At 69.9% G+C, this 56,456-nt stretch carries 50 protein-coding genes, 1 tRNA gene and 1 riboswitch (2 of these 52 only partly in view); of the genes, 25 read left to right on the forward strand and 26 right to left on the reverse strand.

Annotated features, from left to right (window positions below; genetic code table 11):
• On the reverse strand, positions 1 to 1,675 hold the 5' portion of the coding sequence (locus HLH21_RS08790; protein WP_182943374.1) for a hypothetical protein. The gene continues 437 nt to the left of window position 1, outside the view; the window shows 1,675 of its 2,112 coding nt (coding positions 1-1,675); the start codon lies at positions 1,673 to 1,675; its stop codon lies beyond the left edge, outside the window.
• Positions 1,676 to 1,809: 134 nt separating this feature from the next.
• On the opposite strand from HLH21_RS08790, the gene rfbB reads away from it, so the two are divergent.
• From rfbB to HLH21_RS08815, 5 genes are read left to right on the forward strand one after another with little or no spacing between them, the layout of a single operon-like run.
• Positions 1,810 to 2,868 (forward strand): dTDP-glucose 4,6-dehydratase, encoded by a 1,059-nt coding sequence (rfbB, locus tag HLH21_RS08795; protein WP_182943376.1) that lies wholly within the window; start codon positions 1,810 to 1,812, stop codon positions 2,866 to 2,868.
• A 23-nt stretch (positions 2,869 to 2,891) separates the two neighbouring features.
• Entirely contained in the window at positions 2,892 to 3,770 is an 879-nt protein-coding gene (gene rfbA, locus HLH21_RS08800; RefSeq protein ID WP_373319549.1) for a glucose-1-phosphate thymidylyltransferase RfbA, read from the forward strand.
• A complete protein-coding gene (gene rfbC, locus HLH21_RS08805) occupies positions 3,767 to 4,321 on the forward strand; it encodes a dTDP-4-dehydrorhamnose 3,5-epimerase (protein WP_182943380.1) in 555 nt (184 codons plus the stop codon). The genes rfbA and rfbC overlap by 4 nt, the downstream gene beginning before the upstream one ends.
• A complete protein-coding gene (rfbD, locus tag HLH21_RS08810) occupies positions 4,318 to 5,229 on the forward strand; it encodes a dTDP-4-dehydrorhamnose reductase (RefSeq protein WP_182943382.1) in 912 nt (303 codons plus the stop codon). Before rfbC ends, rfbD begins: the two co-directional genes overlap by 4 nt.
• Before the next feature lie 12 nt (positions 5,230 to 5,241).
• Positions 5,242 to 6,276: a glycosyltransferase family 2 protein gene (locus HLH21_RS08815; protein ID WP_182943384.1), complete on the forward strand. Its 1,035-nt coding sequence runs from the start codon at positions 5,242 to 5,244 to the stop codon at positions 6,274 to 6,276.
• Between the two features lie 187 nt (positions 6,277 to 6,463).
• Here HLH21_RS08815 and HLH21_RS08820 read toward each other — a convergent pair whose 3' ends face one another.
• Together HLH21_RS08820 and HLH21_RS08825 are read right to left on the reverse strand one after the other, a co-directional pair.
• On the reverse strand, positions 6,464 to 7,663 hold the full coding sequence (locus HLH21_RS08820) for a DUF1501 domain-containing protein (RefSeq protein WP_182943386.1): 1,200 nt from the start codon (positions 7,661 to 7,663) through the stop codon (positions 6,464 to 6,466).
• Between the two features lie 2 nt (positions 7,664 to 7,665).
• Complete coding sequence (locus HLH21_RS08825) at positions 7,666 to 8,973, reverse strand: DUF1800 domain-containing protein (RefSeq protein ID WP_182943388.1); 1,308 nt, start codon at positions 8,971 to 8,973, stop codon at positions 7,666 to 7,668.
• A 165-nt stretch (positions 8,974 to 9,138) separates the two neighbouring features.
• On the opposite strand from HLH21_RS08825, the gene HLH21_RS08830 reads away from it, so the two are divergent.
• A complete protein-coding gene (locus tag HLH21_RS08830) occupies positions 9,139 to 10,314 on the forward strand; it encodes a GGDEF domain-containing protein (protein ID WP_182943390.1) in 1,176 nt (391 codons plus the stop codon).
• A gap of 51 nt (positions 10,315 to 10,365) precedes the next feature.
• Here HLH21_RS08830 and HLH21_RS08835 read toward each other — a convergent pair whose 3' ends face one another.
• From HLH21_RS08835 to HLH21_RS08845, 3 genes are read right to left on the reverse strand one after another with little or no spacing between them, the layout of a single operon-like run.
• A complete protein-coding gene (locus HLH21_RS08835; protein WP_182943392.1) occupies positions 10,366 to 13,695 on the reverse strand; it encodes an efflux RND transporter permease subunit in 3,330 nt (1,109 codons plus the stop codon).
• Positions 13,696 to 13,742: 47 nt separating this feature from the next.
• Positions 13,743 to 15,071 carry a purine-cytosine permease family protein gene (locus HLH21_RS08840; RefSeq protein WP_246379437.1) on the reverse strand — a complete coding sequence of 443 codons (1,329 nt, stop codon included), beginning with the start codon at positions 15,069 to 15,071 and terminating at the stop codon, positions 13,743 to 13,745.
• Positions 15,072 to 15,129: 58 nt separating this feature from the next.
• Entirely contained in the window at positions 15,130 to 15,957 is an 828-nt protein-coding gene (locus tag HLH21_RS08845; RefSeq protein ID WP_182943394.1) for an SDR family NAD(P)-dependent oxidoreductase, read from the reverse strand.
• 85 nt (positions 15,958 to 16,042) lie between these two features.
• Here HLH21_RS08845 and gmk point away from each other — a divergent pair, with 85 nt between their 5' ends.
• From gmk to HLH21_RS08870, 5 genes are all read left to right on the forward strand, one after another.
• On the forward strand, positions 16,043 to 16,723 hold the full coding sequence (gene gmk, locus HLH21_RS08850) for a guanylate kinase (RefSeq protein ID WP_182943395.1): 681 nt from the start codon (positions 16,043 to 16,045) through the stop codon (positions 16,721 to 16,723).
• 3 nt (positions 16,724 to 16,726) lie between these two features.
• Complete coding sequence (rfaE1, locus tag HLH21_RS08855) at positions 16,727 to 18,190, forward strand: D-glycero-beta-D-manno-heptose-7-phosphate kinase (RefSeq protein WP_182943396.1); 1,464 nt, start codon at positions 16,727 to 16,729, stop codon at positions 18,188 to 18,190.
• Complete coding sequence (locus HLH21_RS08860) at positions 18,187 to 19,356, forward strand: AGE family epimerase/isomerase (RefSeq protein WP_182943397.1); 1,170 nt, start codon at positions 18,187 to 18,189, stop codon at positions 19,354 to 19,356. Before rfaE1 ends, HLH21_RS08860 begins: the two co-directional genes overlap by 4 nt.
• A gap of 103 nt (positions 19,357 to 19,459) precedes the next feature.
• Positions 19,460 to 20,965: a replicative DNA helicase gene (locus HLH21_RS08865; RefSeq protein ID WP_373319552.1), complete on the forward strand. Its 1,506-nt coding sequence runs from the start codon at positions 19,460 to 19,462 to the stop codon at positions 20,963 to 20,965.
• A gap of 365 nt (positions 20,966 to 21,330) precedes the next feature.
• Positions 21,331 to 22,482: a glycosyltransferase gene (locus HLH21_RS08870; RefSeq protein ID WP_343065123.1), complete on the forward strand. Its 1,152-nt coding sequence runs from the start codon at positions 21,331 to 21,333 to the stop codon at positions 22,480 to 22,482.
• Here the strand turns inward: HLH21_RS08870 and HLH21_RS08875 are convergent.
• The 7 genes from HLH21_RS08875 to HLH21_RS08905 all read right to left on the reverse strand — a co-directional run bounded on the left by HLH21_RS08875 (position 22,440) and on the right by HLH21_RS08905 (position 28,573).
• Positions 22,440 to 23,042, reverse strand: a complete 603-nt coding sequence (locus tag HLH21_RS08875) for an SAM-dependent methyltransferase (protein ID WP_182943399.1) — start codon at positions 23,040 to 23,042, stop codon at positions 22,440 to 22,442. The two genes, HLH21_RS08870 and HLH21_RS08875, sit on opposite strands and share 43 nt — an antisense overlap.
• Positions 23,035 to 23,766, reverse strand: coding sequence for a PIG-L deacetylase family protein (locus tag HLH21_RS08880; RefSeq protein WP_182943400.1), 732 nt, complete (start codon positions 23,764 to 23,766; stop codon positions 23,035 to 23,037). Before HLH21_RS08880 ends, HLH21_RS08875 begins: the two co-directional genes overlap by 8 nt.
• On the reverse strand, positions 23,763 to 24,869 hold the full coding sequence (locus HLH21_RS08885; protein ID WP_182943401.1) for an acyl-CoA dehydrogenase family protein: 1,107 nt from the start codon (positions 24,867 to 24,869) through the stop codon (positions 23,763 to 23,765). The genes HLH21_RS08880 and HLH21_RS08885 overlap by 4 nt, the downstream gene beginning before the upstream one ends.
• Before the next feature lie 73 nt (positions 24,870 to 24,942).
• Positions 24,943 to 25,533 (reverse strand): IMPACT family protein, encoded by a 591-nt coding sequence (locus HLH21_RS08890; RefSeq protein WP_408871377.1) that lies wholly within the window; start codon positions 25,531 to 25,533, stop codon positions 24,943 to 24,945.
• Between the two features lie 14 nt (positions 25,534 to 25,547).
• Positions 25,548 to 26,960, reverse strand: a complete 1,413-nt coding sequence (gene radA / locus HLH21_RS08895; RefSeq protein ID WP_182943403.1) for a DNA repair protein RadA — start codon at positions 26,958 to 26,960, stop codon at positions 25,548 to 25,550.
• A gap of 39 nt (positions 26,961 to 26,999) precedes the next feature.
• Positions 27,000 to 27,791, reverse strand: coding sequence for an ABC transporter ATP-binding protein (locus HLH21_RS08900; RefSeq protein WP_182943404.1), 792 nt, complete (start codon positions 27,789 to 27,791; stop codon positions 27,000 to 27,002).
• The gene (locus tag HLH21_RS08905; protein ID WP_182943405.1) at positions 27,788 to 28,573 is read right to left on the reverse strand and encodes an MlaE family ABC transporter permease; all 786 of its coding nucleotides are present in this window, start codon (positions 28,571 to 28,573) and stop codon (positions 27,788 to 27,790) included. The genes HLH21_RS08900 and HLH21_RS08905 overlap by 4 nt, the downstream gene beginning before the upstream one ends.
• Before the next feature lie 410 nt (positions 28,574 to 28,983).
• Here HLH21_RS08905 and HLH21_RS08910 point away from each other — a divergent pair, with 410 nt between their 5' ends.
• Positions 28,984 to 30,297: a UDP-glucose dehydrogenase family protein gene (locus HLH21_RS08910; RefSeq protein WP_220789748.1), complete on the forward strand. Its 1,314-nt coding sequence runs from the start codon at positions 28,984 to 28,986 to the stop codon at positions 30,295 to 30,297.
• 7 nt (positions 30,298 to 30,304) lie between these two features.
• Here HLH21_RS08910 and HLH21_RS08915 read toward each other — a convergent pair whose 3' ends face one another.
• Positions 30,305 to 31,546, reverse strand: a complete 1,242-nt coding sequence (locus tag HLH21_RS08915; protein WP_182943459.1) for a multidrug effflux MFS transporter — start codon at positions 31,544 to 31,546, stop codon at positions 30,305 to 30,307.
• 117 nt (positions 31,547 to 31,663) lie between these two features.
• Positions 31,664 to 32,326, reverse strand: a complete 663-nt coding sequence (locus HLH21_RS08920; protein WP_182943407.1) for a VC0807 family protein — start codon at positions 32,324 to 32,326, stop codon at positions 31,664 to 31,666.
• Between the two features lie 102 nt (positions 32,327 to 32,428).
• Between HLH21_RS08920 and HLH21_RS08925 the strand changes: the two genes are divergently transcribed.
• Entirely contained in the window at positions 32,429 to 33,058 is a 630-nt protein-coding gene (locus tag HLH21_RS08925; RefSeq protein WP_182943408.1) for a TetR/AcrR family transcriptional regulator, read from the forward strand.
• Here the strand turns inward: HLH21_RS08925 and HLH21_RS08930 are convergent.
• A complete protein-coding gene (locus tag HLH21_RS08930; protein ID WP_182943409.1) occupies positions 33,012 to 35,321 on the reverse strand; it encodes an FdhF/YdeP family oxidoreductase in 2,310 nt (769 codons plus the stop codon). The genes HLH21_RS08925 and HLH21_RS08930 overlap by 47 nt on opposite strands.
• Positions 35,322 to 35,342: 21 nt before the next feature.
• Entirely contained in the window at positions 35,343 to 36,161 is an 819-nt protein-coding gene (gene fdhD, locus HLH21_RS08935) for a formate dehydrogenase accessory sulfurtransferase FdhD (protein WP_306414183.1), read from the reverse strand.
• Between the two features lie 83 nt (positions 36,162 to 36,244).
• Between fdhD and HLH21_RS08940 the strand changes: the two genes are divergently transcribed.
• On the forward strand, positions 36,245 to 36,481 hold the full coding sequence (locus tag HLH21_RS08940) for a DUF3297 family protein (RefSeq protein WP_182943410.1): 237 nt from the start codon (positions 36,245 to 36,247) through the stop codon (positions 36,479 to 36,481).
• A gap of 104 nt (positions 36,482 to 36,585) precedes the next feature.
• The gene (locus HLH21_RS08945; RefSeq protein WP_182943412.1) at positions 36,586 to 37,842 is read left to right on the forward strand and encodes an NAD(P)/FAD-dependent oxidoreductase; all 1,257 of its coding nucleotides are present in this window, start codon (positions 36,586 to 36,588) and stop codon (positions 37,840 to 37,842) included.
• An 83-nt stretch (positions 37,843 to 37,925) separates the two neighbouring features.
• On the opposite strand, the gene HLH21_RS08950 is transcribed toward HLH21_RS08945, so the two are convergent.
• From HLH21_RS08950 to HLH21_RS08980, 7 genes are all read right to left on the reverse strand, one after another.
• Positions 37,926 to 40,520, reverse strand: a complete 2,595-nt coding sequence (locus tag HLH21_RS08950) for an MMPL family transporter (protein WP_182943413.1) — start codon at positions 40,518 to 40,520, stop codon at positions 37,926 to 37,928.
• 247 nt (positions 40,521 to 40,767) lie between these two features.
• Positions 40,768 to 41,775, reverse strand: a complete 1,008-nt coding sequence (locus tag HLH21_RS08955; RefSeq protein WP_182943415.1) for a lysylphosphatidylglycerol synthase domain-containing protein — start codon at positions 41,773 to 41,775, stop codon at positions 40,768 to 40,770.
• Positions 41,776 to 41,839: 64 nt separating this feature from the next.
• Complete coding sequence (gene ribH, locus HLH21_RS08960) at positions 41,840 to 42,322, reverse strand: 6,7-dimethyl-8-ribityllumazine synthase (RefSeq protein WP_182943416.1); 483 nt, start codon at positions 42,320 to 42,322, stop codon at positions 41,840 to 41,842.
• Between the two features lie 21 nt (positions 42,323 to 42,343).
• A complete protein-coding gene (gene ribB, locus HLH21_RS08965; RefSeq protein WP_182943460.1) occupies positions 42,344 to 43,591 on the reverse strand; it encodes a 3,4-dihydroxy-2-butanone-4-phosphate synthase in 1,248 nt (415 codons plus the stop codon).
• The gene (locus HLH21_RS08970; RefSeq protein ID WP_182943417.1) at positions 43,591 to 44,208 is read right to left on the reverse strand and encodes a riboflavin synthase; all 618 of its coding nucleotides are present in this window, start codon (positions 44,206 to 44,208) and stop codon (positions 43,591 to 43,593) included. Before HLH21_RS08970 ends, ribB begins: the two co-directional genes overlap by 1 nt.
• A complete protein-coding gene (ribD, locus tag HLH21_RS08975) occupies positions 44,190 to 45,251 on the reverse strand; it encodes a bifunctional diaminohydroxyphosphoribosylaminopyrimidine deaminase/5-amino-6-(5-phosphoribosylamino)uracil reductase RibD (protein ID WP_182943418.1) in 1,062 nt (353 codons plus the stop codon). Before ribD ends, HLH21_RS08970 begins: the two co-directional genes overlap by 19 nt.
• A gap of 110 nt (positions 45,252 to 45,361) precedes the next feature.
• A riboswitch (FMN riboswitch) is annotated at positions 45,362 to 45,528 on the reverse strand.
• A gap of 227 nt (positions 45,529 to 45,755) precedes the next feature.
• A complete protein-coding gene (locus HLH21_RS08980; RefSeq protein ID WP_182943419.1) occupies positions 45,756 to 45,962 on the reverse strand; it encodes an entericidin A/B family lipoprotein in 207 nt (68 codons plus the stop codon).
• A 96-nt stretch (positions 45,963 to 46,058) separates the two neighbouring features.
• On the opposite strand from HLH21_RS08980, the gene HLH21_RS08985 reads away from it, so the two are divergent.
• The 10 genes from HLH21_RS08985 to fliP all read left to right on the forward strand — a co-directional run bounded on the left by HLH21_RS08985 (position 46,059) and on the right by fliP (position 55,023).
• A complete protein-coding gene (locus HLH21_RS08985; protein WP_182943420.1) occupies positions 46,059 to 47,573 on the forward strand; it encodes a sodium:solute symporter in 1,515 nt (504 codons plus the stop codon).
• Complete coding sequence (locus tag HLH21_RS08990) at positions 47,570 to 48,727, forward strand: serine hydrolase domain-containing protein (protein WP_373319551.1); 1,158 nt, start codon at positions 47,570 to 47,572, stop codon at positions 48,725 to 48,727. Before HLH21_RS08985 ends, HLH21_RS08990 begins: the two co-directional genes overlap by 4 nt.
• A gap of 182 nt (positions 48,728 to 48,909) precedes the next feature.
• Complete coding sequence (locus HLH21_RS08995) at positions 48,910 to 49,431, forward strand: PaaI family thioesterase (RefSeq protein ID WP_264811526.1); 522 nt, start codon at positions 48,910 to 48,912, stop codon at positions 49,429 to 49,431.
• An 87-nt stretch (positions 49,432 to 49,518) separates the two neighbouring features.
• A tRNA-Arg gene (locus HLH21_RS09000) sits at positions 49,519 to 49,595 on the forward strand.
• Positions 49,596 to 50,063: 468 nt separating this feature from the next.
• The gene (gene fliF / locus HLH21_RS09005; RefSeq protein ID WP_182943422.1) at positions 50,064 to 51,704 is read left to right on the forward strand and encodes a flagellar basal-body MS-ring/collar protein FliF; all 1,641 of its coding nucleotides are present in this window, start codon (positions 50,064 to 50,066) and stop codon (positions 51,702 to 51,704) included.
• Positions 51,701 to 52,750 carry a flagellar motor switch protein FliG gene (gene fliG / locus HLH21_RS09010; protein WP_182943423.1) on the forward strand — a complete coding sequence of 350 codons (1,050 nt, stop codon included), beginning with the start codon at positions 51,701 to 51,703 and terminating at the stop codon, positions 52,748 to 52,750. Before fliF ends, fliG begins: the two co-directional genes overlap by 4 nt.
• Positions 52,747 to 53,445 (forward strand): FliH/SctL family protein, encoded by a 699-nt coding sequence (locus HLH21_RS09015; RefSeq protein ID WP_182943424.1) that lies wholly within the window; start codon positions 52,747 to 52,749, stop codon positions 53,443 to 53,445. The genes fliG and HLH21_RS09015 overlap by 4 nt, the downstream gene beginning before the upstream one ends.
• A gap of 17 nt (positions 53,446 to 53,462) precedes the next feature.
• Positions 53,463 to 53,843: a flagellar motor switch protein FliN gene (gene fliN, locus HLH21_RS09020; RefSeq protein WP_182943425.1), complete on the forward strand. Its 381-nt coding sequence runs from the start codon at positions 53,463 to 53,465 to the stop codon at positions 53,841 to 53,843.
• 81 nt (positions 53,844 to 53,924) lie between these two features.
• A complete protein-coding gene (locus HLH21_RS09025) occupies positions 53,925 to 54,221 on the forward strand; it encodes a flagellar biosynthetic protein FliO (protein WP_182943426.1) in 297 nt (98 codons plus the stop codon).
• A 94-nt stretch (positions 54,222 to 54,315) separates the two neighbouring features.
• Positions 54,316 to 55,023 (forward strand): flagellar type III secretion system pore protein FliP, encoded by a 708-nt coding sequence (gene fliP / locus HLH21_RS09030; protein ID WP_246379477.1) that lies wholly within the window; start codon positions 54,316 to 54,318, stop codon positions 55,021 to 55,023.
• A gap of 57 nt (positions 55,024 to 55,080) precedes the next feature.
• On the opposite strand, the gene flgH is transcribed toward fliP, so the two are convergent.
• Complete coding sequence (gene flgH / locus HLH21_RS09035) at positions 55,081 to 55,815, reverse strand: flagellar basal body L-ring protein FlgH (RefSeq protein WP_220789742.1); 735 nt, start codon at positions 55,813 to 55,815, stop codon at positions 55,081 to 55,083.
• 24 nt (positions 55,816 to 55,839) lie between these two features.
• On the reverse strand, positions 55,840 to 56,456 hold the 3' portion of the coding sequence (flgA, locus tag HLH21_RS09040) for a flagellar basal body P-ring formation chaperone FlgA (protein ID WP_246379446.1). Its footprint extends 406 nt past the window's final position; the window shows 617 of its 1,023 coding nt (coding positions 407-1,023); the start codon falls outside the window, past its right edge; its stop codon occupies positions 55,840 to 55,842.

A 56,456-nucleotide genomic window follows, 5' to 3' on the forward strand; every position in this document is an offset into this window, starting at 1 on the left:
GCACGAAGAAGGACAGGATGGTCGGCCGCGCGTCCCAGGCATCGGCCAGGGGCGGCCGGAGGGGCGCGGGCGCCGGCAGGCGCGCGAGGTCGGGGCTGGCGTCGATGGCCTGCTCGACCACCGTCAGGAAGCGGTCCAGCCGGTCGCGCACCACCGCGCGGGGGATGGCCTGCAAGGCGGTCATTTCCGCCAGCGCCGCCGACCAGCGCAGGGCCAGGCCGATGTTCTCGCCCACGGGCAGCACCTGCCCGGCGGGGCAGTCGGGCCACGCCCCCCGATGGCTGTACTGCGCCAGGCCCGCCGGCAGGCGCCCGTCCGCCAGCCGCGCCGCCACCCGCGCAGGCAGCAGCAGCGCGCCGCAGAAGGGCGGCCCGGTGAAGAATTTGGACCCGGTGACCATCACCATCCAGCCACGGTCCAGATAGTCGCGCACCCGGCAGGGGTCCAGCCGGGCCTGGCAGGCATCGACCACGATGTCGGGCGGCGGCCCGTCCCAGGCCATCAGCCCGTCCAGCACCGCCATCCCCGGCGCCAGCAGCCCGGTCTTCGACAGGTCCAGCCGGTGCAGCAGCACATGCCGCCCGGCGGCGCGCGCCTGCCGCGCCAGCACCGCGCAGTCGCGATCGACGTCGCCGGCCGGGCGCAGCGCGCCGTCGGGGCCGCGCAGGGGCACCGACAGCAGCATCGTATCCGCCGGAAAGCCGTCGATCAGCCCGCCCTGCCGCACCTGCGCGCCCAGCGCGGTGTCGTTGGCGAAATGGCAACCTTTTGCCGCTAACGGTACGCCACTCCCGGTTTCCTCGGGGGCCAGAAGGATGTTGCTGACGGGATGTCCACCAGAAGCCAGCGCAGCCAGGACCAGAGCGTCCAGTTCGCAGTCCGTTCCGGACGGGGCCAGGACCACGCCCTCGTCGTCGGCCAGATGGAAATACGCCGCGATCCGGGCATGCAACTCGCGCACCAGCGCCGCGCGCGCGGCCTCGCCCCGCCCGGCCATGCCCTCCGTCACCAGGCGCAGGCGCGCGGCCTCGGCCCCCGCGAAGCCACGTTCGGACAGGGACGAGGCGGTGGAGGAGGCGAAGGTGACCGCCCACGGGCGCGGCCGGTGCGAACAGCCGTAATGGTTGAGCCCGGTCGCCGGATCGACGGCCAGGCGGGCATCCCCTCCTTCGGCCATCAGGGCTTCGGCCGGGCCCAGCAGGGGCCACAGACCGGCCAGCAGCGCCCGCAGGGCGGCGAAGCCATCGGCCGGCGCCTCGGTCGCGGGTTGCAACGGGGCCAGCATCCCCCACACCACCCCGAGGCGGGCGGCGGTGGGCGGGGCGTCGCCCGCCATGTCGGCAAGCCATTCCGCGCCTGGGGGCCGGCTGCCCTCCGCGACGTCGAGGGCCCGGAACAGGGCGGCGGTACGGGCCGCGCACAGTCCCGCCAGGACCGGGTCCACCGACGGGATTTCCAGCAGCCGGGCCAGCTCCAGCGCGTGGCGCAGGAAGGCCGACGCGACGCCGGGCGACGCCAGGCAGGGCGCGCCCAGCACCACCCCGCCATCGGCGCCGACCCGGAACGGCGCCTGCAACGCCGGGTCCAGGGCGATACGCCGCGCGCCCGCGATCACCCGCAGGTCCGGACGTTCGAGGACAAGGATCAGGTCCTGGGTCAGCTGTTGGGCAAGCACATGAACATCCCTGTTGTCGCCCTCATTATGCGCGCAGGCGCCAGAGCCATCAAATCGTTCAGCAAATCGGTCATCACGGCCGCCGCCCGGCGGACACGCGGGGCGGCGCGGATCTCTCGAAACCGGGGGCTTTCATGCGGATTATCGTGACAGGCGGGTGCGGGTTCATCGGATCGGCGGTGGTACGCCACCTGATCGGGTTCACAGGGCATGAGGTGGTCAATGTGGACTGCCTGACCTACGCGGCGTCGGCGGCCTCGACGGCGGCGGTGGCGTCCGATCCGCGCTACCGCCACGTGCGGGCCGACATCTGCGACGGGGCGGCCATGCGCGCGATCCTGGCGGCGCATCGCCCCGACGCGGTGATGCATCTGGCGGCGGAAAGCCATGTCGACCGGTCGATCGACGGGCCGGGGGCGTTCGTGCGGACCAATGTCGTCGGCACCTGTACGCTGCTGGAGGCGGTGCGGGAGTACTGGTCGGGCCTGAATGCTGCGGCGCGCGCGGCCTTCCGCTTCCACCATGTCTCGACCGACGAGGTATTCGGCACGCTGGGCCCCGGCGACGCCCCCTTCACCGACGCCACGCCCTACGACCCGCGCAGCCCCTATTCCGCCACCAAGGCGGCATCGGACCATCTGGTGCGGGCCTGGCAGCATACCTACGGCCTGCCGGCCTTCGTCAGCAACACCACCAACAATTACGGCTTCTGGCACTTCCCGGAAAAGCTGATCCCGCTGGTGATCCTCAACGCCATCGCCGGACGGCCCCTGCCGGTCTATGGCGACGGCGCCCAGATGCGCGACTGGCTGTTCGTCGACGACCATGCCGAGGCCCTGGTGCTGGCGGTGGAGCGCGGCCGGCCGGGCGAGACCTACGCCATCGGCGCCCGCCAGCCCCGCACCAACCTGGAGGTGGTCCGCGCCATCTGCCGCGAACTGGACGTGCTGCTGCCCGAACCGGCCGGCCCGCGCACGCGCCTGATCCGCCATGTCCCCGACCGGCCCGGACACGATTTCCGCTACGAGATCGACCCGTCGCGGGCCGAGGCCGCGCTGGGCTGGACCGCCCGCCACGGCTTCGACGACGGCATCCGCCGCACGGTGCGCTGGTATCTGGCGCATCGCGACTGGTGGACCGCCCTGCAGGCCCGCCACGACAGCGGCCGGCGGCTGGGCGTGGTGGCGGCATGAGCGCGCCGCCGGTGGAGACCGCGATGAAGGGCATCCTGCTGGCCGGCGGGTCGGGCACCCGCCTGCACCCGATGACGCTGGCGGCCAGCAAGCAGTTGCTGCCCGTCTACGACAAGCCGATGATCTTCTACCCGCTGTCCACGCTGATGCTGGCGGGCATCCGCGACATCATGATTATCTCGACCCCCGCCGACCTGCCGCAGTTCGCCCGCCTGCTGGGCGACGGGTCGCACTATGGCGTGCGCTTCACCTATCGCGTGCAGCCCACGCCCGACGGCATCGCCCAGGCCTTCCTGATCGCCGGCGACTGGCTGGACGGCGCGCCGTGCGCGCTGGCGCTGGGCGACAACCTGATCTTCGCCGACCATCTGGGGGTGCTGCTGCGTACGGCGGCGCGGCGCACCGAGGGGGCGACGGTGTTCGCCTACCAGGTCCGCGACCCCGAACGCTATGGCGTGGTCGCCTTCGACGGGGACGGGCGGGCCTGCGCCCTGGTCGAGAAACCCGACCAGCCACCCTCGAACTGGGCGGTCACCGGCCTGTATTTCTACGATGCCCGCGTCGGCGACCTCGCCCGCCGGATCCGGCCCTCGCCGCGCGGCGAGCTGGAGATCACCGACCTCAACCGGATCTATCTGGAAGAAGGCCTGCTGCATGTCGAACGGCTGGGCCGGGGCTGCGCCTGGCTGGACGCGGGCATGCCCGACAGCCTGATGCAGGCCGGGCTGTTCGTGCAGACCATCCAGTCCCGCCAGGGCATGCTGGTCGGCTCGCCCGGCGAGGTGGCCTTCCGCATGGGCTATATCGACGCCGCCCAGCTCCGCACGGTCGCCCAGGCGGTCCACAAGACCGAGCTGGGCCGCCTGCTGCGGGACCTGGCGGATGGGGAGGTCGCGCGATGAAGATCGCACGGCTGGCCCTTCCCGACATCGTCCTGCTCACCCCGCAGCGCTTCGGGGACGAGCGGGGGTTCTTCTCGGAAACCTACAACGCCGCGCGGATGGCGGCGGCGGGGATCGACGCCGTCTTCGTGCAGGACAACCACAGCCTGTCGCGCCGGCGCGGCGTGGTGCGCGGCCTGCATTGCCAGGTGCCGCCCCACGCGCAGGGCAAGCTGGTGCGCTGCACGCGCGGCGCCATCTGGGACGTGGCGGTCGATGCGCGGCAGGGCTCGCCCGGCTTCGGCCAATGGGTCGCCGCCGAACTGACCGAAGACAACGGGTCGCAGCTCTGGATTCCGCCGGGCTTCCTGCACGGATTCTGCACCCTGACCGACGATGCCGAGGTGCAGTACAAATGCACCGACGTCTGGAACCGCGACTGCGAACGCTCCGTCCGCTGGGACGACCCGGCGCTGGGCATCGCCTGGCCGGTGGCCGCCGGGGACGCCCTCCTGTCGGACAAGGACGCGGCCGCCGCCCCCTTCGTCGCCCTGCGGGACGGGTTCCGATGAGCCGCGCCGACCTGCCGGCCGGCCCCATCCTGGTGGTCGGGCGCCAGGGGCAGCTGGCGACGGCGCTGGGCCGGTCCGGCGACCGGCGCATCCTGTGCCGGGGGCGGCCCGACCTCGATTTCGACCGGCCGGAGACGATCCCCGCCGCGCTGGCGGCGACGGCGCCCGCGCTCGTCATCAACGCCGCCGCCTGGACGGCGGTGGACGCGGCCGAGGACGACGCCGACGGCGCGGCGCGGGCGAACCGCGACGGGCCGGCCCTGCTGGCGATGCTGTGCGCCGGGCGCGGCATCCCGCTGATCCATGTCTCGACCGACTACGTGTTCGACGGCACCAAGGGCGCCCCCTACCGCGAGGACGACCCGATCGCGCCGCGCACCACCTATGGCCGCACCAAGGCCGAGGGCGAACAGGCGGTGCTGGCCGCCCATGCCCGCGCGATCGTGCTGCGGACGGCCTGGGTCTATGCCGCCCACGGGCGGAATTTCGTGCGGACCATGCTGAATGCGGGGGCGACGCACCCCACCCTGCGGGTGGTGGGCGACCAGCAGGGCAACCCGACCAGCGCGGACGATTTGGCCCGGGCGATCCTGGACATCGTGGCCGCGATCAGGGCCACCGGATGGCGCGACGCCTATGCCGGGATCTTCCACGCCGTCGGCAGCGGCGCCACCACCTGGCACGGCCTGGCCACCGCCGCGCTGGAAGACCCGGCGCGCCTGGGACGCCCGATGCCGGACATTGTCCCCATCGCCACCGCCGACTGGCCGACCCCGGCCCCCCGGCCCCGGGATTCCCGCCTGAACTGCACCAAGCTCCACCGAACCTTCGGCATCCGCCTGCCCTACTGGCGCGACAGCCTCGCCCGCACGGTTTCGGCCATCATGGCCGCCGACCCCGCGCCCTAGACCGGCCGGCCGATGGACGCGCTCCGTTTCATCGACGACCTCGCGCCCGCCGGCAGCCTGTCCGGGGCCGAGGCGGCCGGGGATCATGCCGCCCTCGCGCCCCGACGACCGGCGGGCGCGGCGCGCGCGCTTCCGGTGACGATCGTGCTGTCGGTTTATAACGGGGCGGCGTTCCTGCCGGCGCAGCTCCGCTCGATCCTGGCGCAGACCTGCACGAACTGGACGATCCTGTGGCGCGACGACGGGTCGTCGGACGGCTCGGCCGGGATCATGCGCGCATTCCAGCACGGCGCGGGCGCGGGCCGATGTGTCGAGATCGACGCGTCGGGCCGGCATCTGGGCATCGCGCCCTCCTATCTGCGGCTGCTGCGCGCGGCGCCACGCGGGTCGGTCATCGCCTTCGCCGACCAGGACGACGTGTGGCTGCCCGACAAGATCCGGCGCGGGCTGGACCATCTGGGCCGCCTGCCCGCCGACCGGCCCGCCTTGTATTGCGGGCGGCAGATCCTGGTAGACCGCGACCTGCGAACCATCGGCCTGTCGCCCGGCCACGCCGCCACGCCCTGCTTCCTGGCGGCGTTGACGCAGAATGCCGCGACGGGCTGCACCATCATGTTCAACGACGCCGCGCGGGCGGTGATCGAGGCCTGCGCCCCGCCGCCGCCGCCGGTGCTGCACGACTGGTGGGCCTACCTGCTGGTGCTGGGCGCGGGGGGCGTGGCGCATGTCGATCCCTGCCCGATGGTGCTGTATCGCCAGCATCCCGACAACGCCGTGGGCGCGCCGGGCCTGCCGGCCGTGCGCGCCCTGCGCGCGCTGCGGCGCGGCCCGCGCGCCTTCATGAACGTGTTCCGCCAGACTGTCGGCCAGTTGCTGGCCCAGGACGACGTGCTGACCGACAGCGCCCGCCGGGACCTGGCGCACATCGGCCGCGCCCTGCGCGGCGGCCACCGCGATCGGCTGCGCCTGCTCGGGGCGATGCCGGCGATGGCCCGTCACGGCGCGGTCGAAAACCTGGTGTTCCGCCTGTGGCTGTTCGTCGGGTAATACCAACCCACCTTGAGAGTGACGTATAACCAGGGCTCTGCCCTGGACCCGACAGGGCCTGAGGCCCTGCACCCCAATCATTTGATAACAAATGGGTTTCCAAAGGGCGACTGCCCTTTGGTGGGTCAAGGGCAACGCCCTTGGCGGGGACATCTCATGCGTCAGTCTTGCCGAAAGTTGTTATATATCAGGCCTGTAAGAGACCGTTCTCCGGCGTGACCGGGCTGCCGGGGAAAACGCGCTTCAGCGCCGCGCGGTTCAGGCCCAGGTGATCGCGCAGGACGCCGCTCGCCACCGCGCGCAGATCGGTGGTCGGCGCGAGGTCGCGGTTCTCGAAAAGCTGGTCCGGCCGCAAGCCCGGCCATGTGCCGCGCACGCGGCCCCCCGCCACCGGGCCGCCCAGCAGGAAGGCCACCGTGCCGGTGCCATGGTCGGTGCCGCCCGTGCCGTTCATCCGCACCGTGCGGCCGAATTCGGTCATCACCAGCACCACCGTGCGCCCCCAGGCCGGCCCGAGCGCGCGCCGCAGCGCCGCCAGCCCCGCGTCGAGCTGGGCCAGCGGGGCGTTCAGCCGTCCTTTCTGCGCGGCATGCGTATCCCATCCCCCCGCTTCGAGCGCCGCGACGCGCGGTCCGTGCGGGTCGGCCAGGATGCGCCCCGCCGCGTCGGCCAGGACCGCGAAGGCGCCGGGCCGGCGGCCATCGGGCGCGCGCGGCGCCCCGCCCCCCAGCACGTCGTCCGAAAAACCGCGCGCCTTCAACCCATTGCGGAATGCCGCGCCCGTTACGGGGTCGGCGGCGTTCAGCGCGGCGATGCGCGCATACAGGTCGTCATCCGGATGCTGCCCGGCCACGGGCGCGAAGCTGCCGACCCGCGCCGGGCCGCGCAGCAGCAGCGGCACAGTCAGCCCCATCGCCAGGCCGTTGCCGTCCACGCGCGACGCGACCCAGGGCAGGCTTGAGACGACGCGATTGAGCCAGCCGGTGTCCAGCCGTTCATCGGCGCCGCTTTCCAGATAATCCTGGGCGTCGAAATGCGAGCGGCTGCGATAATGCCCGGCAACGGCATGGATCGGCGTCATCTGCCCGGCCGCATAAAGGTCGTGCAGGCCGGCCAGCGCGGGATGCAGGCCGTAGAATCCCCCCAGGTCGCGCATGCCGCCCGCCTGGCCCGGTTCGGGCAGCAGCAGGTCGCGGCGCCAGGACGCCAGATCCGCATCGCCATAGGGCGTGACGACAGCCATGCCGTCCAGCGCGCCGCGCAGGATTACGACCACCAGGCGCGGATCGTCCGCGCCGGCGGCGGGGGCGGCGAGCGCCAGCGAGGAGCGGCCGAGCATCCAGCTCGCGGTCAGGCCGAGAAAGGCGGAGCGGCGACGGATCGGCATGTCTAGCGCCTCTGGAATTCGGGGGAGGAGAACAGCAGCGTCAGCCCGTCCCGCCGTGCGCCGGCATGGCGGATCGCCTCGATGGTGGCGGGGCGCAACGCAGGGCCGAGCGCCGCATGGGCGATGTCGAGCGGATCCGCGTCGGGGGCGAAGGCCGCAAGCCGGTACGACCAGTCCGCCCGCGCCAGCAGGTCGGCGGGCGCCGACCAGTCGGCCGCGCGGTCGCTCCAGCCATTGGGCAGCGGCGCCGTCCACAGGGGCTGCCCGAGCGAGGCGAAGCCGCCAAACAGGATATGCGCGGGCGCATGCGGGTCGCCCGGCGCGCTCGGCGCGCCGCCGAGACCCAGCGCGCGCATCGCCGCCGTCGCGAAATCCATCGGCGTGCGGAACTTGACGCCGGGCCGTCCGGCATCCGGCAGGTCGACCAGCGCCGCCGCGGCCGCCCCCAGATCGCCCTGCGTATCGTGCAGCACGCCCGCGACATGCGCCACATCGCGCGGCGGCGGCGTGTCCGAGACGAACTGGCCCACCATCCGGGTCGCGATATGGCGGTAGGTCGCGGGATGGGTGCCGAGGAAGCGCAGCGCCTGCACGCCCCCCTCCTCGCCTTCGGGAAAGACGCGGCCCATCAGCGTCTTCTCGCCCGGCTCATGCGCGGCGGGCCGAAAGACGAAGCCGGGCCGATCGGCCTTCATGTCCACGCCCCACCCGGTGAGGATCGCGGCGAAGCTCGTCACGTCCGCCTGGCTGTAGCCGGCCAGCGGCGAGACGGTGTGCAGCTCCAGGCACTCGCGCGCCAGATTCTCGTTCAGGCCGCGATGGCGCCGCAGCCCCGCGCGGCTGTTCGGCCCGATCGACGATATATTGTCCAGATAGAGCAGCATGGCCGGGTGGCGCATGACCGCCAGCAGCAGGTCGGAAAAGCGCGCGGTCACGTTCGGGCGGATCGCTTCGCGCATATAGGGGCCGGCGACCGCGCGGGTGCCGCCCTGTCGCATGCTGACCGTGAAATGATTGCACCAGAACCAGGCCAGGCGCTCGCGGAACGGCTGTTCCGTCAGCAGCAGGGCGTCGAGCTGCGCCGCGACCTCGGCCGCGAACAGCGGCTTGACCAGAGGATCGCCCGGCATCCTGTCCCGCCGCTGCCGGCGCAGCGCGACCAGCCCGTCGGCGCTGTCGCCCAGGCCGGAAAAAATCGCCGCATCCGGGGCCGCGAGCTGCGCGCGCAGCCAGCCGCGCGGGTCGTCCGGCAGCGGCGCGTTGCCCCGCCGCCCCCAGCCGAACCCCGTCAGTGCGGCGGAACGTTGCATGACGGCCTCCATTCCATGCGATGGCGGCGATCCTACGGTGTAGAGTAGCCCGGACCAAGGCCCTGATGTATCGAAGCGGACGGGCAATCCCGACCGCTGCCCCGCCTCGATCGCCAGCCGGCCCCTGGACACCCCTCACCCGGATCGTGGACGAACGACATTCCGATGCTTCTGCCCCTGACCATCATCCTGGTGATCCTGCTGACCAGCAGCAATTATATCGGCGCGTGGCTGCAGGACCGCCGGCAGGTGGCGATGCTGTGGATGACGGCGTCGGCCCTGCTGGAGGCGGCGTCCTTCGCCGTCCGCATCCTGTGGTCGTCCCTGCCGGGGCTGATCCTCTCGACCGTGGGGGTGATGGAGGCGATCGGCTTCATCTGGATGGCCTGCCGGACGACGCGCGGACGACGGGTGCCGCCCTGGATGGTCCTGGCGCCGGGGGCGGCGGGGCTGGCGCTGTATCTGGCCCTGGGGTTTGGGGATCATCCCGACCTGCGGGTGGTCGCCAACAATCTGCTGGCCGCGCTGCTGTTCGCCACCGCCACGGCGGAATTGCTGCGGGGCGGCGGGGACAGGCTGGTCAGCAGATGGTGGGTCGCGGGTATCCTGGGCACCGAAAGCATGGTCTGCCTCGGCCATGCCCTGGTGGTCGCCCGGCTGTCCGGCGGCGATCCGGCCACCGACGCGGCGCATCGCGGGCTGCTGTTCATCGCCTTGTCCTCGCTGGTCCTGATGATGCTGCTCAGCGCCGGCATGGTGGCGCTGGTGAAGGAACAGACCGAACGGCACCATCGGCGGATGGCCGGGCTGGACGCCCTGACCGGCCTGGGCAACCGACGCCGCCTGAACGAATGCCTGGAGCACGCGGTGCCGCAGGCCGGCCGAAGCGGCCGGCCCCTGGCCGTCGTCATGATCGATGTCGATTGTTTCAAGGCCTACAACGACCGCTATGGCCACCTGGCGGGCGACGGTTGCCTGCGCGCCATCGCCGGCGCGCTGCAGGGCGGCCTGGTGCGGCGCAGCGACCTTGTCATGCGCTATGGCGGCGAGGAGTTCGTGGTGCTGCTGCCCGACACCTCCGCCGCCGAGGCGGTGCGGATCGCCGAACGGCTGCGCCTGGCGGTGCGCGGCCTGGGCCTGCCCCACGCGGGGCGCGAGGACGGGGTGGTCACGATCAGCCTGGGCGTGGCGGTGCTGGAACCGGGGGCGGGACCGATGGATGGCGCAGCCCTGCTGGGGGCGGTGGACCTGGCCCTGTACGAGGCCAAGCGGCGCGGACGGGACCAGAGCGTATCCTACCCGCACATGCAGCCCGAACCCGTCGCGATCACCGCACCGTAGCCACCAGAGCCTGTCTGAAAATGCGCGCCGGATCGCCGCCAGGATGCATTTTCAAACAGGCGTGTGGCGATCCACCGCGTCGGGCGGCGGCAGGATATGCCCGCGCCAGCGCCGCGACAGCCTGCGTACGACCCAGGCGCGGACGCGTTCCAGCAGCAGATAGACAACCGGCGTGGTATAGAGCGTCAGAAGCTGGCTCATCGCCAGGCCGCCGACCACCGCGATGCCCAGCGGCCGGCGCAGTTCGATCCCGTAGCCGGCGCTGACGATCAGCGGCACCGCGCCGAAGGCGGCGGCCAGCGTCGTCATCAGGATCGGCCGGAAGCGCTTGGCGCAGGCCTCGCGGATCGCGGCCTCGGGCGACATGGCGCCATCGCGTTCGGCATGCAGGGCGAAATCCACCATCAGGATCGCGTTCTTCTTCACGATGCCCACCAGCAGGATCATCCCGATCATCGCGATCAGCGAGAATTCCTGCCCGCTGAGCCACAGGGCCAGCACCGCGCCCACCGTCGCCGACGGCAGGGTGGACAGGATGGTCAGGGGATGGATGTAGCTTTCGTACAGGATGCCCAGCGTCACGTACATCGTCGCCAGCGCCGCCAGGAACACCAGAAGCTGGTTCAGCATCGCCGTCTGGAACTGCGCCGCCTGGCCGGTGAAGCCGCCCTGGATGGTGCCGGGGACGTGCATGCGGACCATCGTCGCCTCGATCTCGGCCGTGGCGTCGCCCAGCGTCCTGTTCTTCGCCAGGTTGAACGAGATGGCGCCGGACACGAACCCGCCGCGATGCCCGACCGAGATCGAGGTCGGCCGCATGTCCATCCGCGCCACCACCGGCAGCGGCACCATCGTCTCGACGCTGGAGGACACGGCCGAGCCGCTGGAGGCCCCGGCCCCGCCGGCCAACCGGTTGGCCACGGCGTTGCGGAACGATTGCTGGCTCAACATCGTGGCCCGCGACGCCGCCTGCCCGTCATCGAGGCGCACCCGCACCGTGTTGGACACCGTGCCCCCGCCCGCCGTCCCGCCGGCGGTCGAGACCCGGAAGGCCTGCATCACGTCCGGCGCCTGGCGATAGGGCGGCGCGACCTCCATGACCACATGGTAGGTCGCAAGCGGCGTCGAGATGCTCGACGCGCTGCGCTGGCCGTACGCGTCGAACAGGGCGCTGCCGATCAGTTGCGGCGTAATCAGGTAGCGCGCGGCCGCGTCGCGCGCGATCTCGACATGGACGGCCGAGGCGCGGTCGGTCAGGTTGGTGGTGACGTCGGTCATCACCTTGCTGCCCTGCAGCGCCTGGGTCAGCCGGGGCACCCAGCTGTAGATATCCTCGGCATTGTCGCTCCGCAGGACATAGCGATAGGCGCCCTGCTGCTGCCGGCCGCCGCCGCCGTTGATGTCGCCCGCCGAAAACACCGACAGCCGCAGCCCCGTCAGGCCCGTCAGGCGCTTGCGGATGCGCGCGATCATCTCGTCCGGGCCGTCGGTGCGGTCGCGCTTGCCGATCATCTGGGCGAAGGCCTGGCCCTCGACCCGCGTATCGCCCGAGAACGCGGCCACCGATTCGGTGTCGGGGTCGGCCATCATGGCGTCGCCGACGGCGCGGATCTTGCGCTCCATCGTCTGGAAGGACACCGATTCGTCCCCCCGGAAATAGCCGACGATCAGGGCCACGTCCTGCTTGGGGATAATGTTCTTGGGCATCAGGACGATGATGCCCACGGTCGCCGCCAGGCTGAGCGGCAGGGTGGACAGCACCCACCAGCGATGCCGCAGCGCCCGGTCCAGCGAGCGCACATAGACATGCAGCACCGCCTCGAACGCCGCCTCGATCCCGTCCGAGAGGCGGCGCAGCGCGCGGCGCGCCGGCGAGGCGCCGCGCGGCAGGGGCGCAGTGTGGCCGACATCGAGCAGCAGGCTGCACATCATCGGCGTCAGGCTGACCGACAGGAACAGCGACACCACCACCGTCATCGCCAGGGTCATCGCGAATTCGTAGAACACCTTGCCGGCCGTGCCGGACATCAGCAGCAGCGGCAGGAACACCGCCACCAGCGAGATCGTGATCGACAGCACGGTGAACGCGATCTCGCGCGAGCCGAGCAGCGCGGCCTCCAGCCGCCCCATCCCGGCCTCCATGTGGCGGGCGATGTTTTCCACTACCACGATCGCGTCGTCGACCACGAAGCCGGTGGCGATGGTCAGCGCCATCAGCGACAGCGTGTCCAGCGAGAACCCCAGCAGGTACATCGCCGCCAGCGTCCCGGCCAGCGAGATGGGCACCGTCACCGCCGGAATCAGCGTCGAGCGCGGCGCGCGCAGGAACACCAGCACCACCCCCACCACCAGCAGCACCGAGACCAGCAGCGTCCATTGCGTGTCGGCCAGCGAGGCGCGGATGGTGATCGACCGGTCCATCGCCGGCGTCAGGGTCATGCCGGCGGGCAGCGCGCCCTTCATCGCCGGCATCCGCGCGCGGATCTGGTCCATCACGCGGATGACGTTGGCGCCGGGCTGCGAGCGGACCACGGCCATGACCGCGCGATGGCCGTTGAAATAGCCGGTCTCGCGTTCGTTCTCGACCCCGTCGGCCACGGTGGCCACGTCGGCCAGCCGGACCGGCCGGCCGTCGCGATACCCCACCACCAGGTCGCGATACTGGGCGGCGTGCCGGGCCTGGTCGTTGGTCGACAGGCTGTAGCGTTGCGGCCCGACATCGACGAAGCCCTTGGGCGTGTTGGCGTTGGCCGAGGCCAGGGCCGAGCGGACGTCCTCGAACCCGATGCCGTACTTGAACAGGGGGAAGGGATTCATCTCCACCCGCACGGCGGGGGACGAACTGCCGACCAGTTCGATCCAGCCGACGCCCTTGATCTGCGCCAGCATCGGCTGGAGGCGCGTCGTCATGACGTCGTACAGCTCGGCCACCGGCCGGGTGTCCGATGTCAGCGCCATCACCATGATGGGGCTGTCGGCGGGGTTGGCCTTCCAGTATTGCGGCACCATCCGCAGGGTGGTGGGCATGTCCTGCGTCGCCGCCCGCAGCGCCGCCTGCACGTCGTTGGCCGCCCCGTCGATGTTCCGGCTGTCGTCGAAGGTCAGCAGGATGAACGAGGTGCCGTCGGTGGAATCGGATTCGATCTCGCTGATGCCGGCGATCTGCCCCAGGCGCCGCTCCAGCGGCGTCGTCACCGAACTGGCCATCTGCTGCGGCGACGATCCCGGCTGGGTCGCGACGACATAGATGATGGGCACCGAGATGTTCGGCAGGTCGCCCACCGGCAGCACGCGATAGGCGAACAGCCCCGCCATCACCAGCGCCAGCGAAATCAGGGTCGTGGCCACCGGCCGCAGGATGAAGGGGCGACAGGGATTCATGCGGCGCGGGTCATCGGCGGGTCATGATCCTTATCCACGGGCCACGGCTAGGTGCGGGCCCGCCCCGCGCCATACCACAGGGCGGCCCCGAAGAAGCCGACATAATAGCCGATGTCCGCCCCGCCCAGCCACCGCGCGACCGGACCGGTATAAAGCTGGCTGGTCGAGAACAGCAGGATCGTCGCCACCGAGGTGACGACGAAGATCGTGGCCCCCCGCGTCCAGCCCGGCGGCGCCGGGTGGACGGTGCGGTCCCCCAGGTACCAGTCCGCCAGCACGATGCCGATCCACGGCGCGATCCAGTACATCGTCACCAGCAGATAGTCGGTATACAGCGCGGCATAGCGCCCCGCCCCCGCGACCGCCAACACATAGCCCAGCGTCGCCGTGATGATCGCGGCCAGCACGCGCGGCACATGGATGCCGGCGGAAATCAGGCTGTAGCTGGCCGTATTGTCGTTGAACGAATTGCCGGTGACCGACGACAGCGCGATCGCCGCCAGCACCACCGGCCCCAGCGGGCCCGCGGCGTGCTGCAGGCTGGCGATCACCGCCGTGGGCGACGGCTCGGCGATGCTGGCCGCCGTCAGCAGGCCCAGGACCTGGAACGGCACGGCCGACCCCAGCAGCCCCGCCAGCGCCAGCCCGACCACCCGGCGCGGATCGCTGTCGGCAGGCAGGTAGCGCGTGTAGTCCGACGAATAGGACGCCCAGGACAGGTTGAAGCTGGCCAGGATCCCCACCGCCAGCAAAAACGTCGCCACCCCCGGCGGATGGGCGGCCGGCGGCATCGCGACCCCGCGCGAGACGCATTCCACCCCGATCACCGTAAAGGCCAGCAGCAGGACGCCACCCAGATATTTCTGCAGCGCCTGCACCATGTCGTGGCCATAGATACTGGCCACCATCTGCACCGACGCCAGAATGCCCAGCGCCAGCCAGAACGGCAGGCCGACTCCCGCGACGATCGACAGGAACGCGATCAGCGCCGCCGCCGCCGGCACGTTGTTCACCGCGTCCCAGCCGACGCAGTAGATCCAGTTGAGGAAGGCGGGCGGACGGATGCCGATCCGGCCCAGGGCGCGGCGCGAGGCCTCCATCTGCGTCAGCCCGGTCGCGGGGCCGATCGACGCCGCCAGCGCCACCGGCAGCGCGCCGACCAGGTTCCCGATCAGGATCGCCGCCAGGCCCGCGCGGAAATCCAGCCCCAGCGACACCAGCAGCACGCCCGTCACCCACCCGCCTGGCCCGAGGTTAGGGGAAAAATGACTCCAGAACACGCGATCGACAGGCATGGTCTTGCGCGCGGCCGGCACCGGGCGGGACACCGCCGCAACACCGAGTTCCTCCATCAGGGGCGGGCGCGGAAAAGGCATCGTCACAGGGTCCGATCGCGCGGGGGCATGTCGGCGCGATCGTTGCGTGAATAAGCCCTTATGGCAAGTCGCCGGCGCCGCCGGTCTCGGGCATCGAGCCCGCGCGTCCGGCGGGCTGGCGGACATAGAACGCCTCCGCCAGGCGCGGCGGCAGCAGGTCCATCGCCCGCGACCCCGCCGCCAGCCACCAGGGAAAGGCGATGCGCCGCCGCCCGGCCGCCACCCCGCGCAGGATGGCGCCCACCGCGTCGTCCATCTCGGTCAGGCCCGGCATGGGAAAGCGGTTGGACGCCGTCATCGGCGACCGGACGAAGCCGCAGCAGACGCTGGACATCAGGATGCCGTCGCGGGCCATGTTGCCCCCGGTCGCCACCATGAAGCGGTCCACCGCCGCCTTGGACGCGCAATAGGACGGCGTGCCGGGAAAGGCGACATAGGCCGCGACCGAGGCGATGGCGCAGATCCGCCCCCGGACCCCGCGCGCGTCACGCGCCTGCCCCGCCTGGACCGCCAGCGCCGGCAGGACGGTGTTGAGGACCCCGCCCAGGTTGGTGTCCATCATGCGGCGGACCTGGCCGTCCGGCTCGCACGGGGCGGCGCGGCCGGCGGGGCACGCGGTCGAGGCCGTGATTCCCGCGCAGGCGAACACCAGGTCCAGCGCGCCGGCGCCGCCGATCCACGCCGCCATGCCTGCGCGGTCGCGCACGTCCTGGCGGTGGGGGCGCACCGACGCCCCGCGCCCGGCGCAGCGTTCGGCCACGTCGCGCAGCCGCGCCGGATCCCGCCCCCCCAGATGCAGCAGCGCGCCCGGACGCGCCAGGGCCAGGGCGATGGACCGACCGATACCGGACGACGCCCCCGTGACGAGAATCGTATCCTGTTTCATGTTCGCCAGATTAGAGACCGCCTGATAAAAGACCGCAAACCCGCGTCGCCGCGGGCCGATCGAGGATCTGAGGAATGTGCCGCCGATGACGCCCACCAGCGAACGACAGGCCCACCCCGCGCGCCAGACGCCGATCGCGCGCCGGGGGGTCTGCCTGGTGATTTCCGCCCCGTCGGGCGCTGGGAAATCGACCATCGCCAACGCGCTGCGCGCCGCCGACCACCGGCTGCTGCATTCGGTGTCGGTCACCACCCGCCAGCCCCGCCCCGGCGAGACCGAGGGCGTCCATTATCACTTCCGCACCATGGAGCAGTTCCAGCGCATGGCCGAGGACGGCGAGATGCTGGAATGGGCGACGGTGTTCGGCCGGGGCTACGGCACGCCCCGCGCGCCCGTCGAGGCCGCGCTGGACGCGGGACGCGACATGGTGTTCGACATCGACTGGCAGGGGCACCGGCAGATCCGCGACGCCCTGCCCCATGACGTGGTCAGCCTGTTCGTCCTGCCCCCCTCGCTGGCCGAGCTGGAACGCCGGCTGTGCAACCGCGCGTCCGACCATGCCGAGGAAATCGCCCGCCGGATGAAGGCCGCCCGCGACGAGATCTCGCACTGGCGGGAATTCGACCATGTGATCGTCAATACCGACCTGGACCAGGCCATCGCCGAGGCCCGCGCCGTGCTGGTGGCGGCCCGGCTGCAAACCCGGCGCCAGGCGGGCCTGGCCGGCTTCGTCGCCGGATTCGACGCGGCCGGATCGGGCGCGTAACCCGTGGATTTCTCGTCGATCACGGTGCTGTGCATCGGTGACGTCATGCTCGACCGGTTCGTCTATGGCGAGATGGAGCGCATCTCGCCCGAGGCCCCGGTTCCCGTCCTGCGCCTGGGCCGCACGCGTGAGATGCCCGGCGGCGTCGGCAACGTGGCCAACAACATCCTGTCGCTGGGCGGGCGGGCGATCCTGATCGGGCTGGTGGGCCGGGACGCGCCGGGGGCGGCGCTGCGCGCGCTGCTGGGCGCGCGGCCGGGGCTGACCGACGCGCTGGTCGACACCGGCGCGCGGCCCACGATCTGCAAGACCCGCTTCATCGCCGCCAACCAGCAGGTCGTCCGCGCCGACGAGGAAAGCCGCCTGCCGGTGCAAGAGCCCGAGGTCCATGCCCTGCTCGCCGCGATCGACGCCCATATCGACGCCGCCACCATCGTCGTGCTATCGGACTACGCCAAGGGCGCCTGCGCCGACCCGGTGATCCGGCACGCCATCGCCCGCGCGGGCGCGCGATCCATCCCGGTCTTCGTCGATCCGAAGTCGCGCGATTTCTCGCGCTATCGGGGGGCCGCCTGCATCACGCCCAACGCCCGCGAACTGGCGCAGGCGACGGGCCTGCCGGTGGATAGCGACGCCGAGATCGAACAGGCCGCCCACGCCGCCATGCTCCAGGCCGACGCCGGCGCCATCCTGGCCACCCGGTCGGAAAAGGGCATGGCCCTGGTCGAACGCACCGGCGCCGTCCAGACCGTGCCCGCCCGCGCGCGCGAGGTCTTCGACGTGTCGGGCGCGGGCGATACGGTGATCGCGACCCTGGCCCTGGCGGCGGGGTCGGGCATGACGCTGGCGCAGGCGATGCATGTCGCCAACGCGGCGGCGGGGGTGGTGGTCGGCAAGCTGGGCACCGCGACGGCGGACATCGCCGAGGTGCTGGCCGAACTGAACGCGCAGGACCATGCCCACGCCGCCGATGCCCCCGTCCTGCTGTCGCGCGACCAGGCCGCGGAGCAGGTGGCGCGGTGGAAGGCGCAGGGGTTGCGGGTCGGCTTCGCCAACGGCTGCTTCGACATCCTCCATCCCGGCCATGTCGGGCTTCTGGCGGCGGCCCGGGCGGCGTGCGACCGGCTGATCGTGGCGCTGAACGCCGACGCCAGCGTGGCCCGGCTGAAAGGCCCCGAGCGTCCGGTCAACACGCTGCGCGATCGCGCGACGGTCATGATGGCGATCCGCCATGTCGATGCCGTCGTCGCCTTCGACGAGGACACGCCGCTGGCGCTGATCCGGCTGCTGCTGCCCGACGTGCTGGTCAAGGGCGCCGACTACCGCCCCGAGCAGGTCGTGGGCGCCGACGTGGTGCAGGCGGCCGGCGGCCGGCTGCTGCTGGCGCGGCTGGAGGACGGGCAATCGACGACGCGGACCCTGGGCCGCATCCGCGCCATCGGAACCGCCGGGACGCGGGACCAATGATCCCTCCCGCCCCGACGCTGCCCGACGACATCCGCCAGGCCCATGCCGCGTTCGGATCGTGGCTGTTCGACCGCGCCCTGCCCGTCTGGGGGGCCACGGGGTGCGACGGCGACGCGGACGACCCCGCCCGGCTGGGCGCGCGCGAACAGCTCAACCCCGACGGCACGGCGGCCGATCCGGGCTTCAAGCGCCTGCGCGTGCAGGCCCGGCAGCTTTACGCCTTCACCCGCGCCGCGCTGTACGGCTGGCCCGGCGGCGCGGCGCGGGCCGAGGGCATCTATCGCTTCATGCGGCGCGGCCTGCGCGACGACGGCGGATGGGTCAGCCGCCTGACCGCCGGCGGCGCGGTGCTGGACCCGACGGCCGATCTGTACGACCTGGCCTTCATCATCTTCGCCCTGTCCTGGTACGGGCGGCTGGACACCTCGGGCACGCCGGTCCACCTGGCGCGGCAGACCATCGCCTGGCTGCGGCGGGCCATGGCCACGCCCAACGGCGGGTTCCTCGACACCCTGCCGCGCGGCGATGGTCCCCGGCAGCAGAACCCGCACATGCATCTGCTGGAAGCGGCGCTGGCGCTGTTCGAGACCACGGGCGACGAGTCCGACGCCACCCTGGCGCACGATCTGGTCGATCTGTTCCGCACCCGCCTGTTCGACGAACGGACGGGCACGCTGGGCGAAGCCTTCACCGACGACTGGCGGCCCGTGCCCGGCGCGGCCGGCCACCTGGTCGAGCCCGGCCACCAGTACGAATGGGTGTGGCTGCTGTGCGAGTACGGGCGCCTGACCGGCCGCGCCCTGCCCGATCACGCGCGCATCCTCTTCGGGTTCGGCCGCCGCCACGGCGTCGATCCCGAAACCGGCCTGGTCCGCGACGTGCTGCGCCGCGACGGCGCCATCGTCCGGGGATCGGCGCGGCTGTGGGCGCAGACCGAGGGCCTGCGCGCGGAAATCGCCATGTACGACCCCGCCTCCAGCGGGGCGCGGATCGCGCGCATCGTCGATAATCTGCTGGGCCGCTATTTCACCCACTGTCCGCCCGGAACCTGGAACGACCATCTGGACGATGCGCTGCGGCCCATGGGCGAGCGGATTCCGGCCAGTTCCTTCTATCACATCGTCGCGGGCTATGCGGAGCTGGACCGGCTGGTCCGCAAGGGCTGAACAGGCGGGCACGGGCCCGGTTCGGGCAAGTTATCCCCAGGTTCCTTGGTTATCCACAGACCAGTCCACAGGCTGCGTCTGGTAAGAGGACCCTGTGAACCAGATCGACCCCTCCCCCGACGAGTCCCGCACGGGCGACACGCTGCTCGGCCTGTCGCAGCGCCAGCCCCCTGCCAACATGCAGGCCGAACAGGCGCTGCTGGGCGCGTTGCTGACCAACAACCGCGCCTACGACCGGGTGTCCGACTTCCTGACCGGCGAGCATTTCGCCGATACCGTCAACGGCCGGATCTATGACGCCATCGCCCGGCGGATCGAGGCCGGGCACCTGGCCGACCCGGTGACGCTGCGCGCCGAATTCGAACATTCCGGCCTGCTGGATTCGGTGGGGGGCACCGCCTATCTGGGCCGACTGCTGACCGCGATGGTCGGCATCATCAATGCCGGCGATTATGGCCGCGCGATCCACGACGCCTGGGTCCGCCGGCAGTTGATCGACATCGGGGAGACAGTCGTCAACAACGCCTTCGGCGCGCGGCCCGACCTGGACGGCGTGGACCAGATCGCCGCCAGCGAGGAGGCGCTGTTCCGCCTGGCCACCGAAAAGGGGCAGGAAGGCGGCTTCACCAGCTTCGACCGGGCGTTGGCCGATGCGCTGGACGTGGCGGAAAAGGCGTTCCACCGCACCGGCGACGTCGTGGGCCTGACCACCGGCCTGCGCGACCTGGACAAGAAGACCGGCGGCCTGCACCCGTCGGACCTGCTGATCCTGGCCGGCCGCCCCGCCATGGGCAAGACGGCGCTGGCGACCAAGATCGCCTTCAGCGCCGCGCGGGCGCTGATGCGCGAGGCGCAGGACGCCGCGCCCGGCACCCAGCCCAAGGGGTCGGTCGCGATCTTCTCGCTGGAAATGTCGGCCGAGCAGTTGGCCACCCGTATCCTGTCCGAACAGGCCAGCGTGTCGGGCGAGCGCATCCGGCGCGGCGATATCGGGCAGAAGGAGTTCGATCGCTTCGTCCACGTCACCCGCGAACTGGCGCAATTGCCGCTGCATATCGACGACACGCCCGCCATCTCGCTGTCGGCGATGCGTACGCGCTGCCGCCGCCTGGCCCGCACCAAGGGGCTGAGCCTGGTGGTGGTCGATTACCTGCAGTTGATGCGGCCCTCGGTCGGCACCCGCCCGGAAAGCCGCGTGCTGGAAATCTCGATGATTACGCAGGGGCTGAAGGCCATCGCCAAGGAGCTGAGCGTGCCGGTGATCGCGCTGTCGCAGTTGTCGCGCCAGGTGGAAAGCCGCGAGGACAAGCGGCCGATGCTGTCGGACCTGCGCGAATCCGGGTCGATCGAGCAGGACGCCGACGCCGTCATGTTCGTCTATCGCGACCAGTATTACCTGCAGCAGCGCCAGCCCAAGGAAACCGCCCACGAGTCGAGCGAGAAATACCAGACGGCGATGGAAGAATGGCAGCGCAAGATGGATCTGGCCCACAATCGCGCCGAACTGATCCTGGAAAAGCAGCGCCACGGCCCCACCGGCACCGTGCATCTGTTCTTCGAGGGCGAATTCACCCGCTTCGGCGACCTGGACCTGGTGCACGACGCCTGATGCCTCGGGGGCGATGCCCAAAAGAAGGTCGGGCGCTGCCCGAACCCGGCAAGGGCCTCGGCCCTTGCATCCCATTCGATTTGTAAAGTCTGGGGTTTCCCAAAGGCTCTGTTGTCGTTAGGTGTTGGTGGCGAAGCTCAGGGCTCTGCCCTGAAACCCGCCAAAGGCCACAGGCCTTTGGAAACCAAACTCTTTATCCACGATCGGGGTCCAGGGCCTCAGGCCCTGGTGGGTTCGGGCAACGCCCGACCTTCCTCACCCAGAGCCGAGGAAGAAGCGTTACTTTCGCGCTTATGGGGCGCTGCCCCAGGCAACTTGCCGCATCGTTCTCCGTTGAGGGCACTCCCCCTGCCCGAGCACAGCCCGTGCCCATCCGGTCCCTCTCGTCTCGCCCTGCGATGGTCGTCGCCGTTCCGGTGCGCGACGAGGAAGCACGCATCGGTCCCTGCCTGCTGGCCCTGGCGGCGCAGGGCGGGGCCACGCCCGACCATGTCGTGCTTCTGGTCAACAACACCACCGACGGCACCGTCGCCCGCGTGCGCGACATGGCGCCTGCCCTGCCCTTTGCGCTGACGGTGGCATGCCGCGTCTATCCCGACGCGCAGGCCCATGCCGGCACGGCCCGGCGCGAGGCCATGGAGATCGCGGCCGCACGCGCCGGGGCCGGCGGCATCCTGCTGACCACCGATGCGGACGGCCGTGTCGCCCCCGACTGGATCGGGCGCACCCTGTCCGCGCTTGCCGCCGGCGCGCAGGCCGTGTGCGGGCGGGCGCGGATCGACCCGATGGAGGCCCTGGCCATTCCGGCGCATCTGCATCGCGACGATGACCGCGAGGTCGCCTACGCCACGGTGCTGGACCGCATCCATGACCTGGCCGACCCGGACCCGTTCGACCCGTGGCCGCGCCATACCGAACATTCCGGCGCCAGCATTGCCGTCACCGTGGCCGCGTGGGCGCGCGCGGGCGGTGTTCCCGCCCTTCCCATTGCCGAGGACCGCGCCTTTATCGCGGCCCTGCGCCGGGTGGACACGCCGATCCGTCATGCCGCCGACGTGCGGGTCACCGTCTCGGGCCGCATCCTCGGCCGGGCCAGGGGCGGGATGGCCGATACCATCGCGCGGCGGATGGAACGCCAGGACGCGGTGCTGGACGACAGCCTCGAACCGGCCGGCGACTGCCTGCGCCGCGCCCGCGCCAGGGCATGGCTGCGACATCTGCATGACGAACAGGGGATAGGCCGCGACACGCGGGCGTCAACGGCCAGCCTGGCCGCGATGCTCGGCGTCCCCACGCATCATGTGGCCCATCGGATGATAGGGCCGTATTTCGGCATGTGCTGGGAACGGCTTGAAGCCGAAACCCCGTCGCTGCGGCGGCGGCGCGTCCACCGCAGCGACCTGGCATGGCATCATGCCCGGGCGGTGGACATCGTCGCCGGCCTGCTGGACGGACCCTGCATCCAGGACGACCGTCAGGTCCCCCTGATGTCGCCGGCCAGCAGGTCGATCCGATAGCCGTCCCGCCTTTCGGAAAAGGCGCCTGCCCATCCGGCCCCGCGACACTGCCCGAGGAAAAGATCGGCCGCTTCGTCGCCCGTGCAGGGCGTATCCGTCGGCCCGGTCCAGTTCACCAGCAGGATCGACGCATCCGGCCGCGCAACCGCCAGAATCCGGTCGGCCAGGGCCATGATGTCCGCCCGCGACAGGAAATACAGCAATTCCGAGACCACGATCAGGTCGCACGACCCCGGCGACAGGGCAGGAAACGCGCCGGGCAAGTGCCCCTGGTGGAACGAGACCGCAGGCCAGCCCCGGCAGCGCGCCCGCGCCCGCCGTAACGCCGCCTCCGCCACATCCACGCCCAGAAGCCGCGCGCAACGGGGGGCGAGTTCCGCCGTCATCACCCCGATGGAACAGCCGAGTTCCAGGGCGAAATCGAAACGCCGTTCGCCCAGCACCGCCAGCGTCCGGGCATATTTGCGGCGTTCATAGGCGCGGGTCTCGAACCCCCAGGGGTCGGGATGCGCGTCATACAGGCGGGCGAAGACCGATCCGGGCCAGCTTGCGCTACTCATGATCGAGAAAGACCTCGAAGGGCACATCGAAGGCCGACAGCAGAGTGTCCGGAAGACGGAATCCGGTCGGGTCATCCCCGATCAGGCCGCCATGCTGGCTTTCGTGCGCGCCGATCGCCTCGGCCTTCACCGTCAGGTAACGTGCGATATCGAGGCGCATCCCCTGCGGCGGCCGCTGGTCCAGTTCGGTGTCCGGCGCAATCAGCCAGCCCCACACCGGATAGGCGAGCAGGGACAGACCGCCGGATTGCCGTAACGCCACGCCCATTTTCCATGCGGCCTCATGATCGCAATGCGGGTCGTGACGCCAGGGGGCCAGGACCGTGCCGCACGCATGCCGCGCCGCCAGTCCGGCCAGGGTCTCCACCGCCCGGTCGAATGCCGGGCCTTCATGCGGCGCGGCGGCATCCGGCAGGCCGAGAAAGACGATGCGTGCGGGCGCGAGGCCGAGGAGGGAGACGGCGTGCCGCGCCTCGGCCTGCCGCCGGGCCCGCAGGCGCGCGGGCGGCCACGCGCGCGAATGAGGATGCGAGGCCGCGCCATCGGTCACGATCGCCACCAGCGGCGGCCGCCCGGCGGCGCAGCACGCCGCGATCAGCCCGCCGCAGCCCAGGCTCTCATCGTCGGCATGCGGGGCCAGCACCAGGGCGGTGCCCGGCACGATCCGGTCGAGCGGCCGGAAGGGCAAGGCCCGGAACGCATCCTGGACCAGGCCGGCCTTCATGCCGGCCCCTCCGGCTGGGGCAGGTCGCGCCGGGTGAACCAGCCGGCCGCCTCGACCAGCGTTTCGTCGGGCGCGGGCTGGCGCAGATAGGTCGCCAGGTCGCGCAGGATCCGCTCGACGACATTGCTGGTCACGAAAGCCGACAGGCCGAGCCCCCGCTGCACCAGTTCGATGACATCCAGCCCGGCGCGCTCGGTCGCGATCCGGGCCAGATTGACCGTGGCGGCGACGTCGCCGGGGTCGAAGCCCCGCCCTTCCGCCACCAGCGCGGCCTTTCTGGCCCACAGCGCGGCCGTTTCCCGCGCGATCAGCGCCAGGCCCACGCGCACCCGCTGATGGGGGTCGCCATCACGCGCCCGGTCCGCCAGTTGCAGGCGCAACAGGTCCACCAGCCGGTCGATCCCGCCCAGCGCCACGGCGATGCCCCGCCACGCCCCGGCCGAAAACTCCGGCTGGCGCAGGTAATCGCCCGGCTGTCCGACCAGCGCGTCCGGCGTCAGGACCACGCCCGTGAAATCGCAGCGCCCGGTGCCCGCCCCGCGCATGCCGCTGACGTCGCCGACCGACAGGCTGGCCGAACCGGCGTCGTCGCGCGGGACCAGGATCAGGCGCGTGTCGCCGTTCGCGGCCCGCGCCGTTATCAAGGGGCGCGTGACCTGCAAGGCCCCGGAGGCGAACAGTTTTTCGCCGTGCAGCACGATCGCCGCGCCATCGTCGTGGAAACGAACGGGTTCGACCCCTTCCGTGACCCAGATGCCCAGCAGCGCCCCGTCGCGCACGTCCGCCGCCACCCGCCGCATCTGCGCGTCCGTGCCATAACGGGCAACCAGCCGGATGGCATTCACATGCCCTTCCAGCAACCGCCCCACCGCCAGGCTGCCCTGCCCCACCAGGCGCAGCAGCCGCAGAAGACCCAGGGCGCCCGCCGGCTCGGTTCCATATCCCCGTCCACCCCATGCGCGCGGCAACGGGGCGGAAAACGCCCCCAGATGTCGCAAATGGGCCATGCCCTCGCGCGGAAAGGCGGCCGCGCCGTCATTCTCCGACGCTTCCTGTTCCAGGGCCGGCAGCAAGGCGACCAGGGCGGCAAAGGGAAAATTCATGCCCGACCCAACGCCCCGCACGCCGGGATGTTTCCCCAGCGGGCGGCGTGCGAAGGGCGAAGCCCGACCTTCCTTACGGTGTCTCGCCGTCCACCACGCGCGGCACCGACTGCCCGCGCGTCAGGTCGGTGATCCGCGCCACGGCCTCGGCCATCCGGTCGTCGGGGACGGCGATCACCAGCGCCGCGCCGGTCGCGTCGAATGCCTCGTCCTCGACCGTCGCGTCCAGCGCGCCCAGCCGCGCGCGCAGCAGCGCCAGATCGGCGAAGCCGCAATGCAGGGCCAGGCGCGTCGTCGGCACGATCGGCACCCGGGGGGCCAGGCGCAGGCATTCCGCCGCCGTCCCGCCATAGGCGCGGACCAGCCCGCCCGCCCCCAGCTTGATGCCGCCGAACCAGCGCGTGACCACCACGACCGTCCGGTCGAACCCCTGCCCGTCGATCACCTGCAGGATCGGCCGGCCGGCGGTGCCGCCGGGTTCGCCGTCATCGTCGCTGCGGTAATCCTGCCCGATGCGGTACGCCCAGCAATTATGGGTGGCGTCGGCGATGCCGACCGCGCGCACGAAGGCCATCGCCTCGGCCGGGCAGGCGACCGGGGCCGCCTGCGCCAGGAACACGCTTTTGCGGACCTCGCGCTCCAGCCGGGCGGGGGCTGTGAGCATGACGCGCCCGGCGGTCATGCCGCGTCCCCGTCCCCCTCCACGCCGCCGAACAGCGCCACCAGGTCGCCCAGATGCCCGATCTCGTTCAGGTGCAGCCCCTCGGGCGCCACCAGCCGCGTGTTGCCCCTGGCGACCCGGCGCGGCAGGAAGGCGGCGTCGAAGCCCAGCTTCTGCGCCTCCTTCAGGCGGGCGTCGGCCTGGGCGACCTGCCGGACCTCGCCCGACAGGCCGACCTCGCCGAAATAGACCGCGCCGGCATGGGTCGGCCGCCCGGTGGCGGCGGACACCAGCGCCGCCGCCACCGCCAGGTCGGCCGCCGGTTCCAGCACCCGCAGGCCGCCGGCGATGTTCAGGTGCACATCCATGCCGTGCAGCTTCATGCCGCAACGTGCTTCCAGCACCGCCAGCAGCATGTTCAGCCGCGAGGAATCCCAGCCGACCACCGCGCGGCGCGGCGCGGAATCGCCGGATTTGGGCGACAGCAGGGCCTGGACCTCCAGCAGCACCGGGCGCGTGCCCTCGATTCCGGCGAAGACCGCCGACCCGGCGATATGGCCGCGCCGTTCCGCCAGGAACAGGGCGGAGGGGTTGGGGACCTCGACCAGCCCCTGGTCGGTCATGGCGAAGACGCCGATCTCGTCCGTGGCGCCGAAGCGGTTCTTGGCGGCGCGCAGGATGCGGAACTGGTGGCCGCGATCGCCCTCGAAATACATCACGGCGTCGACCATGTGTTCCAGCACGCGCGGGCCGGCCAGCGCCCCTTCCTTGGTCACGTGCCCGACCAGGATCAGGCTGAAGCCCCGCTGCTTGGCCAGGCGGATCAGTTCGAACGCGGTGGCGCGAACCTGGCTGACGGTGCCGGGCGCGCTGTCCACGCTTTCCAGCCACATCGTCTGGATCGAATCGATGACCACCAGCGTCACGTCGCGCTCGGCCTCCAGCGTGCCGGCGATGTCGGTCACGTTGATCGCCGCCGCCAGGTCCAGCCCCGGCGCGTCCAGCCCCAGACGCCGGGCGCGCAGGCGGATCTGGTCCACCGCCTCCTCGCCCGAGATGTACATGACCCGCCGGCCGCTGCCGGCCAGCGCGCAGGCCGCCTGCAGCAGCAGCGTCGATTTGCCGATGCCCGGATCGCCGCCCACCAGCACCACCGAGGCCGGGACCAGGCCGCCGCCCAGCACCCGGTCCAGCTCGCCGATGCGGGTGCCGATGCGCGGCGGCGGCTCCGCCTGGCCGTCGAGGCTGACGAAGGCGATCTTCGCCCCCCGGGCGCGGCGGGTGGCGGGTGCTCCGGTCGCCGACGGGGTCGCTTCCTCCTCGACGATGCTGTTCCATGCGCCGCAGGCCTCGCACCGGCCGGCCCATTTGGGGAAGGCCGCCCCGCAGGACTGGCAGACATATCGGGGCGACGACGGACGACGGGCCAAGCGACGTAACTCCGGAAAACGGACGGGGCGGCGCGCGTGCTAGCGACGCAGTTCCATGCTGATCGGCCCTTCGCGCCGGCCATGCGTGAACTGGTCCACCATGGGGTTGCCGCTGTCCAGCAGCGCCGACGCCGGCCCCTGCCAGATCAGCTTGCCCTGATATAGCATGGCCGCCCGGTCGCCAATCCGCCGGGCCGAGGCCATGTCGTGGGTGATGGCGATGGCGGTCGAACCCAGCCGGCGCACGCAATCGACGATCAGCCCGTCGATCACCGCCCCCATGATCGGGTCCAGCCCGGTGGTCGGTTCGTCGAAGAACAGGATGTCCGGCTGCGACGCGATGGCGCGGGCCAGGCCGACGCGCTTCTGCATGCCGCCCGACAGTTCGGAGGGGTACAGCGCGCCGACCGAGGGGTCCAGCCCCACCTGTTCCAGCACCCGGCCGGCATGGGCGCGGGCCTCGGCGCGGGGCATGCGCGCGCCGTGCCGACGCCCGGCCGCCATCAGGCCGAAGGCCACGTTTTCCCAGACGCTGAGGCTGTCGAACAGGGCGCCGTTCTGGAACAGCATGCCGATCTTCTCGATCGCGCCTTCGCGCCGGCGCGCGGGCAGGGTCAGGATGTCCACGCCGTCGATCTCGATCGACCCGGAATCGGGCGCGATCAGGCCCAGGATGCAGCGCAGCAGCACCGATTTGCCGCTGCCCGACCCGCCGATGACGACGCACGACGTCCCCGGCATGACGTCGAGGTCGATCCCGTCGAGCACCCTTTTGGAGCCGAAGGATTTGGTCAGGCCGCGAATGCGGATCTTGGGTGTTGCGTCCGTCATTGCGAGAAGAACACGTCGGTCAGCAGGTAATCGAACGCCAGCAGCAGGATCGAGGCCCCCACCACGGCCGAGGTCGTGGCCGCCCCCACCCCTTCCGCGCCGCCGCGGCTGTGATAGCCGTGATAGCAGCCCATCAGCGCGATCAGGAACCCGAAGACCGCCGCCTTGGCCAGCCCCACGGTGATGTCGATCGGTTTCACCGTCGTCAGGGTCGCGGCGATATAGGCCGGGGCCGAGAAATCGAGCTTGACGACCGACACCGTGAACCCGCCCATCACGCCCAGGATGTCGGCCACCAGCACCAGGAACGGCAGCGCCAGCGTCCCGGCCAGCAGCCGGGGCGTCACCAGGTATTTCACCGGATTGGTCGAAAGCGTGGTCAGGGCGTCCACCTGGTCGGTCACGCGCATCGTCCCGATTTCCGCCGCCATCGCGGCGCCGACGCGGCCCGCCACCATCAACCCGGCCAGCACGGGGCCGAGTTCGCGGGTGACCGACAGCACCACGATCCCGGCGATCGCGCTTTGCACATGGTACTGGGCGAAGCCGGTATAGGATTGCAGGGCGATGACCCCGCCCGAGAACAGCGCCGTCAGCGCCACCACGGGCAGCGAGAAGAATCCGATCTCGACCAGCGAGCCCAGGAAGATCCGCCAGTAGAAGGGCGGGCGAACCAGGTGCGACAGGCCGGCCAGGCCGAACAGCGCCATGGCCCCGGCCGTCCGGACCAGATTCAGCGCCGCGCGGCCCAGCGCCGCGATGAAATCGAGAATGGCGTTCACGAGAGACGCCGCAGGCCGTCCGGGCAGGTCGATCCGGGGTGGGCACGTCTGGCAGGTCGATAAGGCATGACACTGCCGTAGCGCGGGACGACGGGCACGTCAAAACAAGGACGCCCCGACCGGCGCGCAAAACGCGCCCTGAAAACAAAAAAAAAGCGGCGTCCAAAAACGCCGCCGTAGTTTAGGGAGGAAACGTCCATGAAGCGCGCGTGGGCGCCACTTCATCCCTCATCTATGGCGGGCGGACCGCCGGCGGGTCAAGCAAATTGTGCGGCGCAAAAATATGCCGCCGACGCGCCGGGACGGAGGCCGGCCCCGCGCGCCTCTGGCCAAATCCGACCCCGCGCTCCATAGTCCGGCGCAACCGGGAATGTCCCTGTCTTTTCGGGAGGATGTCCGTGCACATCGCAATGATCGGCGGAGGGTATGTCGGCCTCGTCTCCGCGGCCTGCTTCGCCGAGTTCGGCAACGACGTTTCGGTGGTCGAGATTGACCCTGCCCGGCTGGCGGCCCTGCGCGACGGCCGCATCCCCATCTACGAACCGGGGCTGGATACGCTGGTCGCCGACAATATCCGCGCCGGCCGCCTCTCCTTCGGCCATGACATCGCCGCCGCCGTCCGGGGGGCGGAGGCGATCTTCATCGCCGTCGGCACCCCGCCGCGCAACGGCGACGGCCAGGCCGACCTGACCTATGTCCACGAGGCCGCGCGGCAGATCGCCCGCGCCATGTCGGATTATGCCGTCATCGTCACCAAATCGACGGTACCGGTCGGCACCAGCCGCCGCATCGCCGAGATCATGCGCCAGACCTGCCCCGACCTGGCGTTCGACGTGGCCTCGAACCCCGAATTCCTGCGCGAGGGCAATGCGATCGGCGATTTCATGAAGCCCGACCGCGTCATCGTCGGCCTGGACGAGGACGCGCCCGACGGCGGCGCCCGCGCCCGCGCGGTGCTGGGCAGCCTCTACCGGCCGCTCTCTCTGATCGAGGCGCCGGTCCTGTTCGTGAAGCTGGAAACCGCCGAACTGACCAAGTACGCCTCCAATTCGTTCCTGGCGATGAAGATCTCGTTCATCAACGAAATGGCCGACCTGTGCGAACGCGTGGGCGCCAATGTCCACGACCTGGCGCGCGGCATGGGCCTGGACGGACGGATCGGCCGGAAATTCCTGCATCCCGGCCCAGGCTATGGCGGGTCGTGCTTCCCCAAGGACACGCTGGCCCTGACCCGCATCGCGCAGGAAGCCGGCACGCCCACGCGCCTGATCGAGGCCACGGTCGGCGTCAACGACGCGCGCAAGGTGGCGATGGCCAGCCGGATCGTCGCGGCGTGCGGCGGGTCGGTGCAGGGCAGGACCATCGCCGTGCTGGGCCTGACCTTCAAGCCCGAGACCGACGACATGCGCGAGGCCCCGTCGATCCCCATCCTGGTCCGGCTGGCCGAGCGCGGGGCCGATATCCGCGCCTTCGACCCGGTCGGGATGGCGGCCGCCCGCCCCCACCTGCCGCCCGCCATCACCTATTGCGACAGCGCGCTGGACGCGGCGCGGGGCGCCGACGTCCTGGTGGTCCTGACCGAATGGAACGCATTCCGCGCCCTGTCGCCGGTCCATCTGGCCACGGCGATGCGCGGCCGGACGATCGTCGACCTGCGGAACATCTTCGACCCCGCCGCCATGCGCGGGGCGGGCTTCACCTACAATTCGGTCGGGCGGCCCTGACGGTTCGCTACCCCGCCTCGGCGTGACGCCGGTGCCACAGGGAGCAGGCCAGCATCCCGGTAATGCCCATCATCATGACACCGACCATCGGCAGCACCGTATCCATCGGCAGGCAGCCCAGCAGCACGCCGCTGAGCGAGCCTACCGTGAACTGCGTGGTGCCCATCAGGGCCGAGGCGCTGCCGGCGTGGTGCCCATGCCGGGTGAACGCCAGCACCGTGGCGTTGGGATTGACGAAGCCCAGCGACCCGGTGACCAGGCCAATCATCACGCAGACCAGCGCCGGATGGGCCGGCCCCGCCAGTCCCGCGATCGCCAGGGCCAGGAAGGTCGTCCCGGCCAGGGTGGAGAAGCAGACCCCCCGCATCAGCAGCACATGCAGCGGCACCAGATGCACCAGCCGGGCGTTGATCTGCGCCCCGGTGATGAAAAGGGCGGCGTTCACGCCGAAGAACACGCCGAACTGGCCGGGCGTGAACCCCAGGATATGCTCGAAGACGATCGGCGCGCTGGCCAGGTAGCCGAACATCACGAAGGACGAGCACCCCAGCAGCAGCGCCGCCGACAGGAACATCGGCTCGCGCGCGATGGCGACGTAGCGCCACAGCACGTTGGAGACCGACAGCGGAATCCGCTTCTCGCGCGGCATGGTGTCCGGCAGCGTCCAGGCGACGGCGATCACGCCCAGCACGCCGTAGAGGACGGCGATCCAGAAGATCCAGCGCCAGTGGCCGAACGACAGGACGAGGCTGCCCAGGCTGGGGGCCAGGATCGGCATCAGGCCGAAGACCAGGGTCAGTTGCGACATGATGCGCGCGCCCTGCACGCCGGTGGCGATGTCGCGCACGATGGCGCGCGGCACCACGACCCCCGCCGATCCGCCCAGGGCCGCGAGGAACCGCCACAGGCAGAACAGGCGATAGTCGTGCGACATGGCGCAGCCCGCCGAGGCGATGCTGAACACCAGCAACCCGCCGATCAGCGGCACGCGCCGTCCCAGCCGGTCGGAAATCGGCCCCTGCGAGAACTGCCCCACCGCCAGCCCCGCCAGCCACGCCGCCAGGGTGATCTGCGCCGACCCCGGCCCGCCCCCCAGGTCGCGGTCGATCGCCGGAAAGGCGGGCAGGTACATGTCGGTGGCCAGCGGCCCGATCGCCGTCACCAGCCCCAGCAGGACGACATGCCACATCGGCAGGGCGCCGACGGGAATGCGGTGACGATAGGCCAGCGAGGTAGTGGTGGACGACATGGGCGGCGCCGTGAACCCGACAGGAAGGGGCATCGTATGTCCTGCTTTCCCGCCCGCCTGTCCATGCCATTCTGCGGCCCCGCCCCCCGCCGTGGGCATGGCTGCCACGCCCGGCGTTCAGGTGCGGGCGGCCATCCGCCTGCCGGTCCGGATGCTCCAGGGCACCAGCACGACCGGAATGACGATCCACAGCACATGCATCGCCCCCAGCAGCACCGGGTTGGGCCACCACAGCACCACCGTCAGCCGCGCCGCGGCCTCGCCCAGCAATATCGCCGCCCAGGCCAGGGTCAGCAGCCGCATGAAGCGGCGAAAGGGCGGAAAGGCCCACCGGCCCTCGAACGCCGCCATCCGCTCGGGCGTCGTCCCTACCGTGGCCCGCGCCAGGTCATAGACCAGCGGGCGCCGCCGCAGCAGCGAGCCCAGGAAGACCAGCCCGATCGCCCCCGTCACCAGCGAGGATTGCGCCAGCACCAGGCCGGGCGTCGTGAACCACAGCGCGCAGGCCGCCCCCGCCAGCGTCGCCGCCAGGGCCAGCAGCGTCATCGCATCCAGGCGGCGCCGGCGCAGCACCCCCGCCAGCATCACCAGCAGCATCGCGCCCGACGCCGCCAGGCTGGCGGTCAGCGCGCCATAGCCCAGACGGCCCGCCCCGGTCACGATGCCCCACGGCAGCATGACGTTCAGCGCGATTTCCCGCGCCAGTCCGCCGGTTGTCAGGCTGATGCCCGGCAAGGCGGCGGATGGGGCGGAAACAGGGGTCGGGTCCTGCACGATCATGGAATGCCCTTTCGCGATACCCGTCCGGTGGCGGGGTGACGGGACGATTCCACATCAATCTTTACATTGTAAAGATAAAAGATCCGGGCTAGGCTGGCCGCCATGTCCAGACCCCCCTATCACCACGGCAATCTGCGCGCGGCCGTGCTGGAGGCCGCCGAGCGCCTGCTGGACCAGGGCGGGCCGTCCGCCCTGTCGCTGCGCGCCATCGCGCGGGAAGCCGGGGTATCCGCGACCGCCCCGGCCCATCATTTCGGCGATCTGTCCGGCCTGCTGAGCGATCTGGCGGCCATCGGCTTCCAGCGCCTGGTCGAGACGATGCGCCGCGCCGCGACCGACCCCGCGCCCCGCGCGCCGGTCCACGCCTATGTCCGCTTCGCGCAGGACAATCCGGGGCTGTATACGCTGATGTTCCGGTCCGACCGGCTGGATTACCGCCGGGAGTCGCTGGCCGCCGCGTCGCAGGCCTCGTGGGCGGTGCTGCTGCGCTCGGTCGGGTCGGAGGCGCGGATGCCGGCCGAATCCGATCTGGCGACCCTGGGCCAGGTCACCTTTCGCTGGTCGCTGCTGCATGGCTTCTGCACCCTGCTGCTGGACGGGCAGCTTCGGCCCCTGCTGGCCAATCCCGCCTGCAACGGCGACCCGCATGTGCTGCTGGACGTGATGGTCCCGCCGCCCGCGCCGGTCAGGCCGGGACCGGTTCCGATACCGACGCGCCCGCCATCGCCATGACCCGCACCGGGATCGACTTCGCCGCCGGGGTGCCGCTGATCTCGTCGAAATGGTCCAGCGGCAGCAGGGGATTGAGTTCGGGGTAATAGCCCGCCACCGACCCGCGCGGCAGGGAATAGGGCAGCGCGCACAGATCGGCCACCCGCCGCACCACGCCGTCGTCCGACAGGGTTTCCACCACCACCAGGGCTTCGGGGGCGATGGCGCGATCACGCATGTCGTCCGCGTTCATCAGCAGCACCATGCGGGTGTCGTACACCCCGCGATAGCGGTCGGTATTGCTGTAGATGGTGGTGTTGTACTGGTCGTGCGAACGCACCGTGGCCAGGCGCAACATGGCGGGGTCGGCCACCGGCGGGTCCATCGCCAGCCCGGCGAACGGCAGGAAATTGGCCTTGCCCGTCGGGGTCCGCCATTCGCGATGGCGCGGCGGGTTGTACAGGTGGAAGCCCTTGGGTTCGCGGATGCGGTCGTTGAAGCCCGCGAAATCGGGATAGACCTCGGCGATCTTGTCGCGGATCAGGTTGTAATCGTCGATATAGGTCCCCCACGGCACCACGCTGTCGGGCAGCGTCGCCTTCGCCATCCGGCAGACGATCTCGATTTCCGACAGCAGGTGGGGGCTGGCGGGTTCCAGCACCCCGCGCGACGCGCCGACATTGGACATCGCATCCTCGATCGTCACGAATTGCGGGCCGCTGGCCTGCGTATCGATTTCCGACCGGGCGATCACCGGCAGGATCAGCGCCTGCCGCCCATGGACCAGATGCCCGCGATTCAGCTTGGTCGCGATGCCCACCGTCAGGTCCAGCCCCGCCATCGCCCGGTAGGCGATGGGCGTGTCGGGGATGGCGTGGATGAAATTGCCGCCCATGCCGATGAAGACGCGCGCGCGCCCGTCGATCATCGCCTTCACGGACTCGACGACATGATGGCCGTGCTCGCTCGGCGGGGTGAAGCCGAAGGCGGCCTGCAAGCGGGCCAGATAGGCGGCGGTGGGCTTTTCGTCGATGCCCACGGTCCGGTCGCCCTGGACGTTGGAATGGCCGCGCACCGGGCAGATCCCGGCCCCCTTCTTGCCGAAATTCCCCTTCATCATCAGAAGGTTGGCAATCTGCTGGATGGCGCGTGCGCCCTGCCGGTGCTGGGTGATGCCCATGCCGTAGCAGATGATGCTGGCGTTCGCGCGGGCATAGATGGCCGCAATACGGCGGATCTGCGCTTCCTCCAGCCCCGATACGGCGACGATGTCGGCCCAACCGGTCGCCCGCGCGTCCTGCGCCACCTCGTCGAAACCATGGGTGTGGGTGGCGATGAAATCGGCGTCCAGCACGCGCGGCGCGCCGGCCGCCCGGGCCGCGTCGTCCAGTTCCAGCAGCGTCTTCATCATGCCCTTGATGACGGCGATGTCGCCGCCGATCCGGACCTGGCAGAATTCGCTGGCGATCTCGGTGGAGCCGAAAGTGGCCATCTTCACCGGGTCCTGCGGCTCGGTGAAGCGCATCAGCGCGCGTTCGGGCATGGGGTTGATGACGACGATCGGCACCCCGCGCTTGCGGGCGTGAACCAGCTCGCTCATCATCCGGGGGCTGTTGGTACCGGTATTCTGGCCGATGATGAAGATCGCCTCGGTGCTGGCGAAATCGCTGATGACCACCGTGCCCTTGCCGATGCCGATGGACGGCGGCAGGCCCCGGCTGGACGGTTCGTGGCACATGTTCGAGCAGTCGGGGAAATTGTTGGTCCCGAATTCCCGCACGAACACCGAATAGAGGAACGCGGCCTCGTTCGACGTGCGGCCCGACGTATAGAATTCCGCCTGGTCGGGGTGGTCCAGCGCCCGCAGCGCATCGCCGATCAGCGCGAACGCCGCATCCCACGAACAGGGCACGTAATGGTCGGTGGCCGCGTCATAGCGCATCGGCTCGGTCAGGCGGCCCTGTTCTTCCAGCCAGTAATCGCTGCGCCCCATCAGGTCGGTGACGGTGTGGGCGGCGAAGAAGTCACGCCCGATCCGCCGCTTCGTGGCCTCCACCGCCAGCGCCTTGGCCCCGTTCTCGCAGAATTCCAGCGTCTTTTCCCGGTCGGGGTTGGGCCAGGCGCAACTGGGGCATTTGAACCCGTCGGGATGGTTCATCGACAGCAGCGCGCGCGAGCCGGTGGTAATCACGCTCTGCTCCAGCAGGGCCTTGGCCGTGGCCTTCGCCGCCCCCCATCCGCCGGCGGGATGGGTATAGGGCCGGAACTTCACCTGTTCGGACATGCTGCCTCGCCGGGGTCATCGTCAGCCGGCCGTGTCGATCCGGCCAGGATGGGTGAATATCATCTGCGCGTCGCGTCGCGCCAGCGCAACCAGCGTCAGCCCGGCCTCCTGCGCCATGTCGACCGCGCGGACAGTGGGCGCGGAAATCGCGACAAGGGCCGGAATCCCGGCCATCGCCGCCTTCTGCACCATCTCGTACGAACACCGGCTTGTGATGAGGCAGAACCCGTTCGCGAAACCGCCTTCCAGCGTGTCGCCTCCCAGCCCGGCGCCAATCAGCTTGTCCAGCGCGTTGTGGCGGCCGACGTCCTCGCGCACCAGTCGCAGCGCGCCGTCCACGTCCGACCATGCCGCGCCGTGGACCATATGCACCACCGCGTTCAGCACCTGCCGCCCCGCCAGGGCGTCCAGCGCGCGGCGGATCGCCGACAGCGCCAGGCGCGGCCCGGCCGCCACGCGCGGCGGGGCCGGGTCCAGCGCCGCCAGGTCCTCGACCCCGCAGACGCCGCACCCGGTGCGGCCGGTCACGCGCCGGCGCCGCGCCAGCAGGCGCGCGAAATCCTCGCCGGGGATCCGCAGCCCGATCTCCACCCCGCGCGGCCCGACATCGACCCGCAGGTCGCGGATCGCGGCGGCCGAGGACACGATCCCCTCGGTCAGCGAGAAACCGATGGCGAAATCCTGAAAATCGGCGGGGGTCGCCATCATCACCGCGTGCGGCACGCCGTTGTAGGCCAGCGCCACCGGCACCTCCTCGGCCAGCGCCAGCGCGCGGTCCCCGGCCCCGTCCGGCCCCAGCCATCGGGCGACATGCCGCCGCCAGCACCCGTCGGTGCTCATGCGCGCGGGGCGTGGCGGTTGGATTGGCGGCCGGGACCCGCTATGTCAGCGCACATGATCGTCACCCTGCAAAGGTCAGCCCGATGAGTGATACTCCCCCAGACCGCCTGTCCGCCAACCCCGAAAGCCCGTTTCACGACGCGGCCCTGCTGGAACGCGGGATCGGCGTCCGCTTCAAGGGCATCGAGAAGACGAATGTCGAGGAATATTGCATCAGCGAGGGCTGGGTCCGCCTGGCGGTCGGCAAGACGACCGACCGGCGCGGCAATCCCATGACCATGAAGCTGCAAGGCCCGGTCGAGGTCTGGTTCAAGGCCTGACCTGTATCAAGGACCGGGCCGCCCCGGGCTGTAGTCTGCCCCTGAAAGCAGCCGACCCCGCGCGGGTCCCGGTCCCCAACGATCTCAATCAAGGAGCGTGTCCCATGGTTTCGACTCAGCCGGATATCCCGGACACCGACCGCTTTACGGTCGTCATCGTCGGCGGCGGGGCGGCGGGCATCACCGTCGCGTCGCAGTTGAAGCGCAAGCGGCCCAACCTGTCGATCGCGATCATCGACCCCGCCACCACCCATGCCTACCAGCCCGGCTGGACACTGGTGGGCGCGGGCGTGATGAAGCTGAAGGACACGCTGCGGCAGGAAGGCGGGCTGATCCCCAAGGGCGTGCGCTGGCTGCGCGCCGCCGTCGCGTCCTTCACGCCCGAGGAAAACACCGTCACCCTGGCCGATGGACGGCGGATCGCCTATCGCCGCCTGATCGTCTGCCCCGGCCTGCAGCTCGACTGGTCGAAGATCGCCGGGCTGGAGGAAACGCTGGGCCGCAACGGGGTATGCAGCAATTATTCCCGCGAGTCGGTCGAATATACCTGGTCGTGCATCCAGTCGCTGTCGGGCGGGACCGCCCTGTTCACCCAGCCGGCGATGCCGATCAAATGCGCCGGCGCCCCGCAGAAGATCGTCTATCTGGCCTCGGACCACTGGCGCAAGAGCGGCGTGCTCAACCGCATGAAGGTCGAGTTCTGCCTGGCGGGGGACGCCCTGTTCGGCGTGAAATACTTCGTGCCGTCGCTGCAGGACGCGATCGACTATTACGGTGTCGATCTGCATTACAAACATAACCTGGTCGCGGTGGACGGGCCGAACCGCACGGCGACCTTCGCCGTCACCGGCCCGGACGGCAGCAGCACCACCGTCACCCGCAGCTTCGACATGCTGCACGTCACCCCGCCGCAGAGCGCCCCGGATTTCGTCAAGGCCAGCCCGCTGGCCAATGGCGGCGGCTGGCTGGACGTCGATCCCGCGACGCTGCGCCACGTGCGCTTCGACACCGTGTTCGGCCTGGGCGACGTGGCCGGCACCACCAATGCCAAGACCGCCGCCGCCGTCCGCGCGCAGGCCCCGGTGGTGGTGGCGAACGTGCTGGCGTCGCTGGACGGACGGCCGCTGGACAAGACCTATGACGGGTATGGCGCCTGCCCGCTGACGGTGTCCTACGGGCGGGTGGTGCTGGCGGAATTCCTGTATGGCGGCGTGCCCGCCCCCAGCTTCCATTACGACCAGCGCAAGCCCAGCCGCTTCGCCTGGTTCCTCAAGACCCAGGTCTTCCCCCGGCTGTACTGGAACATGATGCTGCCCGGCCGCGACGTGAGCGTGCCGCACAAGCCGCTCGACATCGGCTGACGGGCCAGGGAAGGTCGGGCGCTGCCCGAACCCGGCAAGGGCCTCGGCCCTTGCCTCCCGTTCGTTTTATAAAGCCCGAGGCCCTAGCGATCGTCGATCGCCCGCTTGGGCAGCAGGGCCGGTACGAAGATCAGGGTCGCCAGCAGCGTGCAGCTCAGCGACAGCAGCAGCAGCCGGCCCATGCTGGCCGTCCCCGGATGATGCGACGCGGCCAGCGAGCCGAACGCCGTGCCCGTGGTCAGCGCCGAGAACAGGACCGCCCGCGCCGTGGGGCTGGACAGCGGCGCGCGCACCCCGGCCCGCCAGTTCATCACGAAATAGATGTTGAACGACACGCCGACGCCCAGCAGCAGCGGCAGCGCGATGATGTTGGCGAAATTGAGCTGTTCCGGCACCAGGACGATCAGGATGACCGTCATCAGCGCCGACAGCAGCAGCGGCGCCAGCACCAGCGCCATGTCCAGCAGCCGCCGCAGCGCCACCAGCAGGATCACCGCGATCATGACGATGGCCGACAGCGCGGCGAAGACGAACGCATGGACCATGGTCGTCGCGCTTTCGACCACCTCGATCGCATCGCCACCGGCGTCGGGGGCGATGCCGCGGATCTGCGCGACATAGGCGTGCAGGTCGGCGTTGCCGACCATTTCGCGTTTCGGATGGATTTCCACCAGCGCGCGGCCGTCGGGCAGCAGGTACTCCTGGCGGATCGAGGGGGGCACGTCGGCGATCGTGACCGGCTGCGCCGCCAGCATCTGGCGCAGCTGGTCCAGTTGCGCGGGCAGGAAGCGCACCAGCGCCACGTTGGCCGCCATCAGCACCGGGTCGGGCGCGTGTGACAGGCGGTCCAGCGCCGACTGGATGCGGCGCAGCGGATCGCCCGGGGGCAGCTTGTCCAGCACCCCACCGAGGTCCCGCGCCGTCCTGGCCGCCGACGCGCGCAGGGCGGCAGCGTCCGGCGCGGGCTTCGGGGTGGGGACGATCAGGGTCGGCAGCAGGATCGACGCCGAATCCTGGATCATCGCCAGCTTCGCCGGCTGGTCCTCCGGCACCATCGACCCCAGCCACATCGCATCGTCCACCAGCGGCAGGTGCGACAGGCGACTGGCCAGGATTTCGGCCTGCTTCAGGTCCGGAGCCAGCACCTGCGCCCCGTAGGGCGAGGATTGCGGGTCGGTCATCAACTGGCGCAGCACCTGCATCCCTTCGGATTTCGGGTCCTTGGTGTGCAGCGGATCGGCATCGAAGGTCAGGACCGGGATCAGCACCGCGCCCAGGACCGCCAGGAAGGTGAAGACGCTGAGGATCGGCACGCGATAGACCCGCACGGCGCGATCGGCCGGGCGGGCGACGGCGAAGCCCGTCGCCGGGTGGTCCAGCGACGGGCGGAACAGCCGCAGCAGCGCCGGCAGCAGCGTCAGCGTGCAGACAAACGCGATCAGCATGCCGAAGCCCGCGATCAGGCCCAGTTGCGCCACGCCGACGAAGGCGGTGGGGGTGAACGCCAGGAAGCCCGCCATCGTCGCCAGCGAGGCGACCAGGATCTGGTGCCCGGTTTCGTCGCCGGTGCGCGCCAGCGCGTCATGCAGCCCCGGCAGGCCGCCGCAGGACAGGCGCTGCGCGCGGAAGCGCACGGAAAACTGGATGGCGAAATCCACCGCGATGCCGACGAACAGCACCGCGAAGGCCACGGAAATCAGGTTCAGCGTCCCCACGGCCAGCGCCGCGAAACCGGTGGTCAGCAGCAGCCCCGCCACCAGCGTGATGACGATGGGCACGATGATGCGCCAGGTCCGCACCGCCAGGAACAGCCACAGCGTGACCAGCGCCAGCGACCCCAGCAGGCCCGCGACCATGCCCTGCGCGACGGTGGCGAATTCCTCGTCATTGATCTGCACGTCGCCGGTCAGATGGACGCGCGCATGGCCCGACCGCACGAATTCCAGGCCGGCGATGGCCCGGCGCATGGCGTCGCTGGCGGCCCCGCCCGGCTGGAAGGACCCATAGTCCAGCCGGGGCCGGGTGACCACGAACTGGAATTTCCCGCCCAGGTCGGCCAGGTCGCTGGCCAGCATCCGTTCCCATGACAGGGGCTGGGCGTGGCCGTCCGCCGCCTGCTCCAGCGTGGTGGCGAAGGCGTTCAGCGCCGGCTGGAAATTCTTGAGGTCCGCCTGGCCCTGCGACACGCCCAGCGCGATCAGCGACAGCGCGTCGAACAGGCCCCGCCCGGACGGATCGGCCGCGAGCCCGCCGAGGAAGGGCTGCGCCGTCACGGTGGTGTCCAGCACCGAGGCCAGGGTCTTGTTGTCCAGGAACATCAGCCCGTTGCGGACCAGGTACGGGTCCTGCTGGGGCAGCTCGACCGACTGGAAATGCGCCGTGTCGCCGCGCAGCCTGTCCGCCAGTTCGCGCGCGGTCACCTGCGCCTCTTCCGGCAGGTCGGCGTCGATCACCGCCACCAGGCGGTCCTGGTTCTGCGGGAACAGGCGCGCCAGCTCGTCCGACCGCTTCTTCCAGGGCAGGCTGGCCGAAAACATCGTGCCGGTGTCCGTCGTGACATCCAGCCGTTTCATGCTGCATGCCACGGCGCCCCCCACCAGGATCACGAACAGCAGCAGCACGAGCACGGCGCGATGGGAACAGACCGCCACGAGGCGACCGATCGGAAGGGACTGCATGATGCGTAATTCGGCCCTTGAGAAGCTGACGGCGGAAACGGAGGAAGGAAAACTGGCGCAGGATGCCGGCGGGCAGGACACCCGGTGACGCGGCATCGTTTGACCCAGGATGCGGTGCGGATGCAAGACGCATGTTCGGCCATCAGCCCGGCGGCCTGCGCGCCGAACCCGGCCAGGGCCACGGCCCTTGCATCCCATTCATTTCATAAAATCCTGGGTTTCCAATGGGCAAAGCCCCTGAATCGGGTCAGGACCCGGACAGGCCCACCCCGGGCTCCAGCCCCGGCTTGTGGCCGGGCCGCCAGTGGATTTCCATCCATTGCCAGCCTGCCAGCGACGGCAGGCCCCAGGCGATCTCGCGCAGGCGCTTGATGAGCGACAGGCCGATCGAGACGGCCGGCGGCAGGCCGAACAGGCTGCCGATGATGACGAACCCGCCCTCGGACACGCCCAGGGCGCCGGGGATGGCAAACCCCGCCGATTTCGCCGCCTGCCCCACGCTTTCGATCACGAAGCCGCTGGCCAGCGACCGGTCCTGGCCCATGAAATGCAGGATGAGGCAGACCTCGACCGCGCCCAGCGACCATCCCGCCAGTTGCAGCCCCCCGGCACGCAACGACCGGCCGGGCGCCTTGTACAGGCCCAGGATCTCGGCATGCAGGCCGCGTATGCCGTCCACGCCGCTCCATCCCAGATGGGCGGCGATGCGGATCAGCAGCCTCTCGACGATCGAGATCGCGCCCAGGCACTGGCTGCCCAGGAACACCGCGCCCAGCAGCAGCGCGACGCCGGCGCTTTCGACCAGTTCGTCGGTGAGGGCCGAACGTTTCACCAGGACCAGCAGGATGCCCAGGCCGGCCAGCGTGAACACCACCTGGCTGAGCAGTTCGATCGTCAGGTCGCAGATCGTCGCGGCGGCGGCCCGGCGCAGCCCGGCTCCCCGGCGGGCCAGCAGGCGGGCCGACACGACCTCGCCCCCCACCTGGGCCACCGGCAGCAGATTGTTCACTCCCTCGCGCACGCAGCGCAGGGCGACCCAGTCGCGCAACGGCAGCGCCGGGGCGTCGTGCCCCGCGATGGTGCGCCACGACGCGGCCGCCAGCAGCACCTGCACGGCGTGGAACAGGATGGCCGCCACGATGCCCCATCCGCCCTGCGCGACAAGTCCCAGGATCGCGTGAAACCCGAACCGCGACAGCAGCCAGATCGTCAGCGCCATGCCGAACAGCCCGGCCGTGAACGTAACCAGCCTCATCCCATGCCCCCGCGCCGGCCGGGTCGCCGTCCGGGCGACGGCGGCGGTCGGCGGGTCGAGCGTATCAGCCCTTGATTTTCTGTATCAAGGCCAGACTTTCGACGCAGGCGGCGGCAGCCTCGCGACCCTTGTTATGTTCATCCGCGCCCGAGCGCACGCGGGCCTGTTCGTCGGTGTAGGTGGTCAGCACGCCGAACGCGACCGGGACTTCGGTGGCCAGCGACGCCTGCATCAGGCCCATGGCGGCCCCCAGGCTGATGAATTCGAAATGCGCCGTGTCGCCCTTGATGACGCAGCCCAGGCAGATCACCCCGTCATAGCGCCCGGTGCGGGCCAGCGTCTGCGCCAGCAGCGGCAGTTCGTAGGCGCCGGGGGCATAGAGCACGTCGCCCTCGGCCACCGTGATGTCGTGTTCGCGCAGCCAGTCCAGCGCCCCGTCGCGCAGGCCGTGGGTCACGGGTTCGTTGAAACGGCTGACCACGATCGCCAGGCGCGGCGGACGCACGAACGTCAGGTCCGGGGCGGGGGACGGGGTATGGGTGCTCATGTCAGGGTCTTTCCGGTCATATTATTCGGCCGCCGTGCTGAGGGCGGTGCACAGCTGATGGCCCATGCGCGTGCGCTTGGCGTCCAGATAGGCGCGGTTGAACGGGTTGGGCGGGATTTCCAGCCCGATCCGGCTGCGGACGGCGAAGCCATGCCGTTCCACCGCCACGATCTTGGCCGGGTTGTTGGTCATCAGGTCCAGCGTCCTGACCCCCAGCGCCCGCAGGATCGCCGCCGCCGCCGTCCAGTCGCGGGCGTCGGTCTCGAACCCCAGACGGTGGTTGGCGTCCACCGTGTCGAATCCCTTGTCCTGCAAGGCGTAGGCGCGGATCTTGTTCGCAAGCCCGATCCCCCGCCCCTCATGCCCGCGCAGGTACAGCAGCACGCCGCTGTCGGCCGCGCCGATGCGGTGCAGCGCGGTCTGGAGCTGCGCCCCGCAATCGCAGCGCAGCGAGCCCAGCGCGTCGCCCGTCACGCATTCGGAATGCAGCCGCACCAGCGGCACCGCGCCGGCCCGGCCCGGATCGCCCTTGACCAGGGCCACATGTTCGGTCCCGTCGGAGGCGCGGAAGGCGTGGATCACCAGATCCTCGCCGCCATAGCTGCTGGGCAGCGCGGCCTGGGCCACCTTCTCGATCCGCCCTTCCGGGTCGGCCGGCGTCGCGGCGCGGCGCTCCAGCCAGCCGACCAGTTCGGCGATCGACAGGAGGGGCAGGCCATGCCGCGCGGCATAGGGGCGCAGGTCGTCCATCCGCGCCATCGACCCGTCCTCGTTCATGATCTCGCAGATCACCGCCGCCGGCGCCCGGCCCGCCAGGCGCGCCAGTTCGATCGAGGCCTCGGTATGGCCGTTGCGCGCCAGCACGCCGCCGGGGACGGCGCGCAGCGGAAAGACATGGCCGGGCGACACCAGGTCGGCCGGGCCGGCGTCCACCGCCACGGCGGCCTGGATGGTGCGGGCGCGGTCGGCGGCGGAAATGCCGGTGTCCACGCCCTCGCGCGCCTCGATCGAGACGGTGAACGCGGTTTCGCGCGGGCAGGTGTTCACCTGCGTCATCATCGACAGGCCCAGGCGATCCACCTGTTCGGCCTCCAGCGGCAGGCAGACCAGGCCGCGCCCGTGGGTGACCATGAAGTTGATCGCCTGCGGCGTGACCAGGTCGGCGGCCATGACCAGGTCGCCCTCGTTCTCGCGATCCTCGTCATCGACCAGAACCACCATGCCGCCCGCGCGGATCGCCGCGATCGCGGCTTCCAGCGCGGGGCTCATCACCGGTACTGACATAGGGTCTCCACATATTTCGCGATCACGTCGACCTCGACATTCACGGCGTCGCCCGGCGCCATGGCGCCCAGGGTGGTGTGCGTCCAGGTATGGGGGATAATCATCAGGGCGACGGCGAAGGCGTCGGGGCCGGCGTCCCCGGCCCCGACCTCGCCGATCTCGTTCAGGGTCAGGCTGATGCCGTCCAGCGTGATCGACCCCTTTTCCACCAGATAGCGACGCAGGCTCGCGGGGACGCCGAAGACGACGCGCCGCGCCTCGCCCGCCCGCTCGGCCGACAGCAGGCACGCGGTGCCGTCCACATGGCCCTGCACGATATGGCCGGACAGACGGGTGGCCGGCGTGACCGCGCGTTCCAGATTGACGCGGCTGCCCTCGGCCAGCCGGCCCAGCGTCGTGCGGTCCAGCGTTTCCGCGCTGATGAAGAACGCCGCGTTCCCCGTCGCATCATAGTCGGTGACGGTCAGGCACACGCCGTTGACCGCGACGCTCTCCCCCATCGACAGATCGCCGATGCCCGTCGCCACCGCGATACGCAGCGACCGGTCCCCACGGGTGGCGGCCGTGACGGTGCCCAGATGTTCTATGATGCCGGAAAACATGCTTCCTCCCTTGGCGCGGCCAGGCCGGGGACCAGGCGCAGCGGCGTGTCCGTCCCGTTCCTGACCGCGATATCCATCCGTTCGCGCCCCGCCGGCGTAACCCCGATGGTCAGCCAGTCGTCCCAGATCCCCTCCGCCCGCATCGCATCCAGCAGGGCCGGCCCGGCCTCGACCAGCGCCCACAGCGCCCCGGCCTCGCCCAGCAGCGCGGGGACCCGCGCGATATCGTCACAGCTCCGCACATCGAACCCCCGGGCCGTGGCCGCCGCGCGCCAGTCGTCCGGCAGGCGTCCCCGCCGGTCGCACACCACCAGCAGGCGCCCGGCGCGGCCCGCGTGGTCGGGCACCCGGCGCACATCCAGCCCTGGCCGATCGGCCAGCACGGTGCCGATGCCGGTCACCACCGCGTCGGTCGCCCGGCGCAGGCGGTGCGCCACGTCCAGCGCGCCATCGGAGGTAAAGGTCGTCCGTCCCGCCGGCGGGATCATGGAGCCGTCGGCCGCGACGGCCTGCTTGACCGTCATCCACGCCCGGCCGGTGCGCGACCAGTGGACGAAGGGGGCGATCAGCGCCCGGCAGTCGGCGGCCAATGCGGCAGCATCGGAATCAGGCAGGTCCGCCAGCATGCGGACATCGCATCCGGCCGCGCGCAGGCGCGCGGCGCCTCCGCCGGCGACACGGGGGTTGGGATCGGCGGCCCCGACCCACACCGCGCGGATGGGCGAGGCCAGGATCGCCTCGGAACAGGGGCCGGTGCGGCCGGTGTGGTTGCAGGGTTCCAGGGTGACGACGGCCGTCGCCGCGCGGTCGATCAGCCCCTGCCGCGCGCAGGTCCGCAGGGCCAGGGCCTCGGCATGCGGGGCGCCGGCGCGGTGATGGGCGGCAACGGTCAGGATTTCGCCCTGGGCATCCAGGATGGCGCAGCCGACGGGGGGATTGGGGGCGGTGGCGCCCATATGGCGCGACGCCTCGGCAAGCGCGGCCCGGAACGCCCGGCCGATGATGGGGGAAAGACCATCCGGATCGCAATCCGGACGACGCATCCCCGAGCTTACCGAAACCTCAGCCAAGACAAGCGGTCCCATCCTACCGGACGGACCCGGGGCGCAACAGACCACACAGCACGCGCCACCACGTGGCGCCTCCGCACAGGCCTCGTTCTCTATCATCCGGACTATACCGTCGGCCCCGGAGTCACACCGGGTCTGCTGTCCCCGTCCGGCCGGAAGGCCGTGCGGGCGCTCGCGGGCTGATGCGCCGGTCCGAAAACCGGATGCAAATACCGCCGGTGGGGACTTTCACCCCGCCCCGAGAACGTCAATAACCCGGTCACACGAACCGGAATGCGCTATTATTGGGAAGGAACGAACCAAAAAGCAAGGCTCGCGTCGCGCCTGGCGCGCGGGGCCGCGCGCGACCGGCGGGCAGCAAACCTATGGCAAGGGCTTTGACCTTGACCCACCAAAGGGCTCGGCCCTTTGGAAACCCCCGACTTTATGCATGTCGGGGTGCAAGGGCCTCGGCCCTTGACGGCTTGGATGACAAAACTACTGGGGGGATGCGCCGGTCGAATGGGTGATATGTCCTTGCGTCGCGTTTGCCCCCCGCGAGACGTCATGACCGACCGAGCTGACGTCCTCGCCGGCCCCCCGCACGGTGTTGCAGGCCGACAGTCCCGCCGACATGCCCAGCATCGCCACCGTCACCAGAACGGCGCGGCAGAGGCTGGATGTCGGAAAACGATCGTGGCTCATGGAAGCCTCCTGTACAGATTGGCATCCTCCAGAAACCCTGCGGGCGGGGCAAAGTTCCTCCCGGCCTTCCGCCTCCACTGCCCCGAACGGAGATCCATGTCCCTGACCGAACCCGCGATCATCGGCCTGTGCCTGCTGGCCCTCGCCGCCCTGTCGTTGCGCCTGGCGCGGAGGGACCGGGCGGCGCCGGGGCGGGCCGGACGTCCGGGCCACGACCTGCCGACCTGGGCCATCTGCCTGTCCATCGTCGCCACCGAGACCTCGACCCTGACCGTCATCAGCGTGCCGGGGGTGGCCTATGGCGGCGGCCTGGTGTTCGTCGGGCTGGGCCTGGGCTACGTCGCCGGGCGGATCGTCGTGGCGTGGCTGCTGCTGCCGCTGTATGCGCGCGACGGGTTTTCCAGCGCCTACCAGTATCTGGGCGAACGGTTCGGGCGCGGGATGCAGCGCCTGGCCTCGGCCGTCTTCCTGGGCACGCGGCTGCTGGCCGAGGGGGTGCGGCTGTTCGCCTCCACCCTGCCCATCTGCGCGCTGCTGGCGGCGGCGCACCTGCCGGCCGGGCCGCTGCCGGTGCTGGTCGGGCTGACGGCGCTGACCGCCGCCTATACCGCGGCCGGGGGGCTGCGGGCCGTCGTCTGGTCCGACAGCATCCAGTTCGGCCTCTATACGCTGGGGGCCGTCCTGTGCATCGGCCTGCTGCTGCCCCATGCCGACCGGGCGGCGCTGGGGGCGGCGTGGCGCGCCGGCCGTCTCGCGATCTTCCACGGCGACGACGCCATCCTGACGTCGCCCTATGCCCCGGCGACGGCGCTGGTGGGCGGGGCGATCCTGTCCATGGCCTCGCACGGGGCGGACCAGTTGATGGTCCAGCGCGTGCTGGCGGCCCGGTCGCTGCGCGCGGCGCGGATCGCCATGGTCGGCAGCGCGGTCGTCGTCACCGGCCTGTTCGGCCTGCTGTCGGCGGTGGGGGTGCTGCTGTGGGTCCGCAATGGCGGGGCGTCGCCGGCCGCGCTGGGGCTGCGTTCGCCCGACGCGCTGTTTCCCGCCTTCATCGCCCGCGACCTGCCGCCGGCCCTGTCGGCGCTGCTGATTGCGGGCATCATCAGCGCCACGATGGGATCGCTGTCCTCGGCGCTGAACGCGATGACCGGCTCGACCCTGGCGGACCTGCTGCCGGCCGCGGCATGGCGGGGGCGGATCGGGGCGGCGACGCTGTCGCGCGGCATCACCGTGCTGTGGGCGGTGCTGCTGATCGGGGCGGCGTCGTGCTTTTCGAATACCGGCCGGTCGGCCGTGGTCTTCGGCCTGTCGATCGCCGGCTATTCCTACGGCGCGCTGCTGGGCGCGTTCCTGTTCGGGCTGCTGGTGCCGGGCGCGCGGCAGCGCGACGCCGTGCCGGCCTTCGCCGGCACGCTGGCGGTCATGGCGGCGCTGATCCTGTTCGTGCATCCGGGCGGCCGCGACATCGCCTTCCCCTGGCTGGTGCCCATCGGGGTCGCCGCGACCTTCGCCATCGGGCTGGCCTGCCGGCTGCGGCCCCGCCCGGCCTTTCGCGACGCGGCGGCCCGCCCTACGCTGGATCCGACCGAGATGGAGCACGAGACACGATGAGCGGATCCAGCCGACGGACCATGCTGCGCCTGATGCTGGCCGCCGGGGGTGCCGGAATGGCGGGGGGCTGCGCGGCGGGCGTCCCTGGCCCGTTCGCCCCGGTCGACCGGCTGGTGGACCGCGCGATCGCCGACGGGCAGACCCCGGGGGCCGTCGTCGTGGTCGGCCATGGCGGGCGGATCGTCCATCACCGCGCCTACGGGCGCCGCGCCCTGGTCCCGGCGCGCGAGCCGCTGGACGAGGGCACGCTCTATGACATGGCGTCGCTGACCAAGCCGGTCGCGACCACCGTCGCGCTCATGCAGTTTTACGAGGCCGGGGCCTTCCGGCTGGACGACCCGGCGTGCCGCTACCTTCCGGACTTCGCGCGGAACGGCAAGGCGGCGATCACGATCCGCCATCTGCTGACGCATTATTCCGGCCTGCCGCCCGACCTGGACCTGTCCACGCCGTGGACCGGCCGCGACGAGGCCGCCCGCCGGGTCATGGAAACGCGCCCCGACCACCCGGCGGGCGAATGCTTCGTCTACAGCGACATCAACTTCATCACGCTCGGCCTGCTGGTGCAGCATTTCTCGCACGACACGCTGGACCATTACGTCCAGACCCGGGTGCTGGACCCGCTGGGCATGGCGCGCTCGCGCTTCCTGCCGCCGCCCGCGTGGCGGCCGTCCATCGCACCGACCCAGTTCGACGACCAGCATGTCATGCTGCGCGGCGTCGTCCACGACCCCACGTCGCGCCGCATGGGCGGAGTCGCAGGCCATGCGGGCCTGTTCTCGGACGCCGCCGACATGGCGGTCTATGCCCAGGCGCTGCTGGACCGCCGCGCCGGGCGACCCAGCGCCTATCCGCTGAAACCCGAGACCCTGATGCTGATGACCACGCCCCAGCAGCCCGCCGGCCGGCCGGATCTGCGCGGCCTGGGCTGGGATATCCACACCCATTACTCCACGCCGCGCGGCGACGTCTTCCCGGTGGGGTCGTTCGGCCACACCGGCTTCACCGGGACGTCGCTGTGGCTGGACCCCGGCAGCGACAGCTATGTGCTGATCCTGACGAACCGGGTTCATCCCGACGGCGGGCACAGCGTCGTGCGCCTGCGCCACGATGTCGCCACGGCAGCCGCGCGGGTGCTGATTCCGGGGACCTGATCCGGCGCGGTCACGGATTGTTTTCCGGCGGTTGTCCCGCCCCCCGGCATCCATGACGGATCTGCCGCGTAATGCGGCATGAGCCGGAGATCCCGCCGGGAGACCGCCCCCATGACCGCCCCCATGACCACCCCCATGGCCGTCCCTGCACCCATCCGCCATCGCGACGCAGAGGCCGGACCGTGACCCCCGACCCCGTGCAGGATCCTCCGCCCCCGCCGGGCTTCGTCCCCCTGCCCGACCTCGCCCCCGGCGGGTTCGATGCCCTGTCCGGCGGCTTCCTGGTCGCCGTCGAGGGCGGGCAGCTGGTCGGCGGATTCCGCGTCACGCCGTCCTGCTGCAATCGGGCGGGATTCTGCCACGGCGGGAAGCTGGCCAGCGTCTGCGACACCTATCTGGCGATGGCCGCCCTGTTCCGCGAGGATTTGCAGACGGGCTTCCTGCCGACGGTCTCGCTGAGCCTGGATTTCATGGCGGCGGTCCCGTGCGGGGTATGGGTGGAATTGCGGGCCGAAACACTACGCATCACGCGCAGCCTGGTCTTCGTCCAGGGGTTGGCCACCGTGGACGGCACGCCCGCCGCGCGCGCCGATGCGATCTATCACCGCCTGCCGCCGGGCGACGCCCACGGAGCGGACATCGGCGCCCTGCTGCGCGGCCTTCTGGGCCACGCCATCGCCGCCCGCGGCGGCATGGCCCCGTAACCCGAGGCCCCCTGGCCAGCCCCGGTAAAAAAAATGCGCGAAGGGGTTGTCGTTTCCCCGACACTCGGTTACACAGCGCCCCACAGCGCACCCGTAGCTCAATTGGATAGAGCACCAGACTACGAATCTGGGGGTTAGAGGTTCGAGTCCTTTCGGGTGCGCCAATTTTCCAAAATATTCGCCTGCTCACTCAGCCGGCCAGGCTGGACGCTCCAGCCCATGCAGGCCCCACGACGATGTGTGGGCTGCGCCGGCACGGCCCCGCACGCGCTCATGAATTGCCCCAGCGGACGCAGTCGATGACCGTGACCCGATCCATCCGGGCCATTCATGCGGCAATTTTTTCCAATAGCGCCAGAACTATTCAAAAACAGCGGATTGTGCTTTATTGGCACTTAATTCTGTGGAACTGGAAACGCGCCTAGTGGTCGACGGATTCCTGGCGGCGATCGAGAAATGATCTAAATCAAGAATCGACCCGCTCTGTTGCATTTCGTCACGGACGGTCTTTTTGGCCTTCCTGATGGCGTATGCATCGTTATAAGGCGAGATGCAGGGCATATCGCATGGTCAAGCCGCCGGAGGATTTTTGTGCCTTTCCGCTCTAGTGTCATGACGGCATAACGACCCGCATGCAGAACATATTGGCTGGTCTGAAGGGCCTTGGGCGCAAGAGACTGGCGGCGCTGGGCATCGCGGCCGCCGTCCTTCTCTCGGCGATCGGACTTTTCGTCTTTCGGGGCAGCGCCCAGCCCATGGCCCTGCTTTACGGCGACCTCGACCTGAGCGAAGCCGCCGAAATGATCGACGATCTGGGAAAAGCCCATATCGACACGACGACCAGTTCGGACGGAACCAGCATCTACGTTCCCCGCGACAAGGTCGCCAGCGCGAGGCTGTTGCTCGCGAAGGACGGCCTCCCCAGCGGGGGGGCCGTCGGCTACGAACTGTTCGACAAGAGCGGGACGCTGACCAGCACGCAGTTCGAGCAGACGATCAACGAGACACGGGCCATGGAGGGCGAGCTTGAGCGCTCCATCCGCCTTCTCCATGGGGTGCGTAACGTCCGGGTTCACCTCGTTCTTCCGCATCGCGATCTCTTTTCGACCCAGACCAGCCCGTCTCAGGCCAGTGTCGTCCTTGACATCGGCAGGGCGGGCCGCATGGCCCCCGACGGCATCCAGGCCATTCAGAACCTGGTCGCGGCGGCTGTCCCCAGCCTGCGCCCGCAGAACATCTCGATCGTCGACACGCGGGGCGACGTCCTGCTGAAGCCCGGCGACCCGGACAGCGCCGCCGGTCAGGAATCCACGCTGGAAAAGCTGCGCCATGCCGAGGAACAGCGCCTGGCCGAGGCCGTGGAGGACATGCTGGTGCCGACGCTGGGGGCGGGGCATGTGCGTGCCCGCGCGGCGGTCACCATGGATACGGACGAAATCCACGAGACGGATGAAAGCTACGATCCGAACCAGCAGGTTCTCCGCTCGCAGCAGACCAGCTCGGACAAGAGCGTCAATACCGAGGCCAACCCGAACACCTCGGTGTCGAACAACCTGCCGAACGCCAATGCGAACCAGGACAACAGGACCGGTTCGAACGATGACCGTGAGGAAGAGACCGACAATTACGAGATCGGCAAGCGCGTCCGCGTGATAAACCAGACACGCCCGCGGCTGGCCCGGATCAGCCTTGCCGTCATGGTGGACGGGACGGTCGTCAGGGGCAGCGACAGGAAAGACGTCTGGCAGCCGCTGGACGGCGCCGAGATCGAGAGAATCACGACGCTGGCGAAAACGGCGATCGGGTATGACAAGAACCGTGGCGACGAGGTGAATGTCGTTTCGATGCGGTTCATGCCCGACGGGGGGAACGAATTCTCGACCGCGGGCGGCAGCCTGTTCGGCCGGGATACCCTCATCTATATCGCGGAATGGGTCATCCCCATCATTCTGGCGCTTGGGGCCATTTTCATGGCCGTCCGGCCGGTGCTGCGGCGTGGCGGGGGGAATATCCTTGCCCTTGCCGGCCGGTCGGCGCATGAAGGCGCCTTGGGCATGTCGCCGAACGGCACGCGCCTGGCCGGCGGCACCGCGGGCGCCCTGATTCCTTCTGACGGAACCGGAGATGGAACGATCAGGATCGAGGGCATCGAAGGAAAGCTGCGTACCGATGCGATCGCAAAAGTCGCGGATCGCATTGAAGAAAGCCCCGAGGAGAGCGTTCTGATTATTCGGAACTGGCTGGCCACACCCGAGCTCGGAAAGCAGACATGACCGAGGCCGCTACACTCCACGTCCCGTCCGGCAATCCGCCCCCCGTCACGGCGCATCTGAGCGGCCGGCAGAAGGCCGCCATCCTCATGCTTGCCGTAGGGCGCGAGAAATCGTCCAGGCTTCTGAAAATGCTGCATGAGGATGAAATCCGCGACATCTCCGTCACCATGGCGGGCCTTGGCCTTGTGCGGGCCGATCTCGTGGAATCCGTCTGTCATGAGTTCACCAGGAACTTTGAATCGGCCGACGGGCTGGTGGGCACGTACGAAACCACGGAAGAAATGCTTCGCAAGGCCCTGCCGGAAGATCAGGTCGCGAAGATCATGGACGAGATCCGCGGTCCGGCCGGCAGGACGATGTGGGACAAGCTGGGGAACGTTCAGGAAAGCGTGCTCGCCAACTATCTTCGCAACGAATATCCGCAGACGGCCGCCGTCATTCTGAGCAGGCTACAGCCCGCGCATGCCGCGCGCATTTTCGCGCTGCTTCCCGAAGACTATGCAACCGACGTCATGATGCGGGTCCTGCACATGGAAACGGTGCAGAGAGATGTTCTGGATAGCGTCGAGGCGACGCTTCGCTCGGAATTCATGTCGTCTCTCGGGCGCTCGGCCAAGCGGAACAGCTACGAGCTTCTTGCGGAAGTCTTCAATAACTTCGATCGCAAGACCGAGACGCGCCTGATGGCGTCGATGGATAAACGCAATCACGACGACATGGAGAAGGTGAAGGCGCTGATGTTCACCTTCGAGGACATCAAGCGTCTGCCGCATGAATCCCTTATGCGGATCGTCAACGAGATTGATCGCGACAAATTGCCGCTGGCCTTGAAGGGCGCCTCCGAGACGGTACGGAAAATGTTCCTGCAATGCATGTCGAAGCGCGCCGGGAGCATTCTTCTGGAAGAGATCGAGGCGCTTGGACCTGTCCGCGTCAGGGACGCCGACGCGGCACAGACCGATATCGTCGGCACCATCAAGAACATGGCGAATGCCGGCGAAATTGACCTCACCGAAAGCGGCGGCAACGACGAGATCATTCCGTGACGGCGGCGTCCGCCCCCCTCTCGTCGGCGCCCGCGCCGGTCCGGCTGGAACTTGTCGATCTGGAAGATTTCGGGGCCGCCCCCGCCGAAGCCGTGGCGGAGGCCGACGCGCCCGAGGCGGATGCCGTTCCCGATCCTGACCTTGTCACGATGACACATGCCCAGGTGGACGCCCTTCGCGAGTCTGCCTTCCGCGAGGGGCTGGAAAAAGGATCGCAGGACAAGCAGGAAGCGCTGCAGCAGCATTTCGCGGCCTGCATTTCGTCCCTGACGGCCCTCTTCAGGACGGAGAATGACCGGCGCGATCGGGTCCTGGCCGACGCCGCGAACGCCTTTCTCACGACCGTCACGGATGTCGTCGGCAGCCTGACGGCGCTCGATGGAACCGTGCTGGCGGGCATGCAGCGCGATCTTATCGCAGACGCAGCGGCCTTCGCGCAGGAATGCGATGGCGCCGTGACGATCCGATGCGGCGACGCCGACGCCCAGCGCCTCCAGGCCATCTTCAAGGAGGACGCGAGCGTCCGCATAGAGGTGGCGCAGCACGCCGGAGAGGATGCGATACGCATCACTTCGGCAGCGAACGTCATCGTTATTGATCCGGAACAGTGGCGCAAATCCGTTGCGGAGAAGATTATTGCCGCTGTTACGGCCCTCGCGCGGCAACGCGGGGAACGAAGCGTGCAGAAGGCATAGGGCAGGCGGAGAGAACCATGAGCACAGGCAACGACATCGGACTTGAGGAGTTCGCCAGCACGCCGTCGGATACGACCGGGACGGCGGGGCAGGATGGCAAGGCGGCCGGCCCTGAGCCGCGTGCCGACGGCGCAACGAGTGGAATCAGCCAGATGGAGGCGGTCTATGACATCCCGGTGAAGATCACCGCCGTCATCGGCACGGCGACGATGCCGGTCAGCCAGCTTCTCCGGCTTGGGCGCGGCGCTGTCGTGGAGCTGGACAAGAAACTGGGGGAAGCGGTGGATATCTACGCGAACAACCGGCTGATCGCCCGTGGCGAGGTGGTGGTTGTCGATGATAACCACATCGGTGTCACCATGACCGAAATCCTGTCGTCGTCCACCGTACCTGGCTAGGAATCGGCGGTGTCCGGGGCAAATGGTCTCGCAGCGCCTCTGACGGGGCCATTTGCGCGTGATCCGGGTACGATCGGCACCATGTGGCTGACGTGCCTGGTGTCGCTGGTGATCGTTGTCGCACTTATCCTGCTCAGCCGCTACGGCCTGAAAGTCCTGGACCCTTACCTGTCGCGGCGACGCCGGACGCGCAACCTTGCGGTGGTGGAAAGTCTGGCCATAGATCCGCGCCGGCGCGTCAGCCTCATAAGATGCGGCCGAAAAACGGGCCTGATCCTGACGGGCGGCGGAAATGACGTGTTCCTGGGCTGGATTGAGGATGACGGGGGCCGTCCGCCGCACGCCGTGTCCTCGGCACAGATCGATCCCGGCGATTGATACGAATAGTGGAGCTGACGCGTTGATATCTCGGTTGTCCACGGGACGGGCCGTCAGGCTCGGCGTCATTGCCGCGTGCGTGGCGGCCGTCGCCATGCTGGCGGTCATGCCGACATCCGCCCATGCCCAGTCCGTGACGCTTGATCTGGGGAAGGGCGTGGGCGACGCGGGAACGACCAGCCGCCTTGTGCAGCTGACGGCCCTCATCACGCTTCTGTCGTTTGCGCCCAGCCTGCTGGTGATGGTCACCGCCTTCACGCGGATCATCATCGTGCTGTCCCTGCTGCGCGGGGCGATCGGGGCCCAGGGAACGCCGCCCAACACGGTCCTGATCGGCCTTGGGCTGTTTCTGACGTTCTTCGTCATGCAGCCGACTCTCGAACAATCCTGGACGCATGGCATCGTTCCGATGATGGATGGCCGCGTGAGCGAAATGGACGGTCTGGCCGCGGCGGCGGAGCCTTTCCGGACGTTCATGCTTGCGAATGCGCGGCCCGCCGACATCACGACGTTCCTGCACCTGGCAAATCTGCCGCCGCCCGCGACCCCTGCCCAAACGCCATGGCGCGTGCTGATGCCGGCATTCATGATTGGCGAACTCAGCCGCGGTTTCGAGATGGGGTTCCTGCTCTACCTGCCGTTCCTGGTCATCGACCTCGTCACCTCCAGCGTCCTGATGAGCCTCGGCATGATGATGCTGCCGCCCGCCACGATCTCGCTGCCGTTCAAGCTGATTTTCTTCGTGATGGTCGACGGGTGGCAGATGGTGGCCGGAGGTCTGGTCAGAAGCTTCGGCGGCTGAGAAGCCGCCCGCACCGCCCACGGAACGCGGCGGGCAAGGCGCCCCGTGATGTCAGGATCAGAACGGCAGGACGCTGTCGAGAACCTGCTGCCCGTATCGCGGCGTCTGGAGCTTGGTCAGCTGGCCGCGCCCGCCATACGAAATCCTGGCCTCGGCGATCCTGTCGTGGGTCACCGTGTTGTCTTCCGTGATGTCCTGCGGCCTGACGACGCCGCTGACCATGAGCTGGCGGAGTTCGCCGTTAACCCTGACCTCCTGGCGCGCCACCACGACGAAATTGCCGTTCGGGAGCACCTGCGTGATCGTCCCGGCCAGCGTCAGGACGATAGCATCGCTTCTGTTGATCCTGCCCGTTGCCGTGTTGGCGCTCGCGCTGCTTGTGTTGACGGCGGATGCGCCGGTGATGTGCTGCAGCGCCGTGCCGTGAAAGCCGAACAGGGTTGGAACACCGTAATCCTCGGACCCGCTGCCGCTGGCCGTCGTGTTGTTCGTCACCGCGGCATTATCGGCGATCCCGACCTTGATGGTCAGAAGGTCACCGACCTGCGACGCCCTCTGGTCCTTGAAGAAGGCCCGGCTTCCGGGGCGCCACAGGCTGCCGACCTCGGTCGGTGGCGGCTGAAGCGGCGGCATGGGCATTGTCACGGGGCGGTAGTCGGGGGCCTGCGTCGGGTCCGACGTTGTGGTCATGCGCGGCGGGTGGCCCATCTCGCTGATTTCCGACAGGCCGGAACATCCGGACAGGCACAGCAATCCGGTCACGAGCGCACCCGGCAGGCGATATTGTGTCAAGGCAGCTCTCCAGCGCACGCGGGTTTACCGGATCGACAGGTCCGACCGCGCGTTTGCGCGGGCGGACGCGGTCAGACGCCGCAACATGTTCGGGTCCGAAGGAACGGCGCCCGACCCGGCATCGACCTCGATTTCCGAGGCATTAGCCACGCGACCGGTCACGATCATGCTGCTCGCCAGGTTGAGGGCGTGCACGTACTGGCCGCTGCCCCCGTCTTCCAGGGCCCGGCCGGTTGCCGTCAGATGAACGCCGGGGACGGTAAAGGCGATCAGGATGGGGTCTCCCTTGTGCACCAGCAGGGTCCTGTGCAGATCCCGCTCAAGCACCGGTTCGCCGGCGACGACAGGGTGCAGAAGCGTCATGCCTTCTACCTCGGCCCCATCCATGAATATTTTCGCGGTCGCGTAGCCGGTATAGGATTCGTCTATACTGACGTCGGAAGAAGAAATTACGGCCCCGGCGGCCAGCGAATGGGAAAACACCAGCACCCTGCGCGGGGCGCGCACCGTTCCGGTCAGGAGGAAGGAGTCCTGGGTTATGTCGCCGGTCGGATGGGTCCGGTAGACGGTCGCGGAGAACCGCCCGGTCCTCTGGTCCCAGTCGACGTCCGACAGGATGACCGGCTTCGGGTCGTCCGACG

This window comes from Gluconacetobacter johannae (genome assembly GCF_014174305.1).
In the GTDB taxonomy this organism is placed as follows: domain Bacteria; phylum Pseudomonadota; class Alphaproteobacteria; order Acetobacterales; family Acetobacteraceae; genus Gluconacetobacter; species Gluconacetobacter johannae.

What these genes read in the sequence shown, in the direction of transcription:
- HLH21_RS08815 (WP_182943384.1), top strand. Translation starts at nt 5,242, where the DNA reads ATGGACGCGCTCCGTTTCATCGACGACCTCGCGCCCGCCGGCAGCCTG.
- HLH21_RS08845 (WP_182943394.1), bottom strand. Translation starts at nt 15,957, where the DNA reads ATGAAACAGGATACGATTCTCGTCACGGGGGCGTCGTCCGGTATCGGT.
- HLH21_RS08900 (WP_182943404.1), bottom strand. Translation starts at nt 27,791, where the DNA reads ATGACGGACGCAACACCCAAGATCCGCATTCGCGGCCTGACCAAATCC.
- HLH21_RS08985 (WP_182943420.1), top strand. Translation starts at nt 46,059, where the DNA reads ATGTCCCTGACCGAACCCGCGATCATCGGCCTGTGCCTGCTGGCCCTC.
- HLH21_RS08930 (WP_182943409.1), bottom strand. Translation starts at nt 35,321, where the DNA reads ATGTCCGAACAGGTGAAGTTCCGGCCCTATACCCATCCCGCCGGCGGA.
- fliN (WP_182943425.1), top strand. Translation starts at nt 53,463, where the DNA reads ATGAGCACAGGCAACGACATCGGACTTGAGGAGTTCGCCAGCACGCCG.
- HLH21_RS08835 (WP_182943392.1), bottom strand. Translation starts at nt 13,695, where the DNA reads ATGAATCCCTGTCGCCCCTTCATCCTGCGGCCGGTGGCCACGACCCTG.
- HLH21_RS08840 (WP_246379437.1), bottom strand. Translation starts at nt 15,071, where the DNA reads ATGCCTTTTCCGCGCCCGCCCCTGATGGAGGAACTCGGTGTTGCGGCG.
- HLH21_RS08830 (WP_182943390.1), top strand. Translation starts at nt 9,139, where the DNA reads ATGCTTCTGCCCCTGACCATCATCCTGGTGATCCTGCTGACCAGCAGC.
- HLH21_RS08990 (WP_373319551.1), top strand. Translation starts at nt 47,570, where the DNA reads ATGAGCGGATCCAGCCGACGGACCATGCTGCGCCTGATGCTGGCCGCC.
- ribB (WP_182943460.1), bottom strand. Translation starts at nt 43,591, where the DNA reads ATGAGCCCCGCGCTGGAAGCCGCGATCGCGGCGATCCGCGCGGGCGGC.
- HLH21_RS08915 (WP_182943459.1), bottom strand. Translation starts at nt 31,546, where the DNA reads ATGTCGTCCACCACTACCTCGCTGGCCTATCGTCACCGCATTCCCGTC.
- fdhD (WP_306414183.1), bottom strand. Translation starts at nt 36,161, where the DNA reads ATGAGCACCGACGGGTGCTGGCGGCGGCATGTCGCCCGATGGCTGGGG.
- HLH21_RS09025 (WP_182943426.1), top strand. Translation starts at nt 53,925, where the DNA reads ATGTGGCTGACGTGCCTGGTGTCGCTGGTGATCGTTGTCGCACTTATC.
- ribH (WP_182943416.1), bottom strand. Translation starts at nt 42,322, where the DNA reads ATGAGCACCCATACCCCGTCCCCCGCCCCGGACCTGACGTTCGTGCGT.
- HLH21_RS08875 (WP_182943399.1), bottom strand. Translation starts at nt 23,042, where the DNA reads ATGAGTAGCGCAAGCTGGCCCGGATCGGTCTTCGCCCGCCTGTATGAC.
- HLH21_RS08970 (WP_182943417.1), bottom strand. Translation starts at nt 44,208, where the DNA reads ATGTTTTCCGGCATCATAGAACATCTGGGCACCGTCACGGCCGCCACC.
- HLH21_RS08920 (WP_182943407.1), bottom strand. Translation starts at nt 32,326, where the DNA reads ATGATCGTGCAGGACCCGACCCCTGTTTCCGCCCCATCCGCCGCCTTG.
- HLH21_RS08980 (WP_182943419.1), bottom strand. Translation starts at nt 45,962, where the DNA reads ATGAGCCACGATCGTTTTCCGACATCCAGCCTCTGCCGCGCCGTTCTG.
- HLH21_RS08885 (WP_182943401.1), bottom strand. Translation starts at nt 24,869, where the DNA reads ATGAATTTTCCCTTTGCCGCCCTGGTCGCCTTGCTGCCGGCCCTGGAA.
- HLH21_RS08860 (WP_182943397.1), top strand. Translation starts at nt 18,187, where the DNA reads ATGATCCCTCCCGCCCCGACGCTGCCCGACGACATCCGCCAGGCCCAT.
- HLH21_RS08820 (WP_182943386.1), bottom strand. Translation starts at nt 7,663, where the DNA reads ATGCCGATCCGTCGCCGCTCCGCCTTTCTCGGCCTGACCGCGAGCTGG.
- fliG (WP_182943423.1), top strand. Translation starts at nt 51,701, where the DNA reads ATGACCGAGGCCGCTACACTCCACGTCCCGTCCGGCAATCCGCCCCCC.
- rfbB (WP_182943376.1), top strand. Translation starts at nt 1,810, where the DNA reads ATGCGGATTATCGTGACAGGCGGGTGCGGGTTCATCGGATCGGCGGTG.
- HLH21_RS08890 (WP_408871377.1), bottom strand. Translation starts at nt 25,533, where the DNA reads ATGCTCACAGCCCCCGCCCGGCTGGAGCGCGAGGTCCGCAAAAGCGTG.
- HLH21_RS08925 (WP_182943408.1), top strand. Translation starts at nt 32,429, where the DNA reads ATGTCCAGACCCCCCTATCACCACGGCAATCTGCGCGCGGCCGTGCTG.
- rfbA (WP_373319549.1), top strand. Translation starts at nt 2,892, where the DNA reads ATGAAGGGCATCCTGCTGGCCGGCGGGTCGGGCACCCGCCTGCACCCG.
- HLH21_RS08945 (WP_182943412.1), top strand. Translation starts at nt 36,586, where the DNA reads ATGGTTTCGACTCAGCCGGATATCCCGGACACCGACCGCTTTACGGTC.
- HLH21_RS08940 (WP_182943410.1), top strand. Translation starts at nt 36,245, where the DNA reads ATGAGTGATACTCCCCCAGACCGCCTGTCCGCCAACCCCGAAAGCCCG.
- HLH21_RS08825 (WP_182943388.1), bottom strand. Translation starts at nt 8,973, where the DNA reads ATGCAACGTTCCGCCGCACTGACGGGGTTCGGCTGGGGGCGGCGGGGC.
- rfbD (WP_182943382.1), top strand. Translation starts at nt 4,318, where the DNA reads ATGAGCCGCGCCGACCTGCCGGCCGGCCCCATCCTGGTGGTCGGGCGC.
- fliP (WP_246379477.1), top strand. Translation starts at nt 54,316, where the DNA reads ATGCTGGCGGTCATGCCGACATCCGCCCATGCCCAGTCCGTGACGCTT.
- fliF (WP_182943422.1), top strand. Translation starts at nt 50,064, where the DNA reads ATGCAGAACATATTGGCTGGTCTGAAGGGCCTTGGGCGCAAGAGACTG.
- gmk (WP_182943395.1), top strand. Translation starts at nt 16,043, where the DNA reads ATGACGCCCACCAGCGAACGACAGGCCCACCCCGCGCGCCAGACGCCG.
- ribD (WP_182943418.1), bottom strand. Translation starts at nt 45,251, where the DNA reads ATGCGTCGTCCGGATTGCGATCCGGATGGTCTTTCCCCCATCATCGGC.
- HLH21_RS08880 (WP_182943400.1), bottom strand. Translation starts at nt 23,766, where the DNA reads ATGAAGGCCGGCCTGGTCCAGGATGCGTTCCGGGCCTTGCCCTTCCGG.
- rfbC (WP_182943380.1), top strand. Translation starts at nt 3,767, where the DNA reads ATGAAGATCGCACGGCTGGCCCTTCCCGACATCGTCCTGCTCACCCCG.
- HLH21_RS08910 (WP_220789748.1), top strand. Translation starts at nt 28,984, where the DNA reads ATGATCGGCGGAGGGTATGTCGGCCTCGTCTCCGCGGCCTGCTTCGCC.
- HLH21_RS08950 (WP_182943413.1), bottom strand. Translation starts at nt 40,520, where the DNA reads ATGCAGTCCCTTCCGATCGGTCGCCTCGTGGCGGTCTGTTCCCATCGC.
- HLH21_RS08955 (WP_182943415.1), bottom strand. Translation starts at nt 41,775, where the DNA reads ATGAGGCTGGTTACGTTCACGGCCGGGCTGTTCGGCATGGCGCTGACG.